The following is a 57,671-nucleotide window of genomic DNA, read 5'->3' on the forward strand; positions in this document are numbered from 1 at the left end:
TGAATTACTTGTACCACGGACGGTTTTATATGGAGAAGGATCATTTTCTAAAATTGGGGAGCAGGCTGAACTGCTTGGCACAAAAGCATTGCTTATAAGTGATGACGTTATGGTGAAAGCAGGCAATGTAGAAACTTGCCGTCGTTACTTAGCCGAGACTGGCATGGACTGTGCCGTGTATACAGGCGTAAATTCAGAGCCGACAGATATTCATCTAGATGAGGCGCTTGCCATATGTAAAACGGAGCAGTGCGATGTGGTTATTGCCTTAGGGGGAGGCAGCTGTATCGATACTGGAAAAGCGGTTGCCATTATGATGACAAATGAAGGGCATCTACGAACGTATTTTCAAAATCAACAAGATTTTCAAGATAGTCCTCTTCCTTTGGTTGCCGTGCCTACGACTGCTGGAACAGGCTCAGAAGTGACTAAAGCGACGGTTATTACAGACACGGCGTACGATGTAAAAATGATGCTCGCAAGGCCTCAATTATTGCCTGATACAGCCATTGTTGATCCGTTATTAACTCTATCATGTCCGAAACACGTAACGGCAGCTACAGGAATTGATGCACTCAGTCATGCAATAGAAGCGTATTTGTCTAAAAAAGCACATCCTTTTACAGATTCACTTGCGCTTCAAGCAATTGAGTTAATCATGAAAAATATTCGTCTTGTGTACAGAAATGGAGAAAATGTTCAAGCAAGAAACGAAATGGCCTATGCTTCTATGCTGGCAGGAATGGCGTTTTCAAATTCATCTGTTGCTCTAGTGCACGGTATGTCAAGACCTATTGGCGCGCTATTCCATGTGCCCCACGGTATTTCTAATGCGATGCTCCTGCCTGCGGTTTTGGACTATACAAAAGAGGCTTCAATTGATCGTTTAGGTGAAATAGGACAAGCTCTTTTTCCGAACGTATCATATACAAAAAAAGAAGGAGCAGATGTGTTAATTGAAGCCATCAAGCAGCTTTGTATCGACTTAGAGATTCCTAATCTTCAATCGTGGGGCATTGATCGTCAGCTATTTTACGCGGCGGTTGAGAAAATGGCAGCGGATGCGATTCAAAGCGGAAGTCCTGCTAATCATCCGATCGTACCGACGGCAGAAGAAATTATTCAGCTTTATTACACGTGCTATGAATATGAGTTTGAGTCTGCACTTTATAAAAAATAAGATAAATTTAAGACAAATTGAATAAGGGATGAAAGGGGAAACGTTATGGATTTGCTGATTATTTTGCTGTCTCTGGGGCTTTTGATGCTGGTTGCTTACCGCGGATTTTCAGTTATTTTGTTTGCTCCACTTTGTGCGCTGCTAGCCGTTATTTTAACGGAACCAAGCTATGCACTCCCGTTTTTCTCAAACGTTTTTATGGAGAAAATGGTTGGGTTTATTAAAAACTACTTCCCTGTCTTTCTATTAGGAGCGGTTTTCGGGAAGATGGTTGAAATGTCTGGAGTCGCTGAGTCGATTGCGAAAACAATTGTTAAAGTCGTAGGGGCTAAACGTGCGATCTTGGCGATTGTTTTAATGGGAGCAATCTTAACCTACAGCGGCGTAAGTTTATTCGTTGTTGCGTTTGCAGTTTATCCGTTTGCGGCTAACTTATTCCGCGAAGCGAATATTCCAAAACGATTAGTACCGGGAACGATTGCATTAGGAGCTATTTCGTTTACCATGGATGCACTTCCAGGTACACCGCAGATTCAAAACGTTATTCCAACGACTTTTTTTAAAACAGACATCTATGCTGCTCCGACACTGGGGATTATCGGATCGGTTATTGTCTTTAGCTTAGGTCTTTGGTATTTAGAAAGCCGAAGCAAAAAAGCAAGAAAAGCTGGAGAAGGCTACTACGGATTTAATAATGAACTAGCGGCTGCTGCAGAGCTAGAAAAAGAGTCTGTACCTTCTACAGAACCTAAATATGAACCTAGCGTAGCAAGACAGATTCTTGCATTTGTTCCGCTCGTGCTTGTAGGGGTTGCAAACAAATTTTTTACTGTTTCTATTCCAAAGTGGTATCCAGATGGTTTTGATTTTGCCAAAATTGGCCTTGAAGCGTTCGGAAAAGTAGATTTAACCGCAGTTGTTGGTATTTGGTCAGTGGAATTGGCACTTGTTATTGGAATTATCACAACGATTGCGTATGACTGGAAGAGAGTGACCACCGGTTTCCAAGCGGGTCTTAACGCAAGTATTGGCGGAGCGCTTCTCGCTGCGATGAACACGGGAGCTGAGTATGGCTTTGGAGGCGTTATTTCATCTCTTCCTGGCTTTGTAACCGTTCGTGATGGTATTTCACATACCTTTACAAATCCGCTTGTCAATGGAGCCGTTACGACAAACATTTTAGCCGGTATTACAGGCTCTGCTTCTGGAGGTATGGGAATTGCGCTTAGTGCGATGGGAGATAAGTATGTAGAAGCTATTAATCAATACAACATTCCTCCTGAAGTTATGCACAGAGTTGTAGCGATGGCATCAGGCGGTATGGATACGCTTCCTCATAACGGAGCCGTTATTACCCTGCTCGCTATTACCGGGTTAACCCACAAGCAGTCTTACCGAGATATTTTTGCCATCACTGTTATCAAAACGCTTGCATGTTTCTTAATCATTGGAATCTACAGCTTAACTGGACTCGTATAACCAGTAAAGAGGTTGAGAAAAAAGTAGTTTCGTTGAAGAAAGATCCGAACGATGAATTGTTCGGATTTTTTTATTGTTGCAGTGATTTAGTTGTATATCAAGCTTTTGGCTATAAAACAGATTCTTTGACTTTCTAAACTGTAAGTATTATGATTACACTACTTTCTGCAATACTATATGCCGTTACATTAATTCTTAGCATGTTTATGAAGAAAGGAGAATGACTGTGAAGCTATTTGAAGGAAATTTAAAAGTAGGCGACTGGGTCAAAGGAAAGTCTCGCGACGGTGAACTTATATACGGATATATTAAAACGATTAATCCATCTAAAAAAGCAGCACTAATCAACGTTGTGAAAAGTGATGATGAAAAAATGGTCGGCACAACCATTGGCATGATGGATGAAAAAATAGAAAAGCTGCCCCTTCAAAAAACGGCGCACGAAGAGCAAATTCTTTCATTAATTGATCTCGCGCTGCTAACGAAAGACGAAGCTTGGTTTATTGAATTAACAGCTGAATTAAAAAGATTACAAGATAAAAAGCAAGGCTGACATTCCTAATAAGGAATGAAGGCCCTGCTTTTTTTATTATTCCTAGGGGGAAAAGCAGGAATGGAAAGCAGCTTGCGAGAAGAAGTAAATGACGACATTAAAAGAAAAGGTGATAAAAGATGAGTAAACGTGTCTTGATTTTAACAGGAGATGCCGTGGAGGCTTTAGAAGTTTTTTATCCGTATTACCGCTGTTTAGAAGAAGATATTCAGTGTACCATTGCTTCTCCAGTGAAAAAGAAGCTCCAAACGGTTGTTCATGATTTTCTTCCAGAAATGGAAACATTCACAGAAAAAACGGGATATAAAATTGATTCTCACGCTTCTGTAGATGAAGTGGATCCCGCTGATTTTGACGGACTTATTATTCCTGGAGGACGAGCGCCTGAATATATTCGAATGAACACAAAAGTTCAGGAAATTGCCGCTCATTTTTTAAAAGAAAACAAACCTTTAGGCGTTATTTGTCATGGTCAGCTCGTGTTAACGACGGTTAGAGAGTATCTGCAAGACAGAGAAGTGACAGCGTATCCTGCTTGCCGTCCGGAAGTAGAAGCGGCGGGTGCAGTATTTGTTGAACAGACGCTTCACGTAGACAGAAACTTAGTAACCGGACAAGCTTGGCCAGATTTACCTAAATTTATGAAAGAATTTTTTAACGTGCTAAAAAAAGCTGAAAAAGTGAACGCATAATAAAAAAGCGGGCTGAGAGAAAAGAATTCTTTCAGCTCTTTTAAATGATGATAGGTGAGGTGTAAACAACGTGCAGCTTGTGTCTGAACTTTCAAAGAAAATTATAAAAGAAGTGCAGCTTGTGATGAAAGAACATGTAATTGTAACAGATCCAAGTGGAATTATTATTGCGTCAACAGAAGAAAAACGGGTTGGTTTTTTTCACGAAGGCGCGTGGAACGTGATGCAAAGAAAGCAAAAATTATATATATCCAAAAAAGAAGCAGCGGATTTAAAAGGAGTTAAGCCTGGTATTAACTTGCCTATCAGTTATCAAGGAGAGATTATTGGGGTTATTGGCATTACAGGTACTCCAGAAGCCGTTGAGCCTTTTGCAGATATTATTCGAAGATTAACAGAGTTAATTATTCGCGAGGCATATTACATAGAAACAAAGGAATGGGAAAATAAAGGAGTGGAAGCTTTTTTTCGTGAATGGATTTATAGCCAGCAAGTAGATGCAGAATTTATTGAACGAGGTCATATTTTAGGAGTACAAGTAGACAGTGCTTATTGCTGCACGCTGTTTCAAATTGATTCATCTCTTTCGAAAAAGAAGCAGCAGCAGGTACAAGAAACAATTCGCTACTGGTTTGAAAGACATAAAGCTGACGGAGATTATATCGCAAACTGGGGATATGATCGTTTGCTTTTACTGAAAGAAGCGGTAGGTGAAAAGGCAAGGCAAGGGTTTAAAGAAGAATTAAAAAAATGTCAGCAGTACATTCAAGCAAACAACCAAGTTATGATCACTATTGGTGTAGGAAAGCCAGCGGAGCAATTTAATTTGCATGCTTCATATGAAGAAGCGAAAAAAGCGCTTAAAGTGGCTTCAAAACGTCAAACCGTTATTTTTTATGAGGAGCTGCTGATGGACATGATTTTAGAAGACGTTTCTGAACCTGTAAAAAAGGAATTCTTGAGTCGAGTGCTTTCGTCCATTCAAAAAGAAAAAGAGCTTCTCGAAACGCTGAAATGCTATTTAGCCAACGATCAATCGTTAAAAAAAACGGCGTTTGATTTACATATTCATATCAATACGCTTCATTACCGCTTGAAGCAAATGAAAGAACTAACAGACATTGATCCAAAAAGCGTAAAAGGTATCACGCTTTTTCACCTTGCGCTGTCTCTATTAGAGTAAAGTGCGTCCTTCGTTAGATAAACATACAAAAAAAGAGTTTTTAAAGCACTTTTTTTTAGTTCTTTATCTATAGTCCCTCGTTGCTTCTATAACTATAATAAGAGTAAGAGATACATATAAGGAGGAACGTTATGCTTAATGAACGAACAAAAGCAAAGCTCATTGAAGTTGTAGGATCAGCCAATTTTCAAGATAGCAGTGAAGCAAGACTCGTGTATTCCTATGACGCAACACCTAACTTTCAGTCGCTTCCTGATGCGGTTATTATGCCTGAAAACAAAGATCAAGTGAAAAGAATTTTAACGATATGCAACGAAGATCACGTGCCCATTGTTCCAAGAGGTTCAGGTACAAATTTAAGCGCAGGAACGTGTCCCACGCAAGGAGGAATTGTTCTTACCTTTAACCGAATGAATAAAATTTTAGAAATTGATGAAGAAAATTTAACGGTTACCGTTCAGCCGGGTGTTATTACGTTAGATTTAATTAACGCTGTAGAGGCAAAAGGTTTATTTTATCCTCCTGATCCAAGCTCTATGAAAATATCAACCATCGGAGGAAACATCAATGAATGCTCAGGAGGATTACGAGGCTTAAAATATGGCGTGACAAAAGATTACGTTCTTGGTCTTGAAGTAGTTCTTGCAAACGGCGACTGCATTAAGACGGGAGGCAAGTTAGCTAAAGATGTAGCTGGATACGATTTAACGAACTTGTTTGTCGGTTCTGAAGGAACGCTTGGCGTTGTGACAGAGGCAATTTTAAAGCTCATTCCAATACCAGAAACAAAACAAACCTTGCTCGCACTGTTTGAAGACATGGATGCAGCTGCTAAGACCGTTTCAGCTATTATTGCACATAAAATTATTCCAGCTACGCTTGAATTTTTAGATCAGCCGACGTGTGAAGTAGTAGAAGATTTTGCACAAGTTGGCCTTCCAACAGATGTAAACGCTGTCTTGTTGATTGAACAAGATGGTCCGCCAGAAGTAGTGAAGCGCGATATTGAAATGATTTCACGCATCTGCACCGAAGGAAACGCTGTATCGGTAAAAGTAGCCGCTTCGCAAGCAGAAGCAGAAGCGTTAAGTACAGCAAGAAGATCAGCCCTTTCTGCTTTAGCACGGATGAAGCCAACGACGATTTTAGAAGACGCAACCGTCCCACGGTCTAAAATTAGTGAAATGGTCAAAGCGATTAATGAAATTGCTGTAACATATAACGTTAAGATCTGTACGTTTGGTCATGCGGGAGACGGAAATCTGCATCCGACTTGTTTAACAGATGCGCGTGACAAAGAAGAGCTTCACCGCGTCGAACAAGCTTTTGAAGCAATTTTTCATAAAGCCATTGAGCTTGGAGGAACGATTACAGGTGAACACGGAGTGGGAGAAATGAAAGCACCGTATTTGGCATTGAAGATGGGCGGAGAAGGAGTAGCTGCGATGAAAGCAATTAAGTATGCTTTGGACCCGCAAGGAATTATGAATCCAGGGAAAATTTTTGCTAAAGACACGAGAAAAAGAGTGGTGGTTCGTTCATGACGGCAACAAAAGACATTCAGCAAGCATTCAAAGAACGGTTAGATTATGACGAGTTAATGAATTGTATGAGATGCGGTTTTTGTTTGCCAAGCTGTCCGACGTATGGCCAAACGAATCAATATGAAGCAGCGTCACCGCGCGGGAGAATTGCTTTGATGAAAGGAGTGGTAGATGGGCTCATTGAACCTGATGAATCCGTTGAAAAGCAATTGAACCTTTGCCTTGGCTGCCGAGCGTGTGAGCCTGTTTGTCCTTCGGGTGTAAAGTACGGGCATTTACTAGAAGAAGCGCGTGATATTATTCAGCAGAAGAAACGACATAAATGGCCGGTAAAAGCGCTCAGGCATATGGTGTTTGAACAGCTTTTTCCGCATAAAGAACGATTAAAAAATGTACATTCTCTGCTTGCTTTCTATCAAAGAAGCGGCTTGCAAAAAGCTGTTCAAAAAACAAACATACTAAACGCCCTTCCTGGTAATCTAGCGCAAATGGAAAAAACGCTTCCTCCTGTGCCAACAAAAAAAGAAATGAAGAAACGGCCTTTTTTATTTGAAGCAGAAGGAACAAGAGAGCGTACGGTTGCTTTTTTTACAGGGTGTTTAATGGATACGATGTTTATGGAAACAAACAACGCCACGATTGTACTTTTACAAAAAGCGGGGTGTAAGGTCGTCATACCAGAGGTGCAGACATGCTGCGGCGCGCTGCATGCGCACGGAGGAGAAAAAGATCAGGCAAAGAAGTTAGCGAAGCAAAATATTATGGCGTTTGAATCCATTCAAGCGGATGATATTGTTCTTAATGCAGGAGGCTGCGGTGCGCTGTTGGTAGAATACGATCATTTATTAAAAGAGGAACCGGAATGGAAAGAAAGAGCAGCGGCTTTTTCTGCCAAAGTTAAAGATTTTTCAGAGATTTTATTGCAGCAGCAGTTTGTGGAAAAACAAAAGTTATCGCTGCCAAGTCAAATTATTACGTATCAAGACTCGTGTCATTTAAGAAACGTGATGAAAACATCCAGTGCACCGAGAAAACTGATCCAAGCGATTAACGGAACGGTGTTTAATGAAATGGAAAATGCGGATCATTGCTGCGGCTCAGCCGGTATTTATAACTTAACGGAACAAGAGATGTCTATGCAAATTTTAGATTACAAAATGGAAAAAGTGAAAGAAACGCATGCACATACGATTGTAACAGCGAACCCGGGCTGTCTCATTCAAATGAAGCTAGGGGTAGTCAGAGAAGGAGTAGAAGAAAGTGTAAGGGCCGTTCATCTTGCAGATTTACTTCTTGAAGCAGTAGAAAGCAAATAAAAAGGCCGGACACGTCCGGCCTTTTTATTATTTGAACAGCTGAGAAACAATTTCGTACGAACGAAGGCGAGCTTTGTGATCGTAAATTTGAGCGTTAATCATCAGTTCATCTGCTTCTGTTTCTTCAATAAACTGTTCAAGCTTGACTTTAATCGTCTCAGGGCTTCCGACAATAGAAGAGCCCAGCTGCTGTTGAAGAGAAGCTTTTTCAAAGTCAGTCCATAGTTCATCCATATTATCCACAGGAGCTTTTAGTTTACCCGGTGTGTTTCGAATTAAATTTAGAAACTGCTGCTGCATAGAAGTAGCCAAACGTTCAGCTTCTCTATCTGTATCAGCAGCGATTACGTTTACACCTAACATTGCATATGGTTTCTCTAAAACGTCGGACGGCTTAAAATAACGGCGATACATGTTAAGAGCTGTCATTGTATTATTAGGTGAGAAGTGACTTGCAAATGAAAATGGCAAGCCTAGCTGTGCAGAAAGCTGTGCGCTAAAACCGCTTGAGCCAAGCAGCCAAATCGGAATATTTAAACCTTGACCCGGAACAGCTTTGACGCGCATCTGACTTTCTGAAGCAGGTTTAAAGTACTCTTGCAGTTCAGCTAGCTGTTCTGGGAAGTCACTGCCGTCGCTTCTGCGGTCGCGTCGCAGTGCTTGTGCTGTCAGCTGATCTGTCCCTGGCGCTCTTCCTAAGCCTAAATCAATACGTCCTGGAAATAGTGATTCAAGCGTGCCAAAATGCTCAGCAATAACAAGCGGAGAATGGTTAGGAAGCATAATACCTCCAGACCCTACGCGAATATGTGATGTGCCTGCAGCTACATGACCAATCACAACAGATGTAGCGGAACTTGCGATACCTGTCATATTATGATGCTCAGCTAGCCAATAGCGGTTATACCCCCATTTTTCAGCGTGCTGAGCTAAATCTAATGTATTTCTAAGTGAGTCAGATACAGTTCCTCCTTCAACTACAGGAGAAAGATCTAATACGGAAATCGGAATATCTTTTAATGCTTTACTCATCAATTTCATCTTCTTTCTTTAAAGACTTCATAGGCCTTGTTATTTCAATGGAATACAAGTATTTTAACAATAATCTTTCGAGTTCCAAAATATTTTGCTTCGGTTATTTTTCTTTAAGTTATTGTTCTTTATTTACACAAGTTTTTAAGAAGCAAAAAGCCTGTATGGCATAAGGCAGAAGCCGCCTCTTTCTATAAAAAGCTGTCATATTTTATAGTAGAAGGGAGGATGAACATGGTTACTTTAAATGAACTAAAAAGCAAGCAGTACGATATGATATACAGTTTAGGCTATAACTGTTTTCCAGGGATATACATGAAAAAATATTTTTTGCGAAAACAAGCGGGCGTGATTGATTGGTGTATTAGCATTTCTCTTTCTCATGTCAATCAGCTGTTGAAAAATCGTTGTAAAGACTTATTTGTATATGAACACTTAACCTATATTAGTTCTTTCGGAGATGGTTCCACGCTTAGACTGCGTGATAAGGTGTATCAAATTGATTCTGCTCATGATTTTCCGTCGTCTATTAATACAGAGAATAACTGGCTTTCATATAATGAAGTCAAAGAAAAATATGAACGGAGAACGGAGCGATTTTTAACGTCGATGGAGACCAGTTCTTGTATATTGTTTATTCGTATGGGTGGAACGTATGAAGAAGCGAAAGAATTAGAGCATATTTTAAAGGGAATGGTCAAGAACGATTTCTATATACTGCTGCTGACAAACAGTGAAAAAGAACTTTTATCCGCAGCTAACTGGGACTTGCCTTATACATGTGTCTTACATGCACCTATTTTTTCAATGGACGTGCTGCGCGATGATAAAGTATGGGAAGAGCTCTTAAGCGGGCTTGTTATAAAATAAAAGGAACTCTTTTTGTTTAATACGGGAATGAAAAAGCTCGTTTTTTTCATAGACTTTGTTATATCTGTGTATCAAAGGAGATGAAAAGATGGAGTCCAATGTGCGGAAGGCGATAAAAGAAATTGTATGGCTGCTGCTAGAACAAGACCAGCGCTGGAATGAGTATCTAGTACAGCTGGAGGATTTGAAAATACAAGTGGATTTGAATAGTTCCGCATATGAAGTTCTGAGAAAGATGACGGGTAATTACGAAGTGCTGCTTGAACATATGGATCTCATTCAGCAGTTTGAAAATCATTCTAAAAGTGAAACAGCGCTGAATGACTTAGTTACCATCGTTATGAAGCATTACTCATTAAAAAGTTCATAAGCCTGCTTTGTGCAGGTTTATGGAGTTTAAGCTCTCAATGGAATTCGGTAGAGATAATCGTTTATAATAAGTACATATGGTGATGAAAGGGTGATCGATATGGAAGAGAAACAAGAAATTGTACCCGTTCGTACAGAGGAAACAGCCAAATATTACTCGGAAGAAAAATTTTGGGACAAGCTTAAAAAGTTTGGTAAAAAAGCGGGAGCAAACGTTGTTTATGCCGTATTGCTTTTATACTACACGCTGCAAAAGCCTGATATTCCGCCAAAAGCAAAAGCAGTTATTATAGGAGCATTAGGTTACTTTATTCTTCCTCTAGATTTAATTCCAGACTTCGCAGCAGGAGTTGGATTTACAGATGATTTAGGAGCTCTAGGGCTTGCATTGATTCAAGTTGCCATGTACATTGATGAAGGTGTTAAACTGAAAGCAAAAGAAAAAATTAAAACGTGGTTTTCAGAAGACCACAATTTTTCCATTATTGATGCTAAAATAAAGTAACGTTATGATCGAAATGTAATTATTAAATAAAGTGAGCAAAAGAAGGTGATAGATGAATCATCTTCTTTTTAACCGTTAATATATAGGTCTTTGTGACTATTTTAATCCGTTTTATGTAAAAAAAACAGGATTAAAATATTTTTTTCATTAAAATTTTAATCAATGTAATTGAATAATTGCCCTACAAATGTTAAGTTAAAACATGTTCATAAATTCGTCACAGAAAGCAATATACAAATAAGTAAGATGGTTTGTAAAAACTTTGTGAAATTATGGAACTTTTTAACTGAGAGTTTCAAACTCTTAGAGATTCTTCCTCATCAATCAGAAGTAGCTTTCTTTCGTCACAAGATTAAGCATCTTTCATTTGAAGGTGTTTTTTTTCAGCCTAAGTAAGCCAACAACATGATTGTATGACAAGTTTTTACTAAGGTTGTATAGTTACTGTATTGTATGACAAGTTTTGTGTGATTTGATGTTAAATAAATGAACAGCTTCGAAGTAAATAAATGATTGCAGAAAAACAAAGTCCATGCGTTTTCATGAACCATTATACGTTACTTCATATTTGTAGAGATGTTTAGCAAAAGGGGAGATGAATGGCCTGACGTAAACAATATCCATAGACAAGCCTTAGAAGATAATTATCTTTCTAAGAAAGCAAATTTATATGATTGATTCTAATCTAAACAATGGAGTGTTCAAAAATGGAAATTAGTCAAATCTTTATTATTTTAACCCCAATCTTTTTTGTTATTTTGCTAGGTTATTTAGCAGGGTATTTTAAAAAGTTTGATGCAACAACATCTAAAGGGTTAAATACGCTTGTAACAAAATTTGCGTTACCTGCACATCTATTCGTTGGTATTACAACAACATCAAAACAAACGCTTATTGAAAAATGGCCGTTTTTACTAGCATTAGTTCTTGGTATTATTGGATTTTATGTTCTTTTCTTACTTGTTGCAAAATATGTATTTAAATACTCTTTAACAGGCGCGTCTATGTTTTCTTTAAACTCTACGCAGCCAACGTTTGCGTTTATGGGTATTCCAGTATTAGGTAGCTTGTTTGGCGCGGATGTAGTAGCAATTCCAATCGCAATTACTGGTATCGTAGTAAATGCGATGCTTGATCCTTTAGCAACTATTATTGGTACGGTTGGACAGCGTGAAAGAAGTGAAGGCGATTCAGAAGAAAGCTTATTTAAAGTAACGATTAAATCAATCTTACACGGTCTCTCTGAGCCGTTAGCCTGTGTTCCGTTAATCGCAGTAATATTAGTATTATGCGGCTTCCAAGCTCCAGATTTACTATCAAGCAGCTTAGATCAAATCGGTTCAATTACATCTGGTGCGGCTCTATTCGCAGTTGGGGTAACAATTGGTATCCGTAAAATTCAATTTAGCCCAGCGGCATTTGGTATTGCGATTTTAAAAGTGGCTATTCAGCCGCTTGTAATGTTAGGAATTGCAACAGCAATGGGTCTATCATCAGCTGACATCGTAAAATTAGTATTATTAGTAGCGTTCCCAGGTTCAGCTGTAGCAGCGATGATTTCAGTTCGCTTTGACAGCCTAGCTGGTGAAACAGCTTCAGCATTCGTACTTAGTGCCATTATGTCACTTGTTACATTACCGCTGTTAATTTCTTGGTTAATGTAGTCACATATATCAATATAAAATAAAAAAAGGCTTTGCTATTTTAGCAAAGTCTTTTTTTGTGCATTTATATTTAAAAAAGCTTTAAAAATTCTTGGGCGATTTTGGGAAGATAACTGTCGGTACGCCACGTAACTAAAGGCTCAATTACAAATGGATTATCTTCTATGTTTAAAATTTTAATATGTTCTAGTGAAAAAGAAGATAGCATCGAATAAGGAACAATGGCAGCACCAAGGCCACGACATACTAAATTAAGAAGCATCGCTGAATCATGGCATTCGCATAAAATGTTAGGTGTTATACCCATCTTTTCAAATTCCTTCACAATGCGATTATATATGCTTATTTCCCGGTTTGAGCGAAGAAGAATAAGAGGTAGAGAAGCAATTTCAGCGACTGAAATCTTTTCTTTTGCATAACCACTTTCTTTGGGAACGGCTACAACAAAAACATCTGGTGCAAGTGTTTTTGTTTTGACATGTTTATAAGGTAAGTCAGTAGTAGTGACTGCTACATCAATTTTTCCTTCCGTTAATAATTCGTTTAAGTGAGCTGGCTCGTTTTCATAGATATTAAATGTGCTGTTTGGATACTGTTTTTGAATAAGAGTTAGCTTATCGAGAACCGTTGATGCACAGTAGATTGTACATCCGATTTCAAGTTTTTCATTTGTTACGTTTTTACATTCCTGTACTTCCAATACTGATTTTTCGACCCTTTGCACAATTTCTTTCGCTCGTTTTAAAAAAAGCGCTCCTTCTACCGTTAACAATAAGCGCTTGTTATTATTTCGTTCAAAAAGCAAAAGGCCCAGCTCATTTTCGAGCTGTTTTAGCTGCCTGCTTAAAGGAGGCTGAGCCATATGCAGGCGCTTTGCTGCTTTGGTCACATTTAATTCTTCAGCTATGACAATAAAATAATGCAGCTGTCTTAATTCCACTGTATTCAACTCCATACTTTAAAGGTATTATTATATATTTTATCAATATTTTAATTGTATGGAAAATGAGTGTAAAGTTAAATGTGTAACCAAAGCAGAGAGGAGGAAGAGAAATGAAAATAGCTGTAGGAATCACAGGAGCCACGGGAGCTATTTTAGGTATTCGAATTTTAGAGCTTTTGAAGAAGGCTTCTGTTGAAACGCATTTAGTCATGTCGCCTTGGGCTCATGCCACAATTAAGCTGGAAACACCCTATAGCGTTCAGCAAGTAGAAGCGCTAGCAGATTATTGTTATTCATATCAAGACCAAGCAGCAAAAATTTCGAGCGGTTCTTTTCGCATAGATGGAATGATTGTTAGTCCTTGCAGCATGAAAACATTAGCATCTATTCGAATGGGACTAGCAGATAACTTAATAGCGAGAACAGCAGATGTGATGCTAAAAGAAAGAAAGCCACTGGTGCTACTTCCTCGAGAAACGCCTTTGAATACGATTCATTTAGAAAACATGCTGGATCTTTCAAAAATGGGAGCTATCCTCGTGCCTCCTATGCCGGCATTTTATAACAAGCCTGAGACGATTGAGGATATTGTCACCCATATTGCTGTTCGAACTTTAGATCAATTAGGAATTGAGCTTCCTGAGGCAAAAAGATGGAATGGAATTAAACATTTATCACAAGGAGGAAAATAAACATGGCTTATAAAGACTTTAGAGATTTCCTTAATACGCTACATAAAGAAGGGCAGCTACTGACGGTTACAGATGAAGTGCAGCCTGATCCAGATTTAGGTTCAGCAGGTCAAGCCATCAGTAATTTAGGAGACCAAACGCCGGGATTATTATTTACCAATATTTATGGGTACAACAATGCAAAGGTAGCTCTAAACGTAATGGGTTCCTGGTCAAATCACGCGTTAATGATGGGACTGCCTAAATCAACTCCTGTAAAAGAACAGTTCTTTGAGTTTGCTCGGAGATATGAAAAATTTCCTGTCAAAGTGAAAAGGGAAGAAACAGCGCCATTTCATGAGTGTGAAATTAAAGATGATATCAACTTATTCGACCTTTTGCCATTGTTTCGCTTAAATCAAGGAGACGGCGGCTATTATCTAGATAAAGCGTGCGTCATTTCTCGTGATCAGCATGATAAGGAGAATTTCGGCAAACAAAACGTGGGTATATATCGTATGCAGGTCAAAGGGAAAGACCGTCTAGGCATTCAGCCCGTGCCACAGCATGATATTGCCATTCACTTGAAACAAGCCGAAGAAAAAGGTGAAAACCTCCCTGTATCAATTGCTTTAGGATGTGAACCTGCGATTGTCACAGCAGCCGCTACGCCGCTTCATTACGATCAATCAGAATATGAAATGGCAGGAGCTATTCAAGGTGAGCCTTACAGAATTGTGAAGTCTCAGCTTTCTGATTTAGATGTACCGTGGGGAGCAGAAGTGATTTTAGAGGGAGAGATCTTAGCTGGTGAACGCGAGTATGAAGGTCCTTTTGGTGAATTTACAGGTCATTACTCCGGTGGCAGAAGCATGCCTGTTATCAAAATCAATCGCGTATACCATCGTAAAGATCCTATTTTTGAAAGTTTATATATCGGTATGCCTTGGACAGAAACAGATTATTTAATTGGAATCAATACAAGCGTTCCTTTATATCAGCAGCTAAAAGAAGCATATCCTGAAGAGATTGAAGCTGTGAACGCGATGTATACTCATGGTCTCGTTGCTATCGTTTCAACAAAAAGCCGATACGGAGGATTTGCTAAGGCTGTTGGTATGAGGGCATTGACTACGCCCCATGGATTAGGATATTGCAAGCTAGTTATTTTAGTAGATGAAGACGTGGATCCGTTTAATTTACCGCAAGTCATGTGGGCGCTATCAACAAAAATGCACCCAAAACATGATGTTATAACAGTGCCTAATCTTTCAGTTCTGCCACTTGATCCAGGATCTGAGCCGGCTGGTATTACAGATAAAATGATTTTGGATGCTACAACACCAGTTGCACCGGAAACAAGAGGCCACTATTCTCAGCCTTTAGATACACCACTTGAAACTGAAAAATGGGAAAAAATCTTAACGAATATGATGCAAAAATAAACAAGGAGGAATCGACATGCATACTTGTCCAAGATGTGAAACCAAACAAGCAAACGTAGTATCTAAATCACCAGTTGAAGGAGCCTGGGAAATTTATTTATGCGACGTGTGTTTGTTTACCTGGCGTTCTTCTGAACCTGAGACCATCACCAATCCTGAAAAATACCCTGGACCATTTAAAGTCAATCCAAAAGACGTATCGCTGGCAACGCACGTGCCTCCTGTGCCACCCCGATCTTAATAAGCAAAGGCGGTAAGTAAAATGAATAAAGCAGAGCTGCCAAAAGCCGTGCGCGTATTTTTAAATGGAAAAGACTTAGAAAGAAAACAGCGTGATGCGATGTTGCTATCTACAGTGACATCCGAGGGTTTTCCTCATGTAGCAATGATTAGCGCAGGAGAGCTGATAGCTATTAGCTCTTCACGCGTCAAGCTGTTAGTATGGAAAAATACAACATCTTCAAAAAACATGATACAGAATCATAAGGCAACCGTTACATTAGTTGTTGAAGGAAAAGCTTATTACATTAAATTTTTGCTAAAAAAAGAAGCTCCTGTGTTATCAGGCTATGAGTTATTTACGGGAGAAGTAGCCGCTGTTAAAGAAGATTACGCAAAATATGCAGTTTTAACATCAGGAATTCAATTTCAGCTTCATGATTCCAAAGAGGTACTGAGCCGCTGGAAGCAATCAATTGAGGCTGTTCTTTCTACTGAAAAAACCGATTCTTAAAAATAAGAATCGGTTTTTTAGCTGTAGTGAAATTTTTTCAAATAGCATGCTAGCTGAACTTTTAATAGGTGTTCACTGTTTGTAAATGATATGTTCATTTTTTCTTCAATTTTTTTCAACCGCTGATAGAGTGTATTAACATGAATATGAAGCTGCTTAGCTGTAAGTGAAGCAGAGCGGTTATTATCGAAATACGCTTCTAGCGTTTGCTCTAAAGGTTCGTCGTTTAAATGATTGTTCTTAAGAGGGAGAAATACTTCATCAATAAAGGTTTTTACTTCTTCTTTTGATTGATTAATAAATAGCCGGTTAATTCCTATTTCCTCATACAATATGCATCCATCTTGCTGCTGAGACAGAAGGTAAGAGATAGCTTTTTCAGCTTCACTATAACTTTTTCCTATTTGAGTAAAATGAGAATACCGACTTCCAATACCTATTTTTATATGACATTCATTGTAGTAACGCCATTTTGAGAGTAAATCTTCTAATTGTTTGATAATAGCACGGTGTTCTTCATGAGGATCAAGCGTAAATACAATGGTTACTTTGGTGTCGAATCCGTATACGACCGGTGCTTTTGAGCTGAAAACCGATTTGATGTCAGATACAAGGCGATGAAGGTGTAAGTTTAAGAGCTGCAGGTCCGCTTGTGAACGAATGGTAATGAGAGCGACTAGAATATGCTTTTTTGTATCAATGTTTAGCTCAGCTGCTTTTTGATACAGCAAAGTGGTGTCATAACACGATAAGTATTCACTAAATAATTCATGTGTTCGCTTGTAAAATAAATCAACTAACGTTTGTTTTTTCAGCATTTCTAATGCAATAACAGAGCTGCTTTGTTCGAGTGCCACTTGATCTAGGGAGGAAAGATCTCCTTGATTTGCCTGCATAATAAGTAACCCTAAGAGCGTGTCAATGCCGTGTATGGGGTGAATATACACACTGTGTGCCTCATTGTTTGCCTCAATAGTATAAAAACAAGGCTTTGTATGTGAAAGAAAATGTGTGTGAAATTCAGCTGTTTTTGTGTCTATATCAAAGAATTTCAAGAAGCCATAGGTCTTATTATCAACAAAATCTACAATGGTGACAGGAGATGTAACCATTCGGCGCAATTCGGTAAGTATTGGTTCAATTCCTTTACTTTGAAGTGAAACATTCATGAAGGTGCGATGAATTTGATCGCGACGTATTAAAAGTTCATTTTGTTTTTTTACATCTTCAAAAAGCGCTGAGTTTAAGAGAGCAATCGATACTTGATCGGAAAAGCTTTCTAACAATTCTTTATCCTCTTCATTTAAAAGAGGGGTTGTACCATTTTGATAAATAATGAGTACGCATACCGTCTGTTCTTCCATACAAATGGGGACAGAAATAATAGATTGAATGTTTGTAAACGTATAGGACTGATTAAGATAATGAATATTATCGTCAGTCATAGTAGAAGAATCGCGTAATATATCTTTTAAGTTCGTATACATATAGCTTTTATTATGCTGAAATGTCTTTCCGATAATTCCTTCGCCAACTTTCATTTTCATGTTTTGAATTTCATTGTTTGGCCCCCCGGACCAGGCGCGAGGCAAAAGAAATTGCGTGGAAGAATCAAACATCCACAGCACGCCCATATCCGCAACAGAAATAACTGAAAGAGCATTTTCAAGAATTCTTGTTAATAGATAATCTGAGTCTTGTAAAAGTGAGATTTCCTTAATGCTTTTCATAAGCACGTTTAAAATATGCTCATGCCGCTCTAGCTTTTTTTGCAGCATATAAGGAGAAAAGGTAGCTGATAGCTGTTTTATTTGTGGGGGTGTCCAGTCATGCTTAGCAAATATGCGAACAACAAACGCATAGCGGTTTGGAAAGGATAAGTAAATTTCCTCGAACTCTTCATATGCCGTATGCTTTTGAAAGGAATCACTGCCGTTATGTAGGCTAGTGGGAGGAGTGTAAGTCAGGGATGAGCATGAAGAACTGGAAAAAATCACGTTGAAATTTGCAGAATCAATACTTGCCCAAATCTGATAAGAACTGTTTTTAATAATAGATGTAAGATAACCTTTCATATTAGCTAATAAATCACTCACGTCAACAACCCCTTATAGACTACTTAATGTAAAAAAATACATAGTTATAGTTCTTATTATATAGAAATACACATTGAAAAAATAGTCAGAATTTTTTAATATTTATATAACGAATTAATTTGTTACAAAACATTACATTAAATGGAATAAAAAGGGGATGAGCGCATTTATGCTAGCAAGGTCAAACTGGAAATATGTCATTTTATTTTTATTATTTTTAGGCTGGTCGCTTGGAAACTTAGATCGTTTTATTATTAATTACGCTATTTTAGATATTTCAAAAGATTTACATCTTAATGCCTCTTCTACAGGCATCATTTTAAGCAGTTTCTTTGCAGGCTATGCACTGATGCAAATACCTGGGGGGTGGCTAGCAGACCGCTTTGGATTTAAAAAAGTCATTACAATTGCCGTGCTTTTATGGTCTTTGTTTACGGTGTTTACGGGAATGGCCTGGTCTTTTGCTTCTATTATTATCATTCGCTTTTTATTTGGTTTAGGGGAAGGGAGTTATTTTCCATCTGCATCAAAAGGAATCGCAGGGTGGTTTCCTCAGCAAGAACGCAGTAGAGCCATGTCCTTTTTGTTATCGTCAGGTACGATTATGGGCGTGGTTACACCGATTCTAGCGACGCAGTTGATGCAAACGATAAGCTGGAGAAGTATCTTTTATATCATAGGAGCCATCGGTCTCGTTATTACAGTTCTGTTTGTATTTTTATTAAAAGAAAAGCAGCAGGGAGAAAAAACAGAGACTTCTGCTATTCCAGCTAAGCAGATGACATTAAAAGAAATTGTCAAAACTCCGATGATTTGGAATTTATTTATTGCATACTTCAGTATCTACGCCATTAACTGGGGACTCATGTCGTGGATGCCTACATATCTAGCCGAAGTAAGACATCTGAATTTAACGGACATCGGTTTTCTTTCCGCTATCCCAGCATTTGTAGGTATTATCGGGATGTTTGTTAGCGGCTTTGTTTTAGACAAGCTTCCGGATGGAAAAGACAAGACGATAGCGGCGGTGTTTGGTTTACTGATGGGCGTTTTTCTTTGCTTAATGGCCATTTCACCTAGCGTAGGCATGTTTATCGTTTTTCAAAGTGCAGTCACCTTACTGTTTTCGTTTAATGTGATTTTAATCGCTTCAGCTCCTTTAAAAATGTTGCCTGAATCAGTAGTCGGTTCAGCAAATGGTTTTATTAATACAGGAGCTCAAGCAGCCGGCGTATTAACACCGATGCTCATTGGCTTTTTAGTACAATCGTTTGGCGGGTCGTATAATGCAGCATTTGCTTTATTAATTATCTGCGCTCTTGTCTGTGCTATTTCGTTGTTTTCGATTCGACCTGCAAAAGTGGTATTGGAAACACAAAATGCTGTTAAATAATGAAGAAAAAAGGAGAGGGTTTCATGGATATTATAAAAGAAGTCGAAAAACTTATTGAAAAAAAGCGAAACGAGCTAACTCAAATCAGTGATCAAATATGGGAATATGCAGAAACGAGGTTTGAAGAGTATAAGTCGGCACAGCTGATCTGTGACATGTTAGAAAAAGAAGAGTTTACGCTTCGTACACATATTGCCAACCTTGAAACAGGTTTTATTGGAAGCTACGGGCACGGTTATCCGATCATCGCTATTCTCGGTGAGTACGATGCGCTTACCGGGCTGAGTCAAAGAGATAAATGTGCAGTAGCAGATCCAGTCAAAAAAAACGGAAATGGCCATGGGTGTGGACATAACCTACTTGGTGTAGGCTCACTAGCAGCTGCACTTGCTGTCAAAGAATATTTAAAAGAAAAAAATGTTCCGGGGACCGTTCGATACTATGGATGTCCAGCCGAAGAAAGTGGTTACGGAAAGACGTATATGGTACGAGAAGGATTTTTTCAAGATGTAGACGTCGCGTTTTCATGGCATCCCGCTACCGTTAATGGTGTTATGCATACGTCATCGAATGCGGTTATGCAAGCAACTTTTAAATTTAAAGGAAGAAGCAGTCATGCAGCTGCTAGTCCTCATCTTGGCAGAAGCGCTTTAGACGCTGTAGAGTTGATGAATATTGGTGTAAATTATATGCGTGAACATATGATAGATGAAGCGCGCGTACACTATGCCATTACAAATAGCGGAGGCATCTCTCCTAATGTTGTTCAAGCAGAAGCGGAAGTGATGTACTTAATTCGTGCTCCGAAGTCATCTCAAGTAAAAGAACTTTATGAACGGGTTGTGAAAATTGCAAAGGGAGCGGCTTTAATGACTGAAACACAAATGGAACAGCAAATTCAAGGAGCCTGCGCTAACCTAATTCCAAATCAAACAATGGAGCAGCTGATGCATAAGCAAATGATGCAGATAAATTTGGCTGAAGTGAAACATGAAGAAATAGCTTTTGCCAAAGCTATTTACGAGTCTACATCCGCTGAAGATAAAGAAGCAGCAAAAAAACAAGTGGGTTCACTGCTAGACAGAGCTTTAGCAGATCATCCAGTCTTCAACCAAATTGCTCCTATGTCTAAAAATGTTTCCTTCATGACAGGATCAACTGATGTCGCAGACGTTAGCTGGAATGTTCCAACTGCACAGTGCGTGACCGCAACGTGGGCTTATGCTACCCCGTTTCATACATGGCAAGCTGTTGCTCAAGGGAAAACGGAGTATGCCCATGATGCAATGTTATTGGCTGGAAAAGCCATCGCGGCTACGGCAATTGAAATGATAGAAAATCAAGAGCTGATTAGTCAAGCGAAACAAGAGCTGGAGGATAGGCTAGAAGGGGAAAGCTATGAATGTCTTGTGCCTTCGCATATACAGCCACCTAATTACTCAGAAAGTGAGGAGGAAGACTACAGCGTGGTATAAAAAACGAGGCGGGGAAAAACGTATTTTCGTGTAAGGAAGATCCGAACGATGAATCGTTCGGATTTTTTTATTGTTAGGTTGAACGCAGGTTTCATTTATCCCGTTTGTTCGTCTTTAGATTGGATCGATGCAGTTATGGCTCAATCTCTTTTTTTGTTTTCATTAAAAATAAATGGTTAAAAATATATCTCTTTGCTGAACCTAACCCTATCTAATTGTTTAGGAAAAGAGGTAAAAAAACATGAGAGCATATAAAGTAGAAAAAGATGGGTCAATTTCAACTTCACTAAAAGGAAAATCAGTTTTATCCACTTCTTATTTAAATAAAGGTTCTGCTTTTACTGAAGAAGAAAGAGAAAACCTTCATCTGCAGGGACTTCTTCCTCCAACGGTTTTAACGTTAGAAGAACAGGTGAAGAGAGCATATGAGCAGTTCAAGAAAGCACCGAATGATCTTCAAAAAAATAATTCGTTGAATGATCTACATAACCGAAACGTCGTCTTATTTTATCGTTTATTAACCGATCATTTAAGTGAAATGCTTCCTATTATTTACACGCCTACTGTAGGTCAATCCATCCAAGAATACAGCCATGAATACCATCGACCTGACGGACTATATTTATCCGTAAGTGAAGCGGATCGATTAAGTGATGCAATTGAAAACTTAGGACTTGACGGTGAAGATATTGATTTGCTTGTTGTAACGGATTCAGAAAGTATTCTCGGCATCGGGGATTGGGGTGTAGGAGGGATAAATATTGCAGTTGGAAAGTTAGCGGTCTACACAGCTGCAGCAGGAATTGACCCAAGCCGCGTACTGCCTGTTGTTCTCGACATGGGGACCAATAACAAAAAGCTTCTTGAAGATCCTTTGTATTTAGGAAATCGTCATGAACGAGTAAAAGGAGAAGACTATAATCGTTTTATTGCTCAATTTGTAAAAGAAATAACGACCAAGTTTCCTAAAGCGCTTCTTCATTGGGAGGATCTTGGGAATATTAACGCGCGTCACATTATGAAAGAATACGGCGATAAAATTTTAACGTTTAATGATGATATTCAAGGAACGGGAGTAATTACTCTTGCAGCCGTTTTAACAGCGGTGCGTATTACAGGAACGCCTTTAAAAGATCAGAGGGTTGTTGTATTTGGACCGGGATCTGCTGGGATTGGGAATGCTGATCGTATTCATAGTGCGATGATGCTTGAAGGGCTGTCTGAAGAAGAAGCATATGATCGTTTTTGGGCATATGATTACAGAGGTCTGTTAACCGAAGATATGGAAGATTTAGCTCCTTTTCAACAGCCGTATGTTCGCCAAAATGAAGAGATTAAAGAATGGGAAAAAGATAATGAAAATAAAATTTCACTGTTGGAGCTTGTCAAGCAAGTGAAGCCAACGATTTTAATTGGAACGTCAGGCGTCACGGATGCTTTTACCGAAGAAATTATTAAAGAAATGGCAAAGCATGTAGAGCGCCCGGTGATTATGCCGCTTTCAAACCCAACTAAACTTGCTGAAGCTGTTCCGGAAAATATTATAAAATGGACGGAAGGAAAAGCCCTTATTGCAACGGGAAGTCCATTTGAACCCGTTGAATATAACGGGCACACTTATGAAATCGGACAGGCTAATAATGCGTTTGTGTTTCCGGGTCTTGGTTTAGGTGCAATTGTGGTTCGCGCTCAAAAGTTTACTGAATCTATGTTTGCAGAAGCAGCCAATGCAGTAGCGCGTATAGCAGAAACAGATACAAAAGGAGATACGCTTCTTCCCAACATTAAAGATCTTCAAAAAGTATCAAAGGCGGTTGCTGTAGCAGTTGCCGATGCTGCTGTAAAAGATAACGTAGCAACTGTTACCGAGCAAAATGTAAATGAACTTGTAGAAGCAGCGGTATGGCAGCCTGTTTATAAACCGGTTAAGGCAAAAAATGAATGAGGTGAATGATAAATGAGCATAGGTCAAATTTTTCTCATTCTCGCGCCTATCTTTTTTGTCATTTTGCTTGGTTATTTAGCAGGGCACTTTAAAAAATTTGATAAGCAAACGTCTAAGGGGCTCAACACATTAGTAACGAAGTTTGCGCTTCCTGCACACCTATTTGTAGGTGTAACGACAACGCCAAGAAAAACACTCATAGACGAATGGCCGTTTTTAGTAGCGCTGATTTTAGGAATCGTCGGGTTTTATCTCATTATATTGCTCGTCGTGAAGTATGCAGGGAAGCATACGTTAACTGCCTCTTCTATGTTTGCCCTAAACTCAGCTCAGCCAACGTTTGCTTTTATGGGCATCCCAGTACTCGGAGGATTGTTCGGTGCAGGCGCAGTAGCGATTCCAATTGCCATAACAGGAATCGTGGTGAATGCGATTTTAGATCCGCTGGCAACGATTTTAGGAACCGTTGGACAACGGGGGCGAAAAGAAGGGGAAGAGAAAACAAGTTTATTTAAAGTAACGGTTCATTCCATTTTGCATGGTTTATCTGAGCCTTTGGCATGTGTACCGTTAATTGGGGTGATTTTAACGCTTTGCGGCTTTCAGTCACCTAAACTTTTACAGGATATGCTTGATCAAATCGGAAGTATCACATCGGGAGCGGCTTTGTTTGCGGTAGGAGTAACGATTGGAATTGGAAAAATTAACTTCAGTAAAGGCGCGCTTGGGATCGCTGTCTTAAAAGTGGCGGTTCAACCCATCGTTATGCTCGGAATTGCAGTATGGATAGGGCTGTCTTCAGATGAATTGACAAAAGCTATTTTACTGGTAGCTTTTCCTGGGTCTGCTGTAGCTGCGATGATTGCTTTGCGGTTTGAAAGTTTGGAAAACGAAACCGCATCTGCTTTTGTCATTAGTGCTATTTTATCGTTGATTACGCTGCCGCTTCTTATTTCTTGGCTTATGTAAATAAAAAAACGAAAGAGGAGAATTCCTCTTTCGTTTTAAGACGGATTAATAAGCTAATGCAAATAATCCTTTGATATGAGATAAGTAACGAACGTTACTTGCTTCTTTCATAAGTGATGCTGGTAAACCTTTTAATTGCGTTTTGTTTCCGCCGATTGTACCAATTGCATCTTTGCGTCCAAGACTTCCTAGTGTACCAGAGAAGACAGGAACGAATGATTCCATTGCTCCGCCGCGAATAGCTACTGCTAAGTTCACGCCTACAACTTCACCCATTTGCCAAGCTAATTGAGCAGTAGGTGGGTAAGGGCGACCTTCTGGACCCATTACAACCGCTGAGTCACCAGCAAGGAATACATCTTTATGAGATGTAGATTGTAAGAATTCATTTACAAGTGCACGACCACGGTTTACTTCGATACCTGAGTTAGCAACTACAGAGTTACCTTGAACTCCGCCAGTCCATACCATTGTTTTTGTTTCAATTTTGCTGCCGTCTTTAAGTTCAACAGTTGTAGCATCCATTTTTGTTACAGGTGTACCAGTAACGAATGTAACGCCACGTTTTGTTAAGCTTGATTGAGCGCGCTCTACTAATTCAGCAGGGAAGCCTGGAAGAACTGTAGGAGCTGCTTCTACACAGTATAGAGAAATTTCTTTTGGATCAACACCGTGTTTTAGACATAGGCTTGGCATTAAGTCAGCGTATTCACCAACAAGTTCGATACCTGTTAATCCGCCGCCGCCAACTACGATTGTACCGTCAGCTTTATTTTTTGTTTTGCTGTATTCAGCGATACAAGCTTCTACGTGTGCACGTAAACGGTTTGCATCATTTACTGATTTAAGAACGAAGCTGTGCTCTTCTAAACCAGGGATACCGAAGTAAGCAGTTTCACTACCTAAAGCTGTAACAAGGTAGTCGTAGCTTAATTTTGTACCATCTTCAAGAGATACTTCACGTTGATCTGGTGAGATTTCTTTTACCGTTGCAATTTTTAAATCAACGTTGTAGTTTTTAAGTAATTTATCAAGTGGTAAAGCTACCGCTTGTTCAGAAACGCCGCCTACAGCTAGACGGTGTAATTCTGTAATGATTTGGTGAGTAGCAAAACGGTTCACTACTGTAATTTTTGCTTCATCCGCACTTAGGTGTTGGCGAGCTGTCATTGCAGTTAATAAACCACCGTAACCGCCGCCTAAAATTAAAATATGTTTTGACATAGTCGATCCTCCGTCCACACTTTTTAATGAAAATTATTTTTGTTTTTCGTTTGTAATGTCTAAATACGCTTGTGCAAAGCGGAATAGTTTTTGAGCTTGTGGATCTTTAAGCATGCGTAATAAACCGAATAAACCGATTGAATTAGAAGCATTTGCTTCTGCACGATCGTTTGCTTCGATTGCAGTAGCTGCAAGACCTTTTACTGTTCCTTCTACTGGCTCGATAAATTCTTTTACTCCACCAAGTAGATCTTCTTTTAATACGTCGTCAGTTAATAATGATTGCGCAACGTCGTAAGTTTTTGTAAGCACCGTTACCATTTCAGATAATTTTGGTAAATTATCTACAAGAACAGTAAGAGCTTCTTGTACTTCAGGCTTTAACAATTGATCTAACACATCCGCTTGACCTTTGTTAACTGCCGCTTCTGTTTGTACAGCAGCATTTTCCTCTGCAGCTGATTTTTGAATAGTTGATTGAGACATGAAAAGTCCTCCTTTGCTGGATACTGTTGCATATGTAGTTCCTAGTTATCTGCTAGACTTTCAAACTACATTGTGAAGTTGTGAAATCTTGCACATAATTCTATTTTAATTTTAATACGAGATAAAATCAACTCATTTTGTTGAAAAAATAAGTGAAGAACCTCGTAACCCTTTGTTTAATAAAAGTTTATAAAAAATAAAGCGAATAATTGCCTAGGTAAATAAAATTAAAATAGGGAACTAACATGATTCCTCTTCCTACGATAAAACAAATAACGTCATATTTCAACACATAGGAACTTAATATTCTATAAGTATTAAAAAGATAGGGCGCATTTACTATTTAAAGAGTTTTCAAAAAATTACATTGACTTACTATAGTGTTCTACATATAATCATAATATAACATCTTATGTAAGGAGATATAACATGGTTATAGTGGATGAACTTTATCATAATGTGGTCATTACATTGCCTCAATTAAAATTAATTGAATTTATAATGAAGTTAAAAGAAGCTAAAGCACAAGAAATAGAAGATATAAAAACGAAAATTAGTAAATACGAAGAGAAGAAACGTGCTGAAGAAGCTTGGTATCAATCACTATCACCGTTTCGTAAATTTTTTACCGGGCGTCCTTTAAGTCAGCATCAAGCGGTTGAGTATATGGTATACGTAAAGGAACGCTTTAAAAAAATTGATCACCTTAAAGCACAAATGCGAGAACTTCATGAAGTTCTTGAATTAATAAAAGCGGAAAATGAAGAAACAAGTGAAATTACGCTTTCGCCTGCTATTGTACAAGAAATAAAACGATTAAAAAGCAGTGGAGGCGTTGGGATATGAGTGTTAATGAACTAAGTTTAGGGATAAATACAACGTGGGTCGTGTTAACAGCGGCGATGATTTTGTTAATGGAAGGCGGCTTTGCCTTGCTAGAGGCAGGTTTTGTCCGCTATAAAAATAGCGTGAATATTATTATGAAAGTATTCGCTGATATTACAATAGGAACGCTTTGTTTCTATTTAATTGGTTTTGGATTAATGTACGGTGATGATTTAGGTGGAGTTGTCGGTAAAAGCGGTTTTGCGCTCTCAGGTAATTTATCGCACCTTGACATTCCAATTGGGCTTGAAACGTTTTGGCTGTTTCAATGTGCGTTTGTTATTGCGGTCATTTCTATCGTTTCTGGAGCGGTGGCAGAACGAATTAATTTCCGCGCATATCTTTTATATGCGATTTTGATGACTACATTTATTTATCCTATAGCTGGCCACTGGATTTGGGGAGGCGGATGGATTAGTAAGTTAGGGATGCTTGATTTTGCCGGTTCGGCAGTTATCCATGCTCTTGGCGGTTTTTCAGCTTTAGCAGCTGCAATAATGATTGGACCGAGAAAAGGGAAGTTCACGAAAAATGGAATTAGTTCTGTTTCTCTTCCAAGCAATTTGCCGCTTGCATCAGTGGGTGCTTTTTTATTATGGTTTGGATGGTTCGGGTTTAATGCAGGAAGTACGCTAAGTGCCACTGACGTTAGAATTGGTCACATTGCTATTGTCACAATGTTATCAGCAGCAGCAGGCGGAGCAGCTACTTTATTTTATACTTTATTTCGCTACAACCGTTCAGATGCACCTTCTGTAATAAATGGATCGCTTGCTGGACTGGTTGGCATTACGGCCGGGTGCGCTTTTGTTAACACACCATCTGCTATTTTTATTGGAGCTGTATCTGGCTTATTAATGATGGCAGCTACAAACTGGCTCGAAGCACGTCAAATCGACGATCCTGTAGGAGCTTTTCCTGTACACGCTGCTTCGGGAATATGGGGCACGTTGGCTGTGGGCTTGTTTTCTACAGACGGCGGTGTGTTTACAGGAGGAGGCTGGACGTTACTTGGCGTTCAACTTCTTGGGTTAATCGCTCTATGCGCTTGGGGATTTGTTACGACGTGGATAGGGTTAAAGGTTATTTCCTTGGTGGTTCCGCTTCGATCTACGGAAGAAGAAGAAGAAGTGGGCTTAGATATCAGCTACCACGGTATCATGGCAGCTCATCAAGCTCCTGAATTTATTGAATATGAAAACTACTATGCGGAAGTAAAAGAAAAAGCCGCAGATTCGTAATAAAAGGCCGCGCTTTATAACAAAAGGGCGGCCTTTTCATGTGGAAAAAAATAGATGTAAAATACTTGGTTTAAATGATTGAAAAGTCAGAATATTTGTGTTATATTATAAAAAAGCCAAGGAGTTGATTTCTTATGAAAAAGAATTTACTTAATTCACCGCAAAAATCCAACGGAAAGGTGCTTGATGCATTATTCGCTGAGATGATTTTAGACAAGGCGATTGCAGAATTTCGTAAAGCACAGCTAAAAGAAGAAATCGACCGCACGCTATTGATGAAAAATAAAGAAGAGTTTTTAAAACTCTCATCAGAACTTAAACAAATTTCTTAATTACTTACTATACTTCACACACCATCTATTTTTAGGTGGTGTGTTTTATTTTTGAGACCTACTAAAAGGGATTAATTAGTAATAATTATGAATATATTCCTATTTAAAACTTTATTTACATTAATTGTATTGACTTCTTTTATGGATTTTTTTAACATAAACAAGAATTAAAGAGGAGGGGTTTGATTGGGACATCTATTATTAGTAGATAGCTTGATTGCAGGTATTGTTTGCATTGTGTTAGGAATTTTATTTAGAGCTCATAAAACAAGCAAATTTTTGTATGGCATAGGGATTGTGTTTGGTCTTATTTTTGTCATCGGGACGGTCACTCATTCTCCATCTAATACAGAAACTTCATCAGTTACAGCTGAGAAAGTAGAAGCAAATCAAAAAGACAGTAAAGACACGTCAGAACTTAAAGCTCTCGTTACTAACGGAATGACAGATAAGGAATTTCAAAAAGAAAAAGAGAAAGCCGCTTTTCAACAGTCAGACTTAATTGCGTTAGGTAACGGAGAAGTCGGATATGTAATCAAAGCTGAAGACGGTTACGTTGTAGCTGATACGAATGGCGAAACCATTTCAAGCGTTGAAACGTTTAAAACGGCTGATGAAGTAGAACAGTATGAATTAAATGAAGTTAGAAAAGTACATAAAGATGTAAGAGCAGTTGATGCTCATTATACGGCTTCAGATTTAGAAAGCTTAGAAGATTTTGATCAAAAAATTAATGAAGTGCTGAAGCGCGTTAATCTTACAAAAAAGGAGTTTAATGAACTAAAATTAAAGGATGTTAAAACATTAACTTCTCATGAAATAGAAGTAATGAAGGCTATACGTGACTCTGTTTCTCCCCTTACAAAAGATACGCTGCTGCAAAAAACGATCCCTGCTAAAGATATTGAAAAGTATGTAGATGGATCTTATACAGCAGTGGGAGGATATGTAGCTAAAGCTGAAGATGTTCATGATATTACTTCGTACAAAGATTTTGTTGAAAGCTTACGTTTAGATTACACCGATGGTTCAGGCAAAAGGCCGTTTCCTGAAGAAGGATCGACGTACGGTGTAATCAAATTTAAATCGCAAGCGATAAGCCACGTTGATATTCCCTACGGAACTGTGTTCGGAGGAAAAACAACAGACGGACCTCCATGTACGCTTAATGGGTTTACAGGATCTCGAAACGGGGAAACCGTTCCAGAGTTCAAATTTGATAACTATTATCCACCAGCAAACGGAGCGGAACTATACCAAGTGGTAAATGGGGAAGAAGTACTTTTAGCTACCTATGTGGCAGAAGAGAAACGATTTGTACCAGCGGTTGCTAACCCAATGTAAAGGACTGGTTTTTTGTGATTCGAAAAGGTTTGTATGCAGCATATAATGAACGAGATTATGAATGTTATGAAACGGAAAACGGGTGTGTAAAGCTAATTAGCTATGATGAAGGCGATGTAGCAAATGGATTCATTCCATACAATGACACGACTTTTACAAAAGAAGTTCCTCGTGATGCTGTTGAAGAAGTGTTTTTTGTAGCTCCGTATGCTACTTATCAAAATGAAACGTTTGGTGTGTCAGATGCTTCTAATCATCGAGTGCTTTTGACCACATCTGAAAAAGAAAAAGCTGATAAATATCATTTTCAACGTACGGATAAATATCTATACGAAAAACATGTGTTAAGAGAAGAAGTGAAGTTAATGGAGAAAAAAACTCCTTATTCATAAGACGCCATAATAAAAAGAGGATGCACTCGCATCCTCTTTTTATTTAATCAATTTTCTTGAAGTGTTTCTGTTCGTATTATCATTTGTACGAAGGAAGGTAATGCCAAGACCGATTAATCCTCCTACAATAGCAGGAACTACCCAGCCGAGACCCACTCCATACATAGGTAGAATCGATGTAAACAGATCGTTTACTGCCGCAATTTTGAATCCAGCAGCATTTAAGCCATCAAATAAACTAACGATAAACGTGAACAGAAGGCTTACTTGGTAAACTTCAGAACGGCCTTTAAATAAAGGATGTAAGAATGTTAAAGCAATTAACACAATAGCTAACGGATAAATAGCTGTTAAGACCGGAACCGAAATAGCGATTAATTCCGTTAAACCAAAGTTCGCTACAACGGCGCTGAATGCTGATAAAATAACAGCAATTAATTTATAAGAAACCCTTGGAAACAGCTTATGGAAAAAAGATGAACAAGATGTTACAAGACCTACACTTGTCGTTAAACAAGCAACGGTAATCATTAGACCTAAAAGAATTCCACCGTAAGAGCCAAAGTAGTAATTTGATACTTCAGCCAAAACCGTACCTCCGTTATCAAGACGTCCAAGCTCTGATACGCTTGAAGCACCCATATAGGACAATGCACTATAAATAAGAGCTAAAATAACGGCAGCGATAGCCGTAGCTTTTGCACAAATTGTGATAATTTGTCGGTTAGTTTTTGCTCCTTTTTCTTTAATTGCATTAATAATAATAATTCCAAAAACAAATGATGCTAGTGTATCCATTGTTAAGTAGCCTTCTTGGAAGCCTTTAAAAAATGCGTGTGTTGTATAAGCTTCGCTTGGTGCTTCAAATTTTCCAATTGGGTTCACGACGGCTACAACTACCAATATTCCAATAAACGTTAATTTAATAGGTGTTAAAACTTTTCCTACTAAATCGACAATTTTCGCAGGGTTTAGCGAAAAAAAGCAGGTAATAGTAAAGAAAATTACCGTGAAAATGATAAGGGGAAGGTGCCCTGAATTTTCTGATAAAAAAGGCTTAACGCCGATTTCGAACGAAACGCTTCCCGTTCTCGGCATCGCAAAAAGTGGTCCGATTGCCAAGTATAAAATTGTAGTAAAAATAATACCGAAAGCTGGATGTACGCGACTAGCTAAAGACTGCAGATCCTCTTTTCCGGAAAAACCAAATGCGAGAACACCTAGAAGAGGTAGACCTACACCCGTTACTAAAAATCCAGCGTTTGCTGACCAAATATTGCTTCCAGCAGACTGACCTAACATTGCAGGGAAGATTAAATTACCTGCGCCGAAGAATAGGGCAAAAAGCATAAAGCCAATAACCACTATAAATGAAAAAGGAACTTTGTTTGACACATTAAAACCTCCAAAATTATAAATGCTTTTTATTATCGTGTTGAATAATTAAAATTTTCAGAATTTTATATTCGAATAATAAAAATAAACATGTATCGTATTATACTAACCTAAAATGCATATTTCAATATAAAATTTTATTTTTTTAATTTATTCGCTGAAATAGCAAAAATAGAAAAATACTTAGCAAAAAAATCTCAATATACAACAATTATTTGATATGATAAAACAGAACCGTGGCTTTTAAAAATTCGCATGTGCGGCCTTACATCCTTTTAGTAAAGAACTGTTTACATAAGGTGCTTTAAGGATGTATATTTATACACGGTTCGCGGAACCGCATATGCTCGATGGATGAAAGTCAACTGTGCGAAAGGAGCAAGAAAGTGAAAAGGTTAGGTCTAGCAACTCAGATTCTAATTGGACTGATTTTAGGCGTAGCTGTAGGTGCTATTTTTTATGGAAGCGATACAGCCATTTCTATTTTACAGCCGGTTGGAGACATATTTATTCATTTAATTAAGATGATTGTCGTACCGATCGTGATTTCAGCATTAATCGTAGCGGTCGCAGGAGTAGGCGATATCAAAAAATTAGGTAAGCTTGGCGGAAAAACAATTCTTTATTTTGAAGTTGTTACAACCATTGCTATTGTAGTGGGGATTATTGCCGCGAACTTATTCCACCCTGGTGCAGGGGTTGATATGGGACATATTGAAAAAAGCGATATTTCTCAATATGAGGCAACGGCAAAAACGTCTGAAAGTACAGGGATTGCTCAAGAGCTTCTTCATATTGTTCCGACAAACGTCTTTCAATCGGTAGCAGAAGGCGATCTTTTACCAATCATTTTATTTTCCGTACTGTTTGGTGTAGGCGTAGCTTCGATTGGAGAGAGAGGAAAACCTGTTTTAGCCTTTTTTGAAGGCGTCTTGGATGCAATGTTTTGGGTAACTAATTTGGTGATGAAATTTGCTCCAGTAGGTGTATTTGCACTTATTGGTGTTAATATTATAAAGTTTGGTGTCGGATCACTTATTCCATTAGGAAAATTAGTGTTCGCCGTTTACTTCACCATGATTTTCTTTGTGCTTGTGGTTCTTGGGATTATTGCTAAAATGGCTGGAACAAGCATGTTTACGCTGATAAAAGTGTTAAAAGACGAGCTGCTTCTTGCTTTTACAACGGCAAGTTCAGAAGCCGTTTTACCATCTCTTATCAAAAAGATGGAAGACTTCGGTTGCTCTAAGTCGGTTACATCGTTTGTTATTCCAACGGGCTACACGTTTAACTTAGATGGTTCAACCATTTATCAGGCGCTGGCATCGCTGTTTATTGCTCAAATGTACGGCATCGACCTTTCCATTATGGATCAAATTCAGCTCCTTCTTGTGCTAATGTTAACCTCAAAAGGAATGGCTGGTGTACCAGGGGCATCGTTTGTAGTTGTACTTGCTACACTTGAATCTATGGGCTTCCCTCTTGAAGGCATGGCATTTATTGCAGGAATTGACCGCATTCTTGATATGATGCGTACCACAGTTAACGTAGTAGGAAATGCTTTAGCTGCAATTGTGATGTCGAAGTCTGAAGGCGAATTTGATAAGCAAAAATCATTAAATTATACAAATGAATTAAAGAAATCAAACATAGCTTAAAACAAAAAAGCCGGGCAGCTGCCCGGCTTTTTTGTGTTTGGAGCTGCCTGTTATCTTTTTTGAAACATATGGTAAAATAAAAGAAATGAGAGACAAAGGAAGTGTCATAATGACGGAAACTGTTCAGTTAATTAAAAAGCTTGTTTCGATTCCCAGTCCTTCTGGAAATACAGAAAAGGTGATTTCATTTGTCGAAGACTATGTAAAAGAGCTAAATATTCAAACGTATCGCAATCGAAAAGGGGGCTTAGTCGCTACTATTCCCGGTAAAGATACAGATCACCACCGCATGCTGACGGCTCATGTCGATACATTAGGTGCTATGGTAAAAGAAATCAAACCGAGTGGACGTCTGAAAATCGACCTGATTGGAGGATTTCGCTACAATTCTATTGAAGGAGAATATTGTGAAATTGAAACTTCATCAGGAGAAGTATTTACAGGAACCATCCTTATGCATCAAACATCCGTTCATGTGTATAAAGATGCAGGAAAAGCTGAGCGAAATCAAGAAAATATAGAAATTCGACTGGATGAAAAAGTACATAGTGCAGAAGATGTTCGCAGCCTTGGAATTGAAGTCGGCGACTTTGTTTCGTTTGATCCTCGTGTAGAAATAACAAAAAGCGGTTTTATTAAATCTCGTCATCTCGATGATAAAGCAAGCGTAGCTTTATTGCTTCAGCTCATGAAAACAATTCAAGAAGAACAGATCGAACTGCCATACACTACGCACTTTCTCATTTCAAATAATGAAGAAATTGGATACGGAGGAAATTCGAACATTACGCCTCAAACAGTAGAATACTTAGCGGTTGATATGGGTGCTATGGGAGATGGACAATCTACTGATGAATACACCGTGTCTATTTGTGTAAAAGATTCAAGCGGCCCATATCATTACGGTTTGAGAAAGCATTTGGTGGAGCTAGCTAAGCAGCATGATATTCAGTACAAATTAGATATTTATCCGTTTTACGGATCAGATGCTTCTGCTGCTATTCGTGCCGGACACGATATCGTACACGGCTTAATTGGTCCAGGAATTGATTCTTCTCATGCGTTTGAGAGAACGCATCAAGATTCATTAAACCATACGTATAAGCTTCTTTATCACTATGTGCAGTCGAACATGGTTCTGCTTTAAGAAAGGAATATTTAATTAGTGTATTTTTATGCAAAACAAAGAGCAGGACGGGATTGTGATGTCTGTCCTTTCCTTTCCTAAAAAAGAAGCCGGCTGTCCGGCTTCTTTTTTTAATAAATACTATATATTTTTTTACTAGTGAAGCAACAGTTGGTTAAAAAAGCACCTTTTTAAAGAGGTATAATACTGCTTAAACCTTTTGGACATTTTGTTCACTTACAGAAGTTAAAATGTTTTTAAATTTTTAAAAGTTTCTTGTGACAAGTTTTGTAGAATGGGTTTTCAAAAGGAAATGGTTTCGGCATAATGTGGATATAGCGATCACTACAATAATCGGAGGCGAATCTTTTCATGTGGGTACTGACGGTATATGCTGGAAAAGAAATGAAAATGTTTGAATTTGAAACTGAAGAGCAGGCGAGAGAAGCTTTTGCCAAAACAAATGGCTGTAAAGTTCTTTCAGAAGTTGTGTATTATAATGATCCTCATTTAACATTAGTAGCTATATAATGAAAAAACAAGAGCTGATTTTATGCTCTTGTTTTTTTATAGATACTTGTATCTTCCGAAAAGAATAGAGTTGAAATAAAAAAAAATGTACGCTATGATATGGTAGTTACTTCTATTATTCTGATAGTTTAAAAGGTTCATATATATCAAACAGCAACAGTAAAGATGCCAAGAAGGCTTAATAGGGAAACTGGTGAAATGCCAGTACTGTCCCCGCAACTGTAAGTGTGGACGAACGAGTATAACCACTGTGAAAAAATCACGGGAAGGTTCTCAAGTAGAATGATACACAAGTCAGGAGACCTGTCTTTATTGTGAAGTTTCTATTTCTCCGGGGAGCGGGAAGGGAGACGTTGGCTTAAAGTGGCATTCGTGCACACTCTTACTCTGACGTTTTACCCGCTCGCATATTAGCGAAGCGGGTTTTTCTCGTAGCGTAAAACTACATATCGTGCAAAAAAGGTGCGCAATGTTCACATTGCGTTAAATGGGAAGTCTGGTGTGAAGCCAGCGCGGTACCCGCCACTGTGAAGAAGAGCTGATTGCATATGCCACTGTATTCGGGAAGGCGCAATCAAGTGATGAATCGAAGTCAGGAAACCAGCCTTTTTCTAATGCGAAGCTTACCCTACGGGATATAGGTGGAAGTGCAAAAACTTAGTTTGAATTTTCTGCGCCTCTATCATTGATAGAGGCGCTTTTTTTAGTAAAGGAGCGAATGAGTGTGACGACGTGGAACTTAAATGGAACAAAACATCACGTATTGATTTGTAATGGAAGCAGCTGTATGAGAAAAGGTGGAGAAGAAGCCACGCAAGCTATTCGAAATAAAGTGACGGAACTGGATTTGGATGAAACGGTTCATACGACGCGTACTCGCTGTAACGGACGATGCAAAGATGCTCCTGTAGCTATCGTGTATCCTTCAGGAGATTGGTACAAGCAGGTCACTGAAACCGTGGCTCACCGAATTGTCGAAGAGCATTTAGCAGGAGGCTGCAGTATAAAGGAATCGCTTATTTATGAATGTGATCAAAATGGTTTCGTTTCTCCGGAAAACAGTGACTCCATAGAAGGAATTGACAAAGTAAAAAGTAACGCATAAAGGAGGAGCTAGCATGAAAGGTAAACTGTTAGTTATTGGATTTGGGCCGGGAAGCTTTGAACATATTACACAGCGAGCAAGAGAAGCCATTCAAGAAAGTGATATGATCATCGGTTATAAAACCTATGTGGAACTAATTCAAGGACTGTTAACGAATCAGCAAATTATTAGTACGGGAATGACCGAAGAAGTAAGCCGTGCACAAGAAGCTGTAAAGCAAGCTGAAGCGGGCAAAACCGTAGCTGTCATTTCAAGCGGAGATGCAGGAGTATACGGAATGGCAGGCCTTGTGTATGAAGTGTTGATTGAAAAAGGCTGGAAAAAAGAAACGGGCGTAGAGATGGAAGTAATTCCTGGCATTTCGGCTATTAATTCATGCGCATCTCTCCTTGGAGCGCCCGTGATGCACGATGCTTGTACGATTAGTTTAAGTGACCACCTTACGCCTTGGGAGCTAATCGAAAAAAGAATTGAAGCAGCTGCACAAGCAGATTTTGTAGTGGCTTTTTACAACCCAAAAAGCGGAAGACGAACAAGACAAATTGTTGAAGCGCAAAGGATTCTATTAAAGTACCGTTCCCCTGATACGCCTGTTGGTCTTGTTAAAAGCGCTTATCGTGACCGTGAAGAAGTCGTAATGACCAACTTAAAAGACATGTTAAACCATGAAATAGGCATGCTGACTACCGTTGTTGTCGGAAATTCATCTACATTCTTTTACGACGATTTAATGATTACACCGCGAGGATATCAGCGGAAATATACCCTCAACCAAACGGAGCAGCCGCTAAGACCGCATCAGCGACTTCGAAAAGAAGCAGAACCATGGGCTCTCGATCAAGAAGAGACTGTAAAGCAAACAGCTTCAGCTATTGAAGCAGTTCAGAACACAAGAGAAGAAAAAGCAACTTCACGAGCTCTTGCAGAAGAAGCGCTTCAAGCAATTTTAGGTGAAACCACTTCTGCGGTCGTACACCAGCCAATACAGTCTATTTTCGAAGTGGCGGTTAGTCCAGGACTTGCAAATAAGAAATTCACACCTGTTCAAATGACCACACTAGCAGAAGTTGTTGGTGAAAAAGGTACGATGGAGTATACACCTGACCATCAAATCAAACTGCAAATTCCAACGGCTCAGCCAGATGTGATTATTAAAAAGCTCCAAGCAGCTTCCTTTTTACTATCTCCGGTCGGAGACGTGTTCACAATTAAAGCGTGTGATTTTTGTGACGGAGAAAAAAGCGATGCTATTCCACATACGGAAGAATTACAAAAACGCCTCGGGGGAATGGACATGCCAAAAGAGCTGAAGCTTGGTATTAATGGATGCGGTATGGCCTGTTATGGTGCTGTTCAAGAAGATATCGGCATTGTCTATAGAAAAGGTGCGTTTGATTTATTTTTAGGAGCTAAAACGGTTGGACGCAATGCGCATTCAGGTCAAATTGTGGCGGAAGGCATAGCACCCGATGACATTGTTGAAATAGTGGAGAACATTATCCATGAATATAAAGAAAAAGGTCATCCTAATGAGCGATTTCATAAATTCTTTAAGCGTGTGAAGAACGTTTATGGATTCGACTATCAAGATATAACACCAAAAATAAAAGTAGAACCAGCTCCGTGTGGAGATTAAAAAATGGGAGGGCATTATATGAAATCAGTTTTATTTGTCGGTCATGGAAGCAGAGATCCTGAAGGGAACGATCAAATTCGCGAATTTATTTCGACTATGAAGCATGATTGGGACGCATCTATTTTAGTAGAAACGTGTTTTCTAGAGTTTGAACGTCCAAATGTAAGTCAAGGTATTGATACATGTGTGGCAAAAGGAGCACAAGATGTAGTTGTAATTCCAATTATGCTCTTGCCTGCTGGCCACTCTAAAATACATATTCCGGCGGCTATAGATGAAGCTAAGGAAAAATATCCACACGTAAACTTCGTATACGGACGTCCCATTGGCGTTCATGAGGAAGCCCTTGAAATTTTAAAAACGAGATTGCAAGAATCAGGAGAGAATTTAGAAACTCCAGCTGAAGACACGGCTGTTATTGTCTTAGGGCGAGGAGGAAGTGATCCTGATGCAAACAGTGATTTATATAAAATTACGCGCCTTCTTTGGGAAAAAACAAATTATAAAATCGTCGAAACTTCTTTTATGGGCGTGACCGCTCCACTGATTGATGAAGGCGTGGAGCGATGTTTGAAATTGGGCGCTAAAAAAGTGGTTATTCTCCCGTATTTCTTATTTACAGGAGTATTAATTAAGCGATTAGAAGAAATGGTGAAGCAGTATAAAATGCAGCATGAAAACATTGAGTTTAAGCTAGCCGGCTATTTCGGTTTTCACCCAAAACTGCAGACAATTTTAAAAGAACGTGCTGAAGAAGGATTAGAAGGTGAAGTGAAAATGAACTGCGATACGTGTCAATATCGCCTCGGCATTATGGAGCATATTGATCACCACCATCATCACGATCATGACCATGATCACGGACACCATCACCACGATCACCATCACGACCATCAACACCGTGAAGATAAGGTCGGCGAGCTAAAATGATTTTATTGTTAGCCGGAACTAGCGATGCACGTGCATTAGCCGTGCAAGTGAAAAAAGCAGGTCATGAGGTTACGGCAACGGTTGTAACCGAAAACGCAGCTATCGAATTACAGCGTGCAGAAGTGAAAGTGAAAATTGGACGTCTCACAAAAGAAGATATGACGGATTTTGTAAACGAACATCGTGTAAAAGCTATTGTGGATGCAAGTCATCCTTTTGCGGAAGAAGCATCTAAAAATGCTATCGGTGCGGCTGCTGAAACAGCGATTCCTTACATACGCTATGAGCGGGCTTCGCAGGCTTTTACCTATGATAATATGACGATGGTTTCTACGTATGAAGAAGCAGCAGAAGAAGCAGCTGAGAAAAAAGGAGTTATTATGCTGACAACAGGCAGTAAGACGCTGCAGGTTTTTACAGAAAAGCTGCTTCCTCTTTCAGATGTACGGCTTGTTGCTCGTATGCTTCCAAGGCTGGATAATATGGAAAAGTGCCAGCAATTAGGATTTCCGCAAAAAAATATTATTGCTATTCAAGGGCCGTTTACAAAAGAGTTTGATCGAGCGCTGTATAAGCAATACGGAGTGACAGTCATGGTCACAAAAGAAAGCGGAAAAGTTGGATCTGTGGATGAAAAAGTGGAAGCAGCTAAAGAGTTAGGCTTAGATATTATTATGATTGGGCGACCGAAAATTGAGTATGGGACCGTGTATTCCACGTTTGAAGAAGTGGTTCATGCTTTAGTAAACCAAACTAGGAGTTGATTGAGATGGATTTTCGTACAGAATTTAAACCGTTAACTGTTCAGCCTCAGCAAATTGAAGGAAAAAGTTTTGAAATGATTACAGAAGAGCTTGGGCCTCATCCGTTTACAGACGAACAGTACCCAATTGTTCAGCGCGTAATTCATGCGTCTGCAGACTTTGAGCTTGGACGCAGCATGCTGTTTCATCCGGATGCGATTCAAGCAGGAATTAAAGCCATTCGCAGCGGCAAGCAAGTGGTTGCAGATGTACAAATGGTGCAAGTAGGAACAAACAAGCAGCGAATTGAAAAACACGGCGGTGAAATCAAAGTTTATATTTCAGATCCGGACGTAATGGAAGAAGCAAAGCGCTTAAATACAACGCGTGCAATTATTTCTATGCGAAAAGCCATCAAAGAAGCAGACGGAGGAATTTTTGCAATTGGGAACGCACCCACAGCTTTACTTGAATTAATTCGTTTGATTAAAGAAGGAGAAGCGAAGCCTGGGCTTGTTATTGGTCTGCCGGTAGGATTTGTTTCAGCAGCTGAATCTAAAGAAGAACTTGCAAAACTTGACGTGCCGTTTATTACAAACATCGGGCGAAAAGGCGGCAGTACGGTAACGGTTGCTGCATTAAATGCAATTTCAATTCTTGCAGATCAGGTGTAACGCATGAAGGAAGTACCAAAAGAACCTAAGAAACTCAGAGAAGGCTATACGACGGGCGCTTGTGCAACGGCAGCTACGAGAGCAGCTCTGCTTACGCTAATTTCAGGAGAAGTGCAAGATGAGTCAACGATTTACTTACCTGTCGGCCGCTTTGCTACATTTCATCTTGAAGAATGCGAGTATCGCACAAGCAGCGCTGTAGCTAGCATCATTAAAGATGCTGGAGACGATCCCGATGCCACGCACGGAGCGCTGATTATTTCTGAAGTTTCGTGGTGTAATGGTGCAGACATTATCATTGATGGAGGAGTGGGAGTAGGGCGTGTGACAAAGCCCGGCCTCCCAGTTCCTGTCGGTGAGGCAGCCATTAACCCTGTTCCAAGAAAGATGCTGAAAGAAACGGCTGAGCAGCTTCTAGCTGAATACAATATACAAAAAGGCGTTAAGATTGTCATCTCGGTTCCTGAAGGAGAAGAAATGGCGAAAAAGACATTAAATGCGCGTCTAGGTATTTTAGGAGGCATTTCGATACTGGGGACGCGGGGGATTGTCGTTCCGTTCTCAACAGCTGCTTATAAAGCAAGTATCGTGCAGGCCATCAGCGTTGCTAAAGCGAGTAATTGTGAGCACGTTGTCATTACGACAGGGGGCCGAAGCGAAAAGTATGGAATGAAACAGTTCCCTGAACTTCCGGAAGAAGCATTTATCGAAATGGGAGATTTTGTTGGATTTACTTTAAAACAATGTAAAAAGCAAGGAATGAAAAAAGTGTCGCTTGTAGGCATGATGGGAAAGTTTTCAAAAGTCGCGCAAGGCGTTATGATGGTTCATTCAAAAAGTGCACCCATTGATTTTAATTTTTTAGCAAAAGCGGCTTCTGAGTCAGGCGCTTCTGCTGAACTGGTAGAAGAAATAAAAGGTGCAAACACAGCTTCTCAAGTGGGAGATTTAATGACGCAAAGCGGTCATCATCAGTTTTTTGAAAAACTGTGCGAGTACTGCTGTTTATCAGCATTAAAGGAAGTAGGGGACGGAATCGATGTCGATACGTCTCTTTACACATTAAAAGGAGATTTTTTAGGACAGGCGGTGCAACATGGCAATTAAAATTATTGGAATTGGTGACGATGGGAAGTTAAGTTTGCTTCCTATGTATGAACAGTGGGTGTATGAAAGTGATGTGCTAATTGGAGGAAAGCGTCACCTGGATTTTTTTCAAGATTTCGAAGGAGAAAAAGTAGCGATTGAAGGGGGTCTTTCTCCTCTTGTTGAACGTTTAAAAAACGAAGAAGGAAATGCGGTTGTGTTAGCCTCAGGCGACCCGTTATTTTACGGAATTGGGAGCTATCTTTCTACGAAGCTAGACGTTGAAATATATCCTTATTTAAGTTCTATTCAGCTTGCATTCTCACGTCTAAAAGAGCGATGGCAAGACGCTTATTTTACAAGCGTGCACGGCAGAAGCATGAAGGGACTGGCTCAGCGCATTGACGGCTATAAAAAAGTGGCGATTTTAACCGATGAGCAAAATTCTCCTAGTGCTCTGGCAAACTACTTATTATCATTCGGCATGACAGAATACAAGATGTTTGTGGCAGAGAACCTAGGTGGAGAAACGGAGCGCTGTCAGCTGCTTTCGCTGGAAGAGGCGGCGAATCAACTCTTTTCTCCGCTTAATGTCGTGATATTAAAGCAGGTAGAAAAGAGCCCAGTCTGGCCTCTTGGAATAGAGGACGATGAATTTATTCAACGCAAGCCGGACAAAGGACTTATTACCAAAAAAGAAGTTCGTACACTTAGTATTAGCGCCCTGCAGCTAAAGAGAGACAGCGTCGTATGGGATATCGGAACATGTACGGGTTCAGTCGCAATTGAAGCGGCTAAAATTGCGCGTGAAGGACAAATTTTTGCCGTGGAAAAAAATGAAGCAGACTTAGAAAACTGCAGGGAAAATCTATCGAAATTTCGAGTAGACGCCCACACTGTGCACGGAAAAGCACCGGAAGGACTCAATGAGTTTGCTGATCCTGATGCGGTGTTTATTGGAGGTACAGCAGGAGGCATGGAAACAATTTTAGATGTTTGCTGCAGTCGATTAAATTCAGGAGGGCGCATCGTATTAAATGCCGTAACGATTGAAAATTTAGCAGAAGCGATGAAAGCTTTTAAAGAACGAGGCTTTGAGACTGCTGTTACCCTTGCACAAATTTCGAGAAGCAAGCCCATTTTACATTTAACGCGATTTGACGCTTTAAACCCCATTTATATTATTACAGCCAGAAGAGGAGAATGAATATGATTGGAACATTGTACGGACTTGGAGTTGGACCGGGAGATCCAGAACTTATTACAGTAAAAGCATTTCGTAAATTAAAAGAATCACCTGTTATTGCGTATCCTAAAAAGCAAAAAGGAAGCAAAAGCTATGCCCAAAAAATTATTGATGTCTATTTCAGTGCAAATGAAAAAGATATGCTTGGCCTTGTGTTTCCAATGACAAAAGATCCTGCTATTTTGGAAAGAAAATGGACCGAAACGGTAGAACGAGTATGGGAAAAGCTCCAGGAAGGAAAAGATGTAGCATTTGTCACAGAGGGTGACCCTATGCTTTACAGTACGTTTATTCACATGATGCGCCTGATGCAAGAACGTCACCCTGAAGCTCCGATTCAAGTAATTCCTGGTATTTCATCCATTAATGGAGCTGCATCTCGTTTAGGTATTCCGTTAGCAGACGGTGATGAACACGTAGCAATTGTTCCTGCTCGTGAAGATTATGAAACAATGAAAAAAGTATTAATGGAAAACGACTGCGTCATTTTTATTAAAGTGGCCAAAGTCATCGATTTTATGGTTGGTCTTTTAAAAGAGCTTGATCTGCTTGAAAAAGCGTCAGTGGTGACAAAAGTAACGTCAGATGAAGAAATTATCTGGAAAGCTTCAGAACTAGAAGGAGCAGATTTACAATACTTAACGCTAATGGTGGTGAGAAAATGAAGTTATACATAATCGGAGCTGGACCCGGAGATCCAGATTTAATTACCGTAAAAGGCTTAAAATTACTTCAGCAAGCAGATGTTGTTTTATACGCTGACTCACTGGTAAGTCAAGAGCTAGTTGCTAAGTCTAAACCAGGAGCTGAAGTGTTAAAAACAGCGGGTATGCATTTAGAAGAAATGGTCGGTACGATGCTTGATCGCATGCGTGAAGGAAAAATGGTTGTAAGAGTTCATACCGGAGATCCTGCTATGTACGGAGCCATTATGGAACAAATGGTGCTTTTAAAAAGAGAAGGCGTTGATATTGAAATCGTTCCGGGCGTCAGCTCCGTATTCGCTGCTGCAGCAGCGGCTGAGGCAGAATTAACCATTCCAGATTTGACTCAAACGGTTATTTTAACTCGTGCTGAAGGAAGAACGCCTGTGCCTGAGTTTGAAAAATTAACCGATTTAGCAAAACATAAATGTACGATTGCGTTATTTTTAAGCGCGACGCTCACAAAAAAAGTAATGAAAGAATTTATAAACGCCGGTTGGAGTGAGGATACGCCGGTTGTAGTAGTCTATAAAGCAACGTGGCCAGATGAAAAAATTGTTCGCACAACGGTAAAAGACCTCGATGACGCTATGCGAACAAACGGCATTCGCAAGCAGGCGATGATTTTGGCAGGCTGGGCACTTGACCCCCACATTCATGACAAAGATTATCGCTCAAAACTTTATGATAAAACATTTACCCATGGCTTTCGAAGAGGAGTGAAGTCGGAATGATTCAACTCCAAGAAGGAAGAAAAGCCCTCATTACACAGCGCGGGGATTATGCTGTCGTGGCCATCACGAAGCACGGCGTAGAAATTGCAAGAAATCTAGGCCGCACTTTTCAGCAGTCTGATGTGTATTACATGAGCAAGTTTGAAAAAGGAGACGAACAAGAGCAGAACATTCAGCTGTTTTCAGGAAGCGTTCGGATGCTTTTGCCTTCTCTTTTTGAATCATATAAAGGACTTATTATTATTATCTCACTGGGAGCAGTTGTACGTATGATTGCACCTATTTTAAAAGATAAGAAAACGGATCCTGCGGTTGTTGTCATTGATGATAAAGGCGAAAATGTCATCAGCGTGCTTTCAGGTCATATCGGAGGAGCAAATGAGCTTACGCGTGAAGTTGCGGCAGCTCTTGAAGCTCATCCTGTTATTACAACAGCATCCGATGTGCAAAAAACAATTCCGGTTGATTTATTTGGTAAGCGCTTTGGATGGGTGTGGGAATCAGCAGAAAAACTAACGCCTGTCAGCGCTTCTGTGGTGAATGAAGAAGAAATAGCAGTGGTTCAAGAATCAGGTGAAAAGAACTGGTGGCATTATGAGCACCCTGTTCCAGCTAACATTAAAACATATTCATCGATTCAGACAGCTCTTGAAGCATCGCCACATGCTGCTTTGGTCGTAACGCATCGCAATTTAAAAAAAGAGGAAGAAGCAATCTTAGAAAACGGTGTTCTTTACCGGCCAAAAGTATTAGCGATTGGGATGGGATGCAATCGAGGGACAAGTACAGCTGAAATTGAAACCGTTATTGAAAAAACGCTTGCTGAACTTCAGTTTTCAATGAAAAGTGTAAAAGCATTATGTACAATAGAGTTAAAGAAAGATGAAGAAGGGCTGTTAGAAGTGGCGTCTAAGTACGGCTGGGAGTTTGTCTATTATTCGCCCCAAGAGCTAAACAGCATAAGTATCCAACAGCCTTCAGATACTGTCTTTAAATATACAGGTGCATATGGCGTTAGTGAACCTGCTGCTATGTTATACAGCGGTGCTGATAAGCTTGAACTTGTGAAGAAAAAGTCAGGGAATGTAACCATTTCAGTGGCACTTATTCCATATGACTAAAGGAGAGAACAACATGTCAAACAGAAGACTCGTCATTGCCGGTACCGGAAGTGGCGTAGGGAAAACAACCCTTACAATCGGGCTGATGGCAGCATTAAGACAAGCCGGTTACAGAGTTCAAGGGTTTAAATGCGGACCCGATTATATTGATCCAACGTATCATACGGCTGTTACAGAACGAACGTCTCGAAATATAGACAGCTGGATGCTTGAACACGATATGGTTAGAGAAATTGTCGCTCGTACTAGTGAAGATGCTGATATTTCCATCATGGAAGGAGTTATGGGATTTTTCGATGGGAAAAATCCGTTAACGAATGAAGGAACAACAGCAGAAATCAGCTTAATCACCAATAGCCCTGTCCTTTTAGTTGTCAACTGTGCTAGTATGGCTAGAAGTGCAGCGGCGATTGTAAAAGGGTTTCAGCAATTTTTACCCGAAGCGAACATCGTCGGGGTGATTGCTAACCGGGTTGGAAGTGAAGGACATTATAAACTTGTTAAGGCAGCGATTGAGCAGGAATGTCATATCCCTGTAGTAGGCTACTTGAAAAGAAACGATGATCTTACGATTCCTGAACGTCACCTCGGGCTCATTCCGTCGATTGAACGAGGAGAGTTAACACCGTTTTTTGAACAGTTAGGAAAGCTTGTTCATGATACAATTGATATCGAAAAAGTATATGAACTGGCTTTAGCTCCTAAAATAGAAATTAATGATCCTATCTTTACAAAGCCGTCCGTACCTCAAGTGAAAATTGCTGTAGCGAGAGATGCGGCTTTTAACTTTTATTATGAAGAAAATTTCGAATTGTTAAAAGCTTACGGAGCAGAGCTTGTAGAATTTTCGCCTTTAAAAGGAGAAACGGTTCCGCAAGATGCTGACGGTCTTTATATAGGAGGCGGATTTCCAGAAGAATTTGCTGAAACGCTGGCTCAGCAAATCGACGTTAAAAATTCTGTTCGAGCAGCCATCCAAAAAGGAATTCCTACGCTTGCTGAGTGCGGAGGCTTTATGTTCTTAACAGATGCTATTGTCACAACAGATGATACATGCCATGAAATGGTGGGGCTTATTCCCGGACAAGTAAGAATGCAGACAAAATTAGCTGCTTTAGGATACCGAGAAGTGACGGGAAAGCCGGGGAATTTTTTATTTAAAGGCGATATACGAGCTAAAGGCCATGAATTTCATTATTCAACCTTTCATTCAGAGAAAGAGTTTTCGCCTGCCTATGATACAAAAGGGATGCGAGGAATGAAAGAAGAAGGCTATATGAACAATAATTTAATTGCCGGCTATACGCACTTTCATTTCGGCTCTTCTACGGAGATGGTAGAAAACTGGGTGGAACAGTGTAAAGCGGTAAAAAAAGAAAGAAGAGATGCCGTGTGACAGTTGGAAAAGTATATTTAGTAGGAGCCGGACCAGGAGATCCGAAGCTAATAACCGTATATGGAATGGAGTGTATTCAAGAAGCAGATGTTATTTTATATGACCGCTTAGCCAACGAACAGTTGTTAAACTATGCTAAAAAAGATGCGGAGCTTATTTTTTGCGGGAAATTACCGGGCAAGCACGGAGTCATCCAAGATCGTATCCACGAACTGCTTGTTGAAAAAGCACTTCAAGGAAAAGTAGTGACGCGCTTAAAAGGAGGCGATCCTTTTGTGTTTGGCCGCGGAGCAGAGGAAGCTGAAGTACTTGCTACTCAAGGAATTCCTTACGAAGTCGTTCCTGGTATCACCTCAGGAATTGCAGCTCCAGCTTATGCAGGAATTCCGGTTACCCATAGAGATCATGCCACTTCTTTTGCGATTGTAACGGGTCATGGAAGAGAAGAAAAAGGAAAAGATTATTTAAACTGGTCAGCGCTTTCTCAAGGAATAGATACAATTGCGTTTTATATGGGTGTTGGAAATTTACCTCATATATGCAAGCAGTTGATGGACCATGGACGAGATAAACATACGCCAGTAGCGCTTGTCCAATGGGGAACGACGAAGTATCAGCGCACCGTAACGGGAACGCTTGCCACAATCGAAGAAATAGCAAAAAAAGCAGAAATTGCTCATCCTGCCATCGTGCTTGTAGGTGAAGTAGTGACAATTAGAGAAAAAATAAAATGGTTCGAAGAAAGAGCGGAAAATATTCTGCTTTAATGTTAAAAGGAGGAGACAATATGACGATTATCTCACAGCTAAAAGAACGAAGAGCGGTACGAGATCATGAAGCACGTGAAGTGGAGCAAGAGAAAATCGAACAGCTGCTTGAAGCAGCGACGTGGGCTCCAAATGACCGAATGAGAGAGCCTTGGAGCTTTTATGTGATTCAAGGAGAAGCAAAAAAGAAGTATGAAGAACTGGCTGAAGCTTATTTAAAGGAGCGCTTTCCTACAAAGCCTCATTTAGTAGAAAGTTCGTTAAAAGCAGTAAAAAATACACCTGTACATATCGTCGTAACAGCTGACACAGTTGAAGGAGACGAAGAAGCCACTGAAGACAACAAATATGCGGTTTCATGCGCGATTCATTCCATGTGGCTAGCAGCTAAAGAACTAGGTCTTGGATTCGTTTGGAGAACAAGAGGCGTTGGTCTTGTTCGAGACGAGAGGCTGTATGAGTTTATCGGCAAGCCTTCAGGTAAAGTCGTAGTAGGAAACGTATTTCTAGGCTATCCAAATGAAGAGTCTCTTACAAAAATGAAAGAGCCTGCTAGAACACCGTTTACAGAAAAAACAACATGGCTGTAAACTGAAATTCGAAGAAAAAGAGGTTTTTAGATTGAAAGACAAACGGGGTCTTACGTTAATTTATACCGGAGACGGTAAAGGGAAAACAACCGCTGCTTTAGGTCTTGCGTTGCGCGCTACGGGACGCGGACAAAAAGTATTAATGATTCAATTTATTAAATCTCCTCAGCGTACATATGGCGAAAAGCTGATGTTTGACAGAATAGGAATTGAAATGATTCAAACAGGAGTGGGCTTTACGTGGACAAAAACACCGCCTGAACATCGCGAAGCTTTGCAAAAAGCTTGGGCGCTAACGAAGGAAAAAGTCTTCTCGAACGAATATGATGTAGTTATTTTGGACGAGTTAAATAATGCACTGGCTATCGAGAAATTTCCTATTGATGATGTGCTACCGCTACACGAAGTAATTGACCTTATTCAAAAGCGCCCTGAGCATATGCATTTGGTCATTACGGGGCGTTCTGCCAAAAAAGAAGTGATGGATGCAGCAGATCTTGTGACGGAAATGAAGCCTCATAAACATTATTATGATGAAGGAATTCCTGCTGTAAAAGGAATTGAATTTTAAAAAGCCCTCAGTTAAGAGGGCTTTTTTTATTGAGCAGGGGCATCTACTTTTTCAGCTTGCCAGTAAAATTGGCTAATGACATCAGACAGTGCTTTTGCTGTGTTGGTTAATTCGTCAAAGTTATTATCAACTCCGCCCACTTCAATTAAAATCGCATTTTTAGAAACATCTTGGTTATATACACCGTTACCGCTGGATTTGTTTTTGCCAATAACTCCGCGGCTTAACCCAGGATATTTCTTTTCAAGACCTTCATGAAGCGCTTTTGCCATCTTTAAGTTTTGTTCAAAATTTTGATTCGCTTTCCCTAAAACAAACACAACTTTTGCATACGATTTATTGTTAATCTTAATGGTTGTATTATCTTTTCGAAGCGAATCTCGGTGCAAATCGATAAAGTAAGTTAAATCTCTATTCTCAGTCATCGCCGTCTCAATGACTGTACGAGACATGGCATACGATTGATTGGTGTTCCAACCTTTTTCTTTTAATTTCTGTCCAATATTGGTTTGATCTACTTCTGTTCCAATTCCCTGAGCCTCTAAATCTTTTCCTAGCATATTTGCGACTATATTAATATTGGTTTTGCTATCTACAGCTTTATTAGCATCTGGATCACCTTCAAGTCCTAACAGAGGCAAGTAAGATTCCCAGCTGTGCGTATGATAAATATAAAATACCTTTTTTCCGCCAGTTGTATTATTATTTGGAGCATTCGTACCATTGTTTTCTTTAGGTTGCTGAACTTTTGTAGTAGAATTTCTTTCTTTTAGCGTTTCATCTAACGGCGGTGCAGATTCTCTAGGGAAGTTTGTGAAATTTGTGCCTTCACCGGCGATGATAATATTGGAGTCATAAATACTGAATCCAGGAAGTTCTGAACCAAACAAGCTTCTCGCGTCTTCTGCTCGAATACTTGTTGATAACTCTAGCAGTGTAGAAGAAAGACCTGGAGGCGAGTAATTTTTATCAAAAGCCGTTGAAAAATGATGATTTTCCTGGCTCATCAAATAATAAAGGCTTTCTGCTTTATGCCTCGATAACGTTTGATAGACAATAGAAGAATTGAACTGTTCTTTAAATGCTGAGTAGCTCACTAGAACAATGATAGATGATGTCATTAAAACAATGGATAAAATAACAAGAACCATCTTATATGTTAACACTACAAAATTGGCGCGATTACTAGATTTCAATGGCGAAATCTCCTCTCTATGTCAGCATCAGGCTAATAGGTATGAAGGACTTTGCTAATCTAGTAATGATTATATGAATGGAGACTTCTAATTATGATAAGCATTTAATAGAGAAAGTAGTCTTCAAAATCAAAAAAGAAGAATCACGCGAGATATAATCTCATATTCTCCGTGATTCTTCTTCAAATAGACGTCGGATGGCTTCGCCTTTTGGAGTGAGGCTGAATCCTTTTTTCTCTTTTTTTAGCAGCTGATAGTTTTGTAATTCTTGTAAATACGTAACGATGCGCTTGCGCTTTACGGAACTTAACAATCCAAATGCGGGTATTTTATCGAGCTCTTTTTGACGAATGCTGTTAGTAGAAACACCTTCTAAAATTTGTACGTAACTCTGCTGAGTTTCCGTGTTCTTTAAGGTATCTATAAGTGTTAGTAACCGTAGCATTTGGTTTGAATCAAAAGTTATTTGACCGATTTTTAGCGGAGTCGAAAGCAGATCCTGACGCTGCTTATGAAGTTCATTTTCTATCTTAGCGCTTATTTCTGTCAGTTTCTTTTCTATTTCGTTTGGATCCATACAACATGTAAATTTGTTTGTTTCCTGCAGCAGGGTGACATCTGGAAAATTCCATTGTGAAAACCATTGAATGGAACCAACTTCGAGCTTTGCATTCGGTGTTTTTACTTGTAATACCTTTTGAATGAAGGAAAGAAAGGGATCGTTTTCCTGTAAAACTTGTCTTTGATTAAGTTGATAAGTGGTTAGGCTGCACAATTTGTCTTGGATTTCTTTGATGTGCACTTCATGATGCTTTAAAAGACTTTTCCATTTAAAAAAGACCAGTAGTTTTTGAATCACTTCTTCATTTTCATCTATAATCTCTTCGAACTGACGCTGAGTTGTAGCTAAGCGTTTCGCTGCTAGCACTACATTATACTCATCATCGAGTGAAATAGCATCATTTGCAACATCATATGTTACGGCGAGACCTCTGTTTTCTGAAGTTAAGCGAATGATCTCTTTTTCTCCGTGAACAGTTAATACCGTATCTTCCGTATCTGAAAATCCTCTCTCAAAGGCGGTGTAAGGAAGAGATCGAAAAGGTCTCATAATGATTTCAATCCGATTGCGCCAAAAAGCAATTTGCTCAGGGTTTTTCATAATAAAAAGCAAAGGTGATTTTTTTGATTGTTCAATTGCTTCAATCACATCTGTATTTCGATGATAAAGGGAAATGAGCGGATGTTTGAAGAAACACTTATTAATATGTTGAATCCATTCTTCTTTGGAAGAATCATGTATCCTAGCGCAAAACATGTAATCTTTCATAATACTTCCGAGGTAGTTTTCCAACTCATTTTTAGTTAAAACCGTAAAATCTTGAGAATAAAACTCATCATGATGAATAGGAATGCCGCGATTCTTATTATATTCTTTCCATAGAAATGAAGTTGGTTTCCAAAAGTGAGGATAAACGTCTTCATTTTTATCAATTGCGACGGGAAAACCGCCCCTATGACTTCCATATAAGAACGTTTGAAAAAGGACTATATCTTCTTGAGATAACTCATTCATTGCTCGCTCAAAGTAGTCATTTAAACGTCCAAGTAGCCCTTTAGTATGTTTACTTCCTAAGGACCGAATCGATTTATTTTTGCGTCCGAGCGGAAGGAATGTTAAGTGGTTGTAAGCTGTAAAATCAACAGGCAAATTTTCTGGTAAAGTCATTTGTCTAACTCCTTTCATTTATTGAGTATTTTACCTATTAAAGAAGAGAAGAAAAAGTTTTAGTGTGTCTTGAATATAAGAGCTATTTTTTAAAATTTTCTGTTAATTAATCTGTAGAAATCAAGAAAAGGGATTCAAAGTAATTTTGAATGGGTATAGTAATAAAAATTTTGACACATATTATCGAATATATATGAATGTTGTCAAAAAAAACAACAAAAGTGATGATTCATCCAAAGGAGGAAGCTTATGGAGAATAAAGGTCCGTTTAAAAAGACGATATCCCTATTAGATTTAACATTGATTGGATTAGGGGCTATTTTTGGCTCCGCTTGGCTGTTTGCCGTTAGTAATGTAGCTACGCAAGCCGGTCCTGCAGGAAGTTTTTCTTGGGTTATTGGTGGAGTTATTATTTTATTAATAGGCCTTGTATACGCTGAGCTAGGGGCTGCCTTGCCTCGTACAGGAGGAATTATTCGATATCCTGTTTATTCACACGGTCATCTTGTAGGCTATATGATTTCATTTATTACTATTGTAGCGTACACTAGCCTAATCGCTATCGAAGTAACAGCTGTGAGACAGTATGTGGCCTACTGGTTTCCAGGTTTAACAAAATCTGGATCTGATTCACCGACGATATCTGGATGGATTCTACAATTTGTGTTGCTTTGCTTATTCTTTTTACTCAATTACTGGAGTGTAAAAGCATTTGCGAAATCGAATATTATTATTTCTATTTTTAAATATTTTGTGCCGCTTACAGTAATCGTAACGCTGGCATTTTATTTTAAGTCAGGAAACTTTACGATGGGAGAGTTTGCTCCCGGGGGGTTTGATGGTATCCAGGCCGCCATTGCCACAGGCGGGGTTATGTTTGCCTACTTAGGCCTTCATCCAATTGTATCGGTAGCTGGAGAGGTGAAAAATCCTCAGCGTAATATTCCAATTGCTCTTGTGATTTGTATCATTCTAGCAGCTCTCATTTATACTGCTCTACAAGTATTATTTATCGGAGCTATTCCATCTGACATGATTAAAGGCGGTTGGTCCGGCATTCAAGATAAATTCTCACTGCCATTTAAAGACATCGCTGTTGTTCTTGGTCTTGGGTGGCTAGCAACACTTGTTATTTTAGACGCCATTTTATCACCAGGTGGTAACGGTAATATTTTTATGAATACAACATCTAGACTTATCTATGCTTGGTCTCGTAACGGTACGCTATTTAAAACGTTTGCTCATGTGGATAAAAAAACAGGGATTCCTCGATCATCTCTATGGCTTTCATTAGGACTTTCGATTTTTTGGACACTGCCATTTCCTTCATGGAATGCACTCGTAAACGTATGCTCTGTTGCGCTTATTCTTTCTTACGCAATTGCACCAATTTCATCAGCGGCCTTTATGGTGAACGCAAAAGATTTGGAAAAGCCTTTTAAATTAAGAGGAATGAGTATAATTGGTCCATTATCCTTTATTTTTGCTTCCTTTATTGTCTACTGGTCAGGATGGAAGACTATTTCATGGCTGTTAACTTCTCAATTGGTTATGTTTGTTATATATTTGATTTTTGCTAAATATGTGCCTAAAAACGAAGTAAGTCTTCGTCAGCAGATTAAATCAACTTGGTGGTTAGTTGCTTATTATATCATCATGCTCTTTATTTCTTATATTGGTTCGTTCGGCGGAGGAAAGGGTTTGATCGATACGCCTGTAGACTTAATTATCATAGCGGTCGTATCTCTTGGGATTTATTATTGGGCTAAATATACGGGCCTTCCAAAAGCGCTTATTGATTACGATCACCATCCTGAACAGGAAGAAAAAGCACCTGTATAACCTGTAAAGCAGCGATATTCGCTGCTTTTTTCTATGTTATTTGAACATGAATTTCTAAAGTTTGTCGTATAATTTAGTAGGAAAGAAGGAATTAGCACATTATTGTTTAATTAATGTAATGTAACCGTTTTAAATCCAACGCTTGGAGGAAGAGTATGATTGAAAAAATAATAAATTCACTTCGAAAGCGGCTGTGGGAAAACAATAATGTTATAGAAGTGTGTAAAAATGAAGGAGAAGTATACAGAACCACTTGTGCTTTTTTTGATGGAGTAAGCAAGAATCAACTGAATGTTTTTGAAGAAGAAATGCATGTATCACTTCCTGAAGACTACAAGCAGTTTTTGCAGCTAACAAATGGGTGTAATTTGTTCATTGATGCTGACAAAAAAATAGCAGGGAATCTTTATAGCTTAGAAGATGTAAGAGAAACAGCTTATAAAAGTCAGAGTCTCTATATGACAATTGGGTCTGTTGGAGAAGAAGAGATTATCATTGACTCCAAAAAATCAGCGCACTCTGCATATATAATAGTAAAAAAGCGGAACGCATCGTTTCAAGATGCACATGTATTACATATGAATTTTCAGAAATGGCTGGATTGTTTTATAGTGAGTCAAGGGAATTGTTTTTGGCACTGGAATGAGCTTTGTAATAAAGTTCATTCAACGGACAAAAAGACGACGGCTCAATAATATTATCTTCTCGAACTTAAAAGCAGAGCGTATAATCGTTCTGCTTTTTGTATAGTCATTATAAGCTAGAACAGCGCAGCGATTCTAAAAGGTTATGAGTATGATTGTATAGAAATTGTCTAATGTCTGAGTTGTTGATAAGTTTGGTCCTAAAGCATTAGTCACTCCAGGTCTTGTGCTCGTTATCCTGTCTCTTGTACTTTTTAGTCAACTCGCTGCTTCTACGAGTGTAGCTTATGTTGTTGCGCTACACGTGATGATGTTGATTGGTACTTCTATGGTGACGATGCCTGCACAGACTACCGGGTTAAATCAGCTCCCTAAGCAGCTGTATCCTCATGGCACAGCAATAATGAATACATTACACCAAGTGTCCGGAGCAATTGGAACTGCGCTATTTGTCAGTATTATGTCTTCTGGAAAAGAGAGTTACGTAAAAGGGGTAAATGAACCAAATACAGCTTTAGCAAAAGTGAATGGACTGATTTCCGGATTGCAGCAAGCATTTTTTATTGCTACTATCGTTGGAGTGATTGCCCACGTCTTATCTTTTTTTCTAAAACGAACTCAAGCTCCAGAGAATTCTTCGACAGGAGTTCCTATCAAATAAACGAGCACACTAGTGTGCTCGTTTATTTATATAGAAGGAAGACGTTCCCAACCGTATGCTTCGTCTTCAACTTTAGTTTCTCCAAACTGACTTGTGCGATTCAAGATTTTTTTGCCGCCTGATTTTTTATAAAACTGAACGGCTTTCTTATTTTTCTTCATAGCCCAAATAATCATAGACGTATATTGCTGATCAGCAAATTCTTTTACTGAATGAGAAAATAGAAGGTGACCAATTCCTTGGTTTTGCACTTCCTTGCAAACGTATAGCGCGTATATTTCAGCACGGGACAAATGAGGCTTACCTGCTGAAAAGCCGACAATCTTTCCTCGTTCATCGATAGCGAGCAAAATAAAATGAGAAGACTCGGTAAGAAAAAGGGACCATTTTTCTGTACTTTGTTTATAAGATAAGCTTTTTAAATAAGCATCAGGTACTAATCCTTTGTATGTAATGCGCCAGCTGTCAACGTACAGACGGGCAACAGAAGAGATGTGAGAGGAAGTAGCTTTAATAATTTTCATTAAAAAATCTCCTTTTTAAAAATATTAAGGCATATAGTATACCTTTCAGCCTAAGAATATTATGAAAAATAGATCATAATTTTCCAGTAATTCATAAAATGGTAAAAAAGGTGGTGTTCATTCTCACTCTATCACGGTAAAGTGAGAATATACATTTGTTTTGTTGTTTTAATTTTTGCTATATGTATAATGTCTAACGATCTATTTGTTATTCACCTTTACTAGTCTATCAAATAGTTTTGTTAAAGCCAAAGGGGCATAGGGTAAGTAATGTCAATTCAGCTGCGTTTTATTTTAACGTATATCAGTATTGTGTTTGTCTTTATTATTTTGCTTTTTTTATCGGGCTTTCTCATTTTCTTCTCCATTACTGGAGACGCCGATTTTGTAAGAAAACTGTACAGTCACTCCTATGAGTATAAATTGTTAACGCCAGAAGAAGAAAATGCATTCTTAGATTTAAAGTTATTGAGTGAAGAAAAACCGGAGCAGCTGCTGCGGCCGGAGACGGTTAAAAAATATGAATTTGAAAATATTGATATTGTGATTCAAAAAAATACAGAGGTTGTATATGCTTCAGAATCCATTAAAGGAGAAAACCTCCGTAAATACTTGCCAAAGCATCAAAAAAGTAAAGGAAATCATTCGTATCAGCAGGACATGCTGCGCATAGGCAAGCAGTACTTTACATATATCAACCTTGATTTTCCTTTCTCGAATCAAGAAAAAGGAAGCATTTACGTTTTGCGAAAAATCAGCCCTTATGTAGGCATTATTAATCGAATTTTCCCTTTTTTAATCTTTCTACTATTAATTTTAGTAATTGTGATTATTGGATTTTTAAACTATCTTGTTTCAAGAAGCATTATTAAACCCATTCGTGAATTAAAAGAAGCGGCTGAAAAAATAAAACAAGGTGATCTTCACTTTGAGATCTCTGCTAATTCAAAGGATGAAATAGGCGAATTAACGCAAGCTTTTGAAGAAATGAGGCAAAAACTAAAATCTTCTGTTGAACTGCAAATTCAATATGAAGATAACCGAAAGCAGCTGCTTTCAAGTATTTCACACGATTTACGAACTCCTATTACTTCCATTGTAGGATATGTAGAAGGAATTCAAGATGGAGTAGCTAATACGCCAGATAAGCTTTCTAAATATTTGTTAACGATTTCAACGAAAGCAAAAGACATGAATGCGTTAATCGATGAGCTGTTTTTATTTTCTAAATTGGATTTGCACGAAATTCCATTTGTGTTTAAAAAACTTAATATTTCTGCATTTATGGAAAGTTATGTGCAAGAGCTTCAGTTTGAAATGAGCGAACATGATATTGATGTTTTATTTTCTAATGATTCTCTAACGACGCTGTATGCAAAGGCAGATGCTGAGCAGCTGCGAAGAGTTTTAATAAATTTAACAACCAACAGCATTAAATTTATGGATAAAGAAAGAAGAAGAATCGATATCGTTCTTTCTGCTACCGAAAGTGAACTCATTATTGAAGTGAAAGACAATGGCGCAGGGATTTCATCGGAAGCATTAGCGCATATTTTTGACCGGTTTTATCGAGCAGAACAGTCCCGCAATAGCAATACTGGAGGAAGTGGACTTGGACTGGCCATTGCAAAACAAATTGTTGAACGCCACGGGGGAGACATCTGGGCATTAAGTAAGCTTGGCGAAGGAACAAGTATTTTCTTTTCTTTGCAAAAAATGAATGAAAATGGTGATACACATGAAGAAGATATTGTTAATTGAAGATGAAGTAAGTATTGCTGAATTGCAAAGAGATTATTTAGAAATTAACGATTTTGAAATAGACGTTCAATATAGCGGTGATAAGGGATTAGAAAAAGCGTTAAATGAACATTTTGATCTGGTTATTTTGGATATTATGCTCCCTAAAGTGAGCGGATTTGAAGTGTGTAAGCAAATTCGAGCTGCAAAAGATATTCCAATCATTTTAGTTTCAGCTAAAAAAGAAGAAATCGATAAAATTAGAGGGCTCGGGCTAGGTGCAGATGACTATATTACCAAGCCATTCAGCCCTGGGGAGCTGGTCGCAAGAGTCAAAGCGCATTTAGCGAGATATGAAAGACTCTCTGATAAGCAGGAAAAGCGTATGATTCGTATTCATGGCTTAGCGATTGACACGCTCGCTAGAAGAGTATTTGTCAATGATAAAGAAGTGTTTTTTACAGCGAAGGAATTCGATTTGCTGAAGTTTATCGTTTCTCATCCAAATCAAGTATTAAGTAAAGAACATCTATTTGAAAAAATTTGGGGATTTGATTCTTCAGGAGACATTTCAACCGTAACAGTTCACATTCGAAAACTAAGAGAAAAGTTAGAAGAAAACCCAGCAGATCCTCAGTACCTAGAAACGGTTTGGGGAGCAGGGTACCGGTTTAATATTTAAAAAAAGAGATCGGAACGATTAATCGTTCCGATCTCTTTTTTATTACGTAGTAACGATTCTATGACGAGCTTTAATCTTACTCACGGGAGGTTCGGAAGAAAATATATTTTTTTCACCGATTTTATCATATAGACCGGTTGACTTTAACATTTCTTTTGGCTGGTGCTGTAAGCCGGAAATAACGACTTGGCTATGCGAATCTTTCAAACGTTCGACCACCTTCGATAGTAAAGCTTCTCCAGATGTATCAATAAAGGATACTTGGCTCATTCGAAGCAACAAAACTTTCGGTTTCGCTTCAGCGATGTTATCAAAGGAATCTTCTAATACTTCAGCCGATCCAAAGAAAAGAGATCCTTGCATGGTATATTCCATCAATTCAGATTTGTGAGCGTTCTCAGATGTTTCCGCTAAAACCTTGGAAATCTTCAGTGATCCGCTCATTCGTTTCACGAACATGACAATAGCTAAAAGTAGACCCACGCCTACACCTGTTGTTAAATCGATTGAAACTGTCAATAAAAACGTAGCTACAAGTACAAATGAATCAGCCGACTTGGTTTTTAAAATATGCGCAAATTCTTTACGCTCACTCATATTCCAAGCCACAAACATTAAAATAGGTGCCATACTTGCCAGCGGAATGTTTGATGCATAAGGAGCAAGCATCACAAGGACC

Annotated in this window: 57 protein-coding genes and 2 riboswitches (2 of these 59 only partly in view); of the genes, 47 read left to right on the forward strand and 10 right to left on the reverse strand. The window is 39.0% G+C overall.

What is annotated here, in order from left to right:
* The 7 genes from ACFX4N_RS01205 to ACFX4N_RS01235 all read left to right on the forward strand — a co-directional run.
* Positions 1-1,180, forward strand: the 3' portion of a protein-coding gene (locus ACFX4N_RS01205) for an iron-containing alcohol dehydrogenase (protein ID WP_053487329.1). It extends 11 nt beyond the left edge of the window; the window shows 1,180 of its 1,191 coding nt (coding positions 12-1,191); the start codon falls outside the window, past its left edge; it ends in the stop codon at positions 1,178-1,180.
* A 45-nt stretch (positions 1,181-1,225) separates the two neighbouring features.
* A complete protein-coding gene (locus tag ACFX4N_RS01210; protein ID WP_053487328.1) occupies positions 1,226-2,659 on the forward strand; it encodes a GntP family permease in 1,434 nt (477 codons plus the stop codon).
* Positions 2,660-2,879: 220 nt separating this feature from the next.
* A complete protein-coding gene (locus tag ACFX4N_RS01215; protein WP_155660365.1) occupies positions 2,880-3,212 on the forward strand; it encodes an IDEAL domain-containing protein in 333 nt (110 codons plus the stop codon).
* A 119-nt stretch (positions 3,213-3,331) separates the two neighbouring features.
* Positions 3,332-3,904, forward strand: coding sequence for a DJ-1/PfpI family protein (locus ACFX4N_RS01220; protein WP_013057347.1), 573 nt, complete (start codon positions 3,332-3,334; stop codon positions 3,902-3,904).
* A gap of 70 nt (positions 3,905-3,974) precedes the next feature.
* Positions 3,975-5,087 (forward strand): CdaR family transcriptional regulator, encoded by a 1,113-nt coding sequence (locus ACFX4N_RS01225; protein WP_013057346.1) that lies wholly within the window; start codon positions 3,975-3,977, stop codon positions 5,085-5,087.
* A gap of 131 nt (positions 5,088-5,218) precedes the next feature.
* Positions 5,219-6,631: a glycolate oxidase subunit GlcD gene (glcD, locus tag ACFX4N_RS01230; RefSeq protein ID WP_057273295.1), complete on the forward strand. Its 1,413-nt coding sequence runs from the start codon at positions 5,219-5,221 to the stop codon at positions 6,629-6,631.
* On the forward strand, positions 6,628-7,947 hold the full coding sequence (locus ACFX4N_RS01235) for a (Fe-S)-binding protein (RefSeq protein WP_029322164.1): 1,320 nt from the start codon (positions 6,628-6,630) through the stop codon (positions 7,945-7,947). Before glcD ends, ACFX4N_RS01235 begins: the two co-directional genes overlap by 4 nt.
* Before the next feature lie 27 nt (positions 7,948-7,974).
* On the opposite strand, the gene ACFX4N_RS01240 is transcribed toward ACFX4N_RS01235, so the two are convergent.
* On the reverse strand, positions 7,975-8,979 hold the full coding sequence (locus ACFX4N_RS01240) for an LLM class flavin-dependent oxidoreductase (RefSeq protein ID WP_029322162.1): 1,005 nt from the start codon (positions 8,977-8,979) through the stop codon (positions 7,975-7,977).
* A 234-nt stretch (positions 8,980-9,213) separates the two neighbouring features.
* On the opposite strand from ACFX4N_RS01240, the gene ACFX4N_RS01245 reads away from it, so the two are divergent.
* The 4 genes from ACFX4N_RS01245 to ACFX4N_RS01260 all read left to right on the forward strand — a co-directional run bounded on the left by ACFX4N_RS01245 (position 9,214) and on the right by ACFX4N_RS01260 (position 12,387).
* Positions 9,214-9,849 carry a DUF1796 family putative cysteine peptidase gene (locus ACFX4N_RS01245; protein WP_013057342.1) on the forward strand — a complete coding sequence of 212 codons (636 nt, stop codon included), beginning with the start codon at positions 9,214-9,216 and terminating at the stop codon, positions 9,847-9,849.
* An 88-nt stretch (positions 9,850-9,937) separates the two neighbouring features.
* Positions 9,938-10,219 (forward strand): hypothetical protein, encoded by a 282-nt coding sequence (locus ACFX4N_RS01250; protein ID WP_013057341.1) that lies wholly within the window; start codon positions 9,938-9,940, stop codon positions 10,217-10,219.
* Between the two features lie 99 nt (positions 10,220-10,318).
* Entirely contained in the window at positions 10,319-10,723 is a 405-nt protein-coding gene (locus tag ACFX4N_RS01255) for a YkvA family protein (RefSeq protein WP_057236131.1), read from the forward strand.
* Between the two features lie 707 nt (positions 10,724-11,430).
* Positions 11,431-12,387, forward strand: a complete 957-nt coding sequence (locus tag ACFX4N_RS01260; RefSeq protein ID WP_029322155.1) for an AEC family transporter — start codon at positions 11,431-11,433, stop codon at positions 12,385-12,387.
* A gap of 70 nt (positions 12,388-12,457) precedes the next feature.
* Here the strand turns inward: ACFX4N_RS01260 and ACFX4N_RS01265 are convergent, their stop codons facing one another.
* Positions 12,458-13,327 (reverse strand): LysR family transcriptional regulator, encoded by an 870-nt coding sequence (locus ACFX4N_RS01265; protein ID WP_013057338.1) that lies wholly within the window; start codon positions 13,325-13,327, stop codon positions 12,458-12,460.
* 113 nt (positions 13,328-13,440) lie between these two features.
* Here ACFX4N_RS01265 and ACFX4N_RS01270 point away from each other — a divergent pair, with 113 nt between their 5' ends.
* Genes ACFX4N_RS01270 through ACFX4N_RS01285 form a run of 4 tightly spaced genes read left to right on the forward strand, consistent with a single transcriptional unit; the run spans position 13,441 to position 16,179 of the window.
* Positions 13,441-14,022, forward strand: a complete 582-nt coding sequence (locus ACFX4N_RS01270) for a non-oxidative hydroxyarylic acid decarboxylases subunit B (RefSeq protein ID WP_013057337.1) — start codon at positions 13,441-13,443, stop codon at positions 14,020-14,022.
* A 2-nt stretch (positions 14,023-14,024) separates the two neighbouring features.
* Entirely contained in the window at positions 14,025-15,446 is a 1,422-nt protein-coding gene (locus ACFX4N_RS01275; RefSeq protein WP_013057336.1) for a non-oxidative hydroxyarylic acid decarboxylases subunit C, read from the forward strand.
* Between the two features lie 16 nt (positions 15,447-15,462).
* Positions 15,463-15,687 carry a non-oxidative hydroxyarylic acid decarboxylases subunit D gene (locus ACFX4N_RS01280; protein WP_013057335.1) on the forward strand — a complete coding sequence of 75 codons (225 nt, stop codon included), beginning with the start codon at positions 15,463-15,465 and terminating at the stop codon, positions 15,685-15,687.
* Positions 15,688-15,708: 21 nt separating this feature from the next.
* On the forward strand, positions 15,709-16,179 hold the full coding sequence (locus tag ACFX4N_RS01285) for a pyridoxamine 5'-phosphate oxidase family protein (protein ID WP_013057334.1): 471 nt from the start codon (positions 15,709-15,711) through the stop codon (positions 16,177-16,179).
* A gap of 17 nt (positions 16,180-16,196) precedes the next feature.
* Here ACFX4N_RS01285 and ACFX4N_RS01290 read toward each other — a convergent pair whose 3' ends face one another.
* Positions 16,197-18,275: a helix-turn-helix domain-containing protein gene (locus ACFX4N_RS01290; RefSeq protein WP_053487325.1), complete on the reverse strand. Its 2,079-nt coding sequence runs from the start codon at positions 18,273-18,275 to the stop codon at positions 16,197-16,199.
* A 169-nt stretch (positions 18,276-18,444) separates the two neighbouring features.
* On the opposite strand from ACFX4N_RS01290, the gene ACFX4N_RS01295 reads away from it, so the two are divergent.
* The 5 genes from ACFX4N_RS01295 to ACFX4N_RS01315 all read left to right on the forward strand — a co-directional run bounded on the left by ACFX4N_RS01295 (position 18,445) and on the right by ACFX4N_RS01315 (position 24,057).
* Complete coding sequence (locus tag ACFX4N_RS01295) at positions 18,445-19,668, forward strand: MFS transporter (protein ID WP_057273291.1); 1,224 nt, start codon at positions 18,445-18,447, stop codon at positions 19,666-19,668.
* 23 nt (positions 19,669-19,691) lie between these two features.
* On the forward strand, positions 19,692-21,143 hold the full coding sequence (locus ACFX4N_RS01300) for a M20 family metallopeptidase (RefSeq protein WP_192100370.1): 1,452 nt from the start codon (positions 19,692-19,694) through the stop codon (positions 21,141-21,143).
* 48 nt (positions 21,144-21,191) lie between these two features.
* Positions 21,192-21,323 (forward strand): hypothetical protein, encoded by a 132-nt coding sequence (locus tag ACFX4N_RS01305; protein ID WP_255286077.1) that lies wholly within the window; start codon positions 21,192-21,194, stop codon positions 21,321-21,323.
* A gap of 61 nt (positions 21,324-21,384) precedes the next feature.
* Complete coding sequence (locus ACFX4N_RS01310; RefSeq protein ID WP_192100371.1) at positions 21,385-23,088, forward strand: NAD-dependent malic enzyme; 1,704 nt, start codon at positions 21,385-21,387, stop codon at positions 23,086-23,088.
* 12 nt (positions 23,089-23,100) lie between these two features.
* Positions 23,101-24,057: an AEC family transporter gene (locus ACFX4N_RS01315; RefSeq protein ID WP_192100372.1), complete on the forward strand. Its 957-nt coding sequence runs from the start codon at positions 23,101-23,103 to the stop codon at positions 24,055-24,057.
* Between the two features lie 45 nt (positions 24,058-24,102).
* On the opposite strand, the gene ACFX4N_RS01320 is transcribed toward ACFX4N_RS01315, so the two are convergent.
* Positions 24,103-25,281, reverse strand: coding sequence for an NAD(P)/FAD-dependent oxidoreductase (locus tag ACFX4N_RS01320; RefSeq protein ID WP_013057328.1), 1,179 nt, complete (start codon positions 25,279-25,281; stop codon positions 24,103-24,105).
* Positions 25,282-25,314: 33 nt separating this feature from the next.
* Positions 25,315-25,767, reverse strand: a complete 453-nt coding sequence (locus ACFX4N_RS01325; protein ID WP_013057327.1) for a DUF1641 domain-containing protein — start codon at positions 25,765-25,767, stop codon at positions 25,315-25,317.
* A gap of 429 nt (positions 25,768-26,196) precedes the next feature.
* Between ACFX4N_RS01325 and ACFX4N_RS01330 the strand changes: the two genes are divergently transcribed.
* The 5 genes from ACFX4N_RS01330 to ACFX4N_RS01350 all read left to right on the forward strand — a co-directional run bounded on the left by ACFX4N_RS01330 (position 26,197) and on the right by ACFX4N_RS01350 (position 29,961).
* Entirely contained in the window at positions 26,197-26,613 is a 417-nt protein-coding gene (locus tag ACFX4N_RS01330; RefSeq protein ID WP_013057326.1) for a hypothetical protein, read from the forward strand.
* On the forward strand, positions 26,610-27,893 hold the full coding sequence (locus ACFX4N_RS01335; RefSeq protein ID WP_025751686.1) for an ammonium transporter: 1,284 nt from the start codon (positions 26,610-26,612) through the stop codon (positions 27,891-27,893). Before ACFX4N_RS01330 ends, ACFX4N_RS01335 begins: the two co-directional genes overlap by 4 nt.
* 134 nt (positions 27,894-28,027) lie before the next feature.
* Complete coding sequence (locus tag ACFX4N_RS01340) at positions 28,028-28,225, forward strand: IDEAL domain-containing protein (protein ID WP_013057324.1); 198 nt, start codon at positions 28,028-28,030, stop codon at positions 28,223-28,225.
* Positions 28,226-28,411: 186 nt separating this feature from the next.
* A complete protein-coding gene (locus ACFX4N_RS01345) occupies positions 28,412-29,569 on the forward strand; it encodes a hypothetical protein (RefSeq protein WP_013057323.1) in 1,158 nt (385 codons plus the stop codon).
* Between the two features lie 14 nt (positions 29,570-29,583).
* Positions 29,584-29,961, forward strand: a complete 378-nt coding sequence (locus ACFX4N_RS01350; RefSeq protein ID WP_013057322.1) for a hypothetical protein — start codon at positions 29,584-29,586, stop codon at positions 29,959-29,961.
* A 39-nt stretch (positions 29,962-30,000) separates the two neighbouring features.
* Here ACFX4N_RS01350 and brnQ read toward each other — a convergent pair whose 3' ends face one another.
* Positions 30,001-31,356 (reverse strand): branched-chain amino acid transport system II carrier protein, encoded by a 1,356-nt coding sequence (gene brnQ / locus ACFX4N_RS01355; protein WP_013057321.1) that lies wholly within the window; start codon positions 31,354-31,356, stop codon positions 30,001-30,003.
* 386 nt (positions 31,357-31,742) lie between these two features.
* Here brnQ and ACFX4N_RS01360 point away from each other — a divergent pair, with 386 nt between their 5' ends.
* From ACFX4N_RS01360 to cobO, 17 genes are all read left to right on the forward strand, one after another.
* Positions 31,743-33,014 carry a cation:dicarboxylate symporter family transporter gene (locus ACFX4N_RS01360; protein ID WP_029322137.1) on the forward strand — a complete coding sequence of 424 codons (1,272 nt, stop codon included), beginning with the start codon at positions 31,743-31,745 and terminating at the stop codon, positions 33,012-33,014.
* 109 nt (positions 33,015-33,123) lie between these two features.
* Positions 33,124-34,161 carry a M42 family metallopeptidase gene (locus ACFX4N_RS01365; protein WP_075421695.1) on the forward strand — a complete coding sequence of 346 codons (1,038 nt, stop codon included), beginning with the start codon at positions 33,124-33,126 and terminating at the stop codon, positions 34,159-34,161.
* A 351-nt stretch (positions 34,162-34,512) separates the two neighbouring features.
* Positions 34,513-34,671 (forward strand): hypothetical protein, encoded by a 159-nt coding sequence (locus ACFX4N_RS01370; RefSeq protein ID WP_377260696.1) that lies wholly within the window; start codon positions 34,513-34,515, stop codon positions 34,669-34,671.
* 146 nt (positions 34,672-34,817) lie between these two features.
* Positions 34,818-34,996: riboswitch (cobalamin riboswitch) on the forward strand.
* 118 nt (positions 34,997-35,114) lie between these two features.
* A riboswitch (cobalamin riboswitch) is annotated at positions 35,115-35,294 on the forward strand.
* A 101-nt stretch (positions 35,295-35,395) separates the two neighbouring features.
* Positions 35,396-35,776 carry a (2Fe-2S) ferredoxin domain-containing protein gene (locus ACFX4N_RS01375; protein WP_377260699.1) on the forward strand — a complete coding sequence of 127 codons (381 nt, stop codon included), beginning with the start codon at positions 35,396-35,398 and terminating at the stop codon, positions 35,774-35,776.
* Between the two features lie 13 nt (positions 35,777-35,789).
* Positions 35,790-37,412, forward strand: coding sequence for a precorrin-3B C(17)-methyltransferase (gene cobJ / locus ACFX4N_RS01380; protein WP_377260702.1), 1,623 nt, complete (start codon positions 35,790-35,792; stop codon positions 37,410-37,412).
* Between the two features lie 18 nt (positions 37,413-37,430).
* A complete protein-coding gene (locus ACFX4N_RS01385) occupies positions 37,431-38,342 on the forward strand; it encodes a sirohydrochlorin chelatase (protein WP_057273286.1) in 912 nt (303 codons plus the stop codon).
* Positions 38,339-39,106, forward strand: coding sequence for a precorrin-6A reductase (cobK, locus tag ACFX4N_RS01390; protein WP_377260705.1), 768 nt, complete (start codon positions 38,339-38,341; stop codon positions 39,104-39,106). The genes ACFX4N_RS01385 and cobK overlap by 4 nt, the downstream gene beginning before the upstream one ends.
* A 5-nt stretch (positions 39,107-39,111) precedes the next feature.
* On the forward strand, positions 39,112-39,759 hold the full coding sequence (locus tag ACFX4N_RS01395; protein WP_013083415.1) for a precorrin-8X methylmutase: 648 nt from the start codon (positions 39,112-39,114) through the stop codon (positions 39,757-39,759).
* A gap of 3 nt (positions 39,760-39,762) precedes the next feature.
* Positions 39,763-40,866 (forward strand): cobalt-precorrin-5B (C(1))-methyltransferase, encoded by a 1,104-nt coding sequence (locus tag ACFX4N_RS01400; RefSeq protein WP_028413119.1) that lies wholly within the window; start codon positions 39,763-39,765, stop codon positions 40,864-40,866.
* The gene (locus tag ACFX4N_RS01405) at positions 40,856-42,052 is read left to right on the forward strand and encodes a bifunctional cobalt-precorrin-7 (C(5))-methyltransferase/cobalt-precorrin-6B (C(15))-methyltransferase (protein WP_029322125.1); all 1,197 of its coding nucleotides are present in this window, start codon (positions 40,856-40,858) and stop codon (positions 42,050-42,052) included. The genes ACFX4N_RS01400 and ACFX4N_RS01405 overlap by 11 nt, the downstream gene beginning before the upstream one ends.
* Before the next feature lie 2 nt (positions 42,053-42,054).
* Positions 42,055-42,756 carry a precorrin-2 C(20)-methyltransferase gene (gene cobI, locus ACFX4N_RS01410; RefSeq protein ID WP_013057310.1) on the forward strand — a complete coding sequence of 234 codons (702 nt, stop codon included), beginning with the start codon at positions 42,055-42,057 and terminating at the stop codon, positions 42,754-42,756.
* The gene (gene cobM, locus ACFX4N_RS01415; RefSeq protein ID WP_328234253.1) at positions 42,753-43,529 is read left to right on the forward strand and encodes a precorrin-4 C(11)-methyltransferase; all 777 of its coding nucleotides are present in this window, start codon (positions 42,753-42,755) and stop codon (positions 43,527-43,529) included. Before cobI ends, cobM begins: the two co-directional genes overlap by 4 nt.
* Positions 43,526-44,650: a cobalt-precorrin 5A hydrolase gene (locus ACFX4N_RS01420; protein ID WP_013057308.1), complete on the forward strand. Its 1,125-nt coding sequence runs from the start codon at positions 43,526-43,528 to the stop codon at positions 44,648-44,650. Before cobM ends, ACFX4N_RS01420 begins: the two co-directional genes overlap by 4 nt.
* Before the next feature lie 13 nt (positions 44,651-44,663).
* On the forward strand, positions 44,664-46,046 hold the full coding sequence (locus ACFX4N_RS01425; RefSeq protein WP_013057307.1) for a cobyrinic acid a,c-diamide synthase CobB: 1,383 nt from the start codon (positions 44,664-44,666) through the stop codon (positions 46,044-46,046).
* On the forward strand, positions 46,043-46,813 hold the full coding sequence (gene cobA, locus ACFX4N_RS01430) for a uroporphyrinogen-III C-methyltransferase (RefSeq protein WP_057273281.1): 771 nt from the start codon (positions 46,043-46,045) through the stop codon (positions 46,811-46,813). The genes ACFX4N_RS01425 and cobA overlap by 4 nt, the downstream gene beginning before the upstream one ends.
* A gap of 20 nt (positions 46,814-46,833) precedes the next feature.
* Positions 46,834-47,403 (forward strand): nitroreductase family protein, encoded by a 570-nt coding sequence (locus tag ACFX4N_RS01435; protein WP_013057305.1) that lies wholly within the window; start codon positions 46,834-46,836, stop codon positions 47,401-47,403.
* A 31-nt stretch (positions 47,404-47,434) separates the two neighbouring features.
* Positions 47,435-47,974 carry a cob(I)yrinic acid a,c-diamide adenosyltransferase gene (cobO, locus tag ACFX4N_RS01440; RefSeq protein ID WP_013057304.1) on the forward strand — a complete coding sequence of 180 codons (540 nt, stop codon included), beginning with the start codon at positions 47,435-47,437 and terminating at the stop codon, positions 47,972-47,974.
* 26 nt (positions 47,975-48,000) lie between these two features.
* Here cobO and spoIIP read toward each other — a convergent pair whose 3' ends face one another.
* Together spoIIP and ACFX4N_RS01450 are read right to left on the reverse strand one after the other, a co-directional pair.
* Positions 48,001-49,170, reverse strand: coding sequence for a stage II sporulation protein P (gene spoIIP / locus ACFX4N_RS01445; protein WP_029322119.1), 1,170 nt, complete (start codon positions 49,168-49,170; stop codon positions 48,001-48,003).
* 160 nt (positions 49,171-49,330) lie between these two features.
* Positions 49,331-50,899, reverse strand: a complete 1,569-nt coding sequence (locus tag ACFX4N_RS01450) for an RQC-minor-2 family DNA-binding protein (RefSeq protein ID WP_192100387.1) — start codon at positions 50,897-50,899, stop codon at positions 49,331-49,333.
* A gap of 249 nt (positions 50,900-51,148) precedes the next feature.
* Between ACFX4N_RS01450 and ACFX4N_RS01455 the strand changes: the two genes are divergently transcribed.
* From ACFX4N_RS01455 to ACFX4N_RS01465, 3 genes are all read left to right on the forward strand, one after another.
* Positions 51,149-52,741 carry an APC family permease gene (locus ACFX4N_RS01455; protein WP_013057301.1) on the forward strand — a complete coding sequence of 531 codons (1,593 nt, stop codon included), beginning with the start codon at positions 51,149-51,151 and terminating at the stop codon, positions 52,739-52,741.
* Between the two features lie 155 nt (positions 52,742-52,896).
* Positions 52,897-53,436 carry an SMI1/KNR4 family protein gene (locus ACFX4N_RS01460; RefSeq protein WP_377260709.1) on the forward strand — a complete coding sequence of 180 codons (540 nt, stop codon included), beginning with the start codon at positions 52,897-52,899 and terminating at the stop codon, positions 53,434-53,436.
* A gap of 175 nt (positions 53,437-53,611) precedes the next feature.
* Positions 53,612-54,046 (forward strand): MFS transporter, encoded by a 435-nt coding sequence (locus ACFX4N_RS01465; RefSeq protein WP_234419891.1) that lies wholly within the window; start codon positions 53,612-53,614, stop codon positions 54,044-54,046.
* A 26-nt stretch (positions 54,047-54,072) separates the two neighbouring features.
* On the opposite strand, the gene ACFX4N_RS01470 is transcribed toward ACFX4N_RS01465, so the two are convergent.
* The gene (locus ACFX4N_RS01470) at positions 54,073-54,570 is read right to left on the reverse strand and encodes a GNAT family N-acetyltransferase (RefSeq protein ID WP_377260712.1); all 498 of its coding nucleotides are present in this window, start codon (positions 54,568-54,570) and stop codon (positions 54,073-54,075) included.
* Between the two features lie 270 nt (positions 54,571-54,840).
* Between ACFX4N_RS01470 and ACFX4N_RS01475 the strand changes: the two genes are divergently transcribed.
* Both ACFX4N_RS01475 and ACFX4N_RS01480 read left to right on the forward strand, forming a co-directional pair.
* Positions 54,841-56,331, forward strand: a complete 1,491-nt coding sequence (locus tag ACFX4N_RS01475) for a sensor histidine kinase (RefSeq protein ID WP_029322108.1) — start codon at positions 54,841-54,843, stop codon at positions 56,329-56,331.
* Positions 56,309-56,992, forward strand: coding sequence for a response regulator transcription factor (locus ACFX4N_RS01480; protein WP_013057296.1), 684 nt, complete (start codon positions 56,309-56,311; stop codon positions 56,990-56,992). Before ACFX4N_RS01475 ends, ACFX4N_RS01480 begins: the two co-directional genes overlap by 23 nt.
* A gap of 42 nt (positions 56,993-57,034) precedes the next feature.
* Here the strand turns inward: ACFX4N_RS01480 and ACFX4N_RS01485 are convergent, their stop codons facing one another.
* Positions 57,035-57,671: the final stretch of a SulP family inorganic anion transporter gene (locus ACFX4N_RS01485; protein ID WP_029322105.1), read on the reverse strand. The gene runs 983 nt beyond the window's last position; 637 of the gene's 1,620 nt are visible here — the last part of the coding sequence; its start codon lies off the right edge, out of view; its stop codon occupies positions 57,035-57,037.

It is taken from the genome of Priestia sp. YIM B13551 (genome assembly GCF_042787905.1).
Classification (GTDB): Bacteria; Bacillota; Bacilli; order Bacillales; family Bacillaceae_H; genus Priestia.

Bases quoted from the DNA above. Each gene is read 5' to 3' on its own strand.
- ACFX4N_RS01210 (WP_053487328.1), top strand. From the start codon at position 1,226: ATGGATTTGCTGATTATTTTGCTGTCTCTGGGGCTTTTGATGCTGGTT.
- ACFX4N_RS01215 (WP_155660365.1), top strand. From the start codon at position 2,880: ATGACTGTGAAGCTATTTGAAGGAAATTTAAAAGTAGGCGACTGGGTC.
- ACFX4N_RS01220 (WP_013057347.1), top strand. From the start codon at position 3,332: ATGAGTAAACGTGTCTTGATTTTAACAGGAGATGCCGTGGAGGCTTTA.
- glcD (WP_057273295.1), top strand. From the start codon at position 5,219: ATGCTTAATGAACGAACAAAAGCAAAGCTCATTGAAGTTGTAGGATCA.
- ACFX4N_RS01235 (WP_029322164.1), top strand. From the start codon at position 6,628: ATGACGGCAACAAAAGACATTCAGCAAGCATTCAAAGAACGGTTAGAT.
- ACFX4N_RS01240 (WP_029322162.1), bottom strand. From the start codon at position 8,979: ATGAGTAAAGCATTAAAAGATATTCCGATTTCCGTATTAGATCTTTCT.
- ACFX4N_RS01245 (WP_013057342.1), top strand. From the start codon at position 9,214: ATGGTTACTTTAAATGAACTAAAAAGCAAGCAGTACGATATGATATAC.
- ACFX4N_RS01250 (WP_013057341.1), top strand. From the start codon at position 9,938: ATGGAGTCCAATGTGCGGAAGGCGATAAAAGAAATTGTATGGCTGCTG.
- ACFX4N_RS01255 (WP_057236131.1), top strand. From the start codon at position 10,319: ATGGAAGAGAAACAAGAAATTGTACCCGTTCGTACAGAGGAAACAGCC.
- ACFX4N_RS01260 (WP_029322155.1), top strand. From the start codon at position 11,431: ATGGAAATTAGTCAAATCTTTATTATTTTAACCCCAATCTTTTTTGTT.
- ACFX4N_RS01270 (WP_013057337.1), top strand. From the start codon at position 13,441: ATGAAAATAGCTGTAGGAATCACAGGAGCCACGGGAGCTATTTTAGGT.
- ACFX4N_RS01275 (WP_013057336.1), top strand. From the start codon at position 14,025: ATGGCTTATAAAGACTTTAGAGATTTCCTTAATACGCTACATAAAGAA.
- ACFX4N_RS01280 (WP_013057335.1), top strand. From the start codon at position 15,463: ATGCATACTTGTCCAAGATGTGAAACCAAACAAGCAAACGTAGTATCT.
- ACFX4N_RS01285 (WP_013057334.1), top strand. From the start codon at position 15,709: ATGAATAAAGCAGAGCTGCCAAAAGCCGTGCGCGTATTTTTAAATGGA.
- ACFX4N_RS01295 (WP_057273291.1), top strand. From the start codon at position 18,445: ATGCTAGCAAGGTCAAACTGGAAATATGTCATTTTATTTTTATTATTT.
- ACFX4N_RS01300 (WP_192100370.1), top strand. From the start codon at position 19,692: ATGGATATTATAAAAGAAGTCGAAAAACTTATTGAAAAAAAGCGAAAC.
- ACFX4N_RS01305 (WP_255286077.1), top strand. From the start codon at position 21,192: ATGAATCGTTCGGATTTTTTTATTGTTAGGTTGAACGCAGGTTTCATT.
- ACFX4N_RS01310 (WP_192100371.1), top strand. From the start codon at position 21,385: ATGAGAGCATATAAAGTAGAAAAAGATGGGTCAATTTCAACTTCACTA.
- ACFX4N_RS01315 (WP_192100372.1), top strand. From the start codon at position 23,101: ATGAGCATAGGTCAAATTTTTCTCATTCTCGCGCCTATCTTTTTTGTC.
- ACFX4N_RS01320 (WP_013057328.1), bottom strand. From the start codon at position 25,281: ATGTCAAAACATATTTTAATTTTAGGCGGCGGTTACGGTGGTTTATTA.
- ACFX4N_RS01325 (WP_013057327.1), bottom strand. From the start codon at position 25,767: ATGTCTCAATCAACTATTCAAAAATCAGCTGCAGAGGAAAATGCTGCT.
- ACFX4N_RS01330 (WP_013057326.1), top strand. From the start codon at position 26,197: ATGGTTATAGTGGATGAACTTTATCATAATGTGGTCATTACATTGCCT.
- ACFX4N_RS01335 (WP_025751686.1), top strand. From the start codon at position 26,610: ATGAGTGTTAATGAACTAAGTTTAGGGATAAATACAACGTGGGTCGTG.
- ACFX4N_RS01340 (WP_013057324.1), top strand. From the start codon at position 28,028: ATGAAAAAGAATTTACTTAATTCACCGCAAAAATCCAACGGAAAGGTG.
- ACFX4N_RS01365 (WP_075421695.1), top strand. From the start codon at position 33,124: ATGACGGAAACTGTTCAGTTAATTAAAAAGCTTGTTTCGATTCCCAGT.
- ACFX4N_RS01370 (WP_377260696.1), top strand. From the start codon at position 34,513: ATGTGGGTACTGACGGTATATGCTGGAAAAGAAATGAAAATGTTTGAA.
- cobJ (WP_377260702.1), top strand. From the start codon at position 35,790: ATGAAAGGTAAACTGTTAGTTATTGGATTTGGGCCGGGAAGCTTTGAA.
- ACFX4N_RS01385 (WP_057273286.1), top strand. From the start codon at position 37,431: ATGAAATCAGTTTTATTTGTCGGTCATGGAAGCAGAGATCCTGAAGGG.
- cobK (WP_377260705.1), top strand. From the start codon at position 38,339: ATGATTTTATTGTTAGCCGGAACTAGCGATGCACGTGCATTAGCCGTG.
- ACFX4N_RS01395 (WP_013083415.1), top strand. From the start codon at position 39,112: ATGGATTTTCGTACAGAATTTAAACCGTTAACTGTTCAGCCTCAGCAA.
- ACFX4N_RS01400 (WP_028413119.1), top strand. From the start codon at position 39,763: ATGAAGGAAGTACCAAAAGAACCTAAGAAACTCAGAGAAGGCTATACG.
- ACFX4N_RS01405 (WP_029322125.1), top strand. From the start codon at position 40,856: ATGGCAATTAAAATTATTGGAATTGGTGACGATGGGAAGTTAAGTTTG.
- cobI (WP_013057310.1), top strand. From the start codon at position 42,055: ATGATTGGAACATTGTACGGACTTGGAGTTGGACCGGGAGATCCAGAA.
- cobM (WP_328234253.1), top strand. From the start codon at position 42,753: ATGAAGTTATACATAATCGGAGCTGGACCCGGAGATCCAGATTTAATT.
- ACFX4N_RS01420 (WP_013057308.1), top strand. From the start codon at position 43,526: ATGATTCAACTCCAAGAAGGAAGAAAAGCCCTCATTACACAGCGCGGG.
- ACFX4N_RS01425 (WP_013057307.1), top strand. From the start codon at position 44,664: ATGTCAAACAGAAGACTCGTCATTGCCGGTACCGGAAGTGGCGTAGGG.
- ACFX4N_RS01435 (WP_013057305.1), top strand. From the start codon at position 46,834: ATGACGATTATCTCACAGCTAAAAGAACGAAGAGCGGTACGAGATCAT.
- ACFX4N_RS01450 (WP_192100387.1), bottom strand. From the start codon at position 50,899: ATGACTTTACCAGAAAATTTGCCTGTTGATTTTACAGCTTACAACCAC.
- ACFX4N_RS01455 (WP_013057301.1), top strand. From the start codon at position 51,149: ATGGAGAATAAAGGTCCGTTTAAAAAGACGATATCCCTATTAGATTTA.
- ACFX4N_RS01460 (WP_377260709.1), top strand. From the start codon at position 52,897: ATGATTGAAAAAATAATAAATTCACTTCGAAAGCGGCTGTGGGAAAAC.
- ACFX4N_RS01470 (WP_377260712.1), bottom strand. From the start codon at position 54,570: ATGAAAATTATTAAAGCTACTTCCTCTCACATCTCTTCTGTTGCCCGT.
- ACFX4N_RS01475 (WP_029322108.1), top strand. From the start codon at position 54,841: ATGTCAATTCAGCTGCGTTTTATTTTAACGTATATCAGTATTGTGTTT.
- ACFX4N_RS01480 (WP_013057296.1), top strand. From the start codon at position 56,309: ATGAAGAAGATATTGTTAATTGAAGATGAAGTAAGTATTGCTGAATTG.